The sequence below is a fragment of the Rhodococcus sp. NCIMB 12038 genome (assembly GCF_002165735.1).
In the GTDB taxonomy this organism is placed as follows: Bacteria; Actinomycetota; Actinomycetes; order Mycobacteriales; family Mycobacteriaceae; genus Rhodococcus_F.
The window spans coordinates 1-56737 of record NZ_NHML01000022.1; the positions used below are offsets into that span (position 1 = coordinate 1).

At 64.5% G+C, this 56737-nt stretch carries 56 protein-coding genes and 1 pseudogene; 27 read left to right on the plus strand and 30 right to left on the minus strand.

Annotation, left to right across the window (positions count from 1 at the left end):
• Positions 1–151: pseudogene (locus CA951_RS28960) on the plus strand (3-hydroxyacyl-CoA dehydrogenase); the annotation flags it as partial.
• A gap of 70 nt (positions 152–221) precedes the next feature.
• Here the strand turns inward: CA951_RS28960 and CA951_RS28965 are convergent.
• The 4 genes from CA951_RS28965 to CA951_RS28980 all read right to left on the minus strand — a co-directional run bounded on the left by CA951_RS28965 (position 222) and on the right by CA951_RS28980 (position 4124).
• Positions 222–635, minus strand: a complete 414-nt coding sequence (locus CA951_RS28965; protein WP_087560123.1) for a hypothetical protein — start codon at positions 633–635, stop codon at positions 222–224.
• Positions 636–704: 69 nt separating this feature from the next.
• On the minus strand, positions 705–2168 hold the full coding sequence (locus tag CA951_RS28970; protein WP_087560124.1) for a pyruvate, phosphate dikinase: 1464 nt from the start codon (positions 2166–2168) through the stop codon (positions 705–707).
• A gap of 47 nt (positions 2169–2215) precedes the next feature.
• The gene (locus tag CA951_RS28975; protein ID WP_087560125.1) at positions 2216–2860 is read right to left on the minus strand and encodes a MarR family winged helix-turn-helix transcriptional regulator; all 645 of its coding nucleotides are present in this window, start codon (positions 2858–2860) and stop codon (positions 2216–2218) included.
• A gap of 139 nt (positions 2861–2999) precedes the next feature.
• Positions 3000–4124: a Gfo/Idh/MocA family protein gene (locus CA951_RS28980; RefSeq protein ID WP_087560126.1), complete on the minus strand. Its 1125-nt coding sequence runs from the start codon at positions 4122–4124 to the stop codon at positions 3000–3002.
• Between the two features lie 209 nt (positions 4125–4333).
• On the opposite strand from CA951_RS28980, the gene CA951_RS28985 reads away from it, so the two are divergent.
• The 4 genes from CA951_RS28985 to CA951_RS29000 all read left to right on the plus strand — a co-directional run bounded on the left by CA951_RS28985 (position 4334) and on the right by CA951_RS29000 (position 8834).
• Positions 4334–4918 carry a nuclear transport factor 2 family protein gene (locus CA951_RS28985; protein WP_256974129.1) on the plus strand — a complete coding sequence of 195 codons (585 nt, stop codon included), beginning with the start codon at positions 4334–4336 and terminating at the stop codon, positions 4916–4918.
• A gap of 31 nt (positions 4919–4949) precedes the next feature.
• Positions 4950–5672: a histidine phosphatase family protein gene (locus tag CA951_RS28990; RefSeq protein ID WP_087560253.1), complete on the plus strand. Its 723-nt coding sequence runs from the start codon at positions 4950–4952 to the stop codon at positions 5670–5672.
• Between the two features lie 297 nt (positions 5673–5969).
• Positions 5970–7394: a wax ester/triacylglycerol synthase family O-acyltransferase gene (locus tag CA951_RS28995; protein ID WP_087560128.1), complete on the plus strand. Its 1425-nt coding sequence runs from the start codon at positions 5970–5972 to the stop codon at positions 7392–7394.
• A gap of 30 nt (positions 7395–7424) precedes the next feature.
• Positions 7425–8834, plus strand: a complete 1410-nt coding sequence (locus CA951_RS29000) for a wax ester/triacylglycerol synthase family O-acyltransferase (RefSeq protein WP_087560129.1) — start codon at positions 7425–7427, stop codon at positions 8832–8834.
• Positions 8835–8848: 14 nt separating this feature from the next.
• On the opposite strand, the gene CA951_RS29005 is transcribed toward CA951_RS29000, so the two are convergent.
• From CA951_RS29005 to CA951_RS29030, 6 genes are all read right to left on the minus strand, one after another.
• On the minus strand, positions 8849–9934 hold the full coding sequence (locus tag CA951_RS29005; RefSeq protein ID WP_306300861.1) for an alpha/beta fold hydrolase: 1086 nt from the start codon (positions 9932–9934) through the stop codon (positions 8849–8851).
• Positions 9855–10283: a MarR family winged helix-turn-helix transcriptional regulator gene (locus tag CA951_RS29010; protein WP_306300862.1), complete on the minus strand. Its 429-nt coding sequence runs from the start codon at positions 10281–10283 to the stop codon at positions 9855–9857. Before CA951_RS29010 ends, CA951_RS29005 begins: the two co-directional genes overlap by 80 nt.
• A 145-nt stretch (positions 10284–10428) precedes the next feature.
• On the minus strand, positions 10429–11406 hold the full coding sequence (locus tag CA951_RS29015; protein ID WP_087560254.1) for a nitronate monooxygenase family protein: 978 nt from the start codon (positions 11404–11406) through the stop codon (positions 10429–10431).
• 41 nt (positions 11407–11447) lie between these two features.
• Complete coding sequence (locus tag CA951_RS29020) at positions 11448–12317, minus strand: MaoC/PaaZ C-terminal domain-containing protein (protein WP_087560132.1); 870 nt, start codon at positions 12315–12317, stop codon at positions 11448–11450.
• A gap of 45 nt (positions 12318–12362) precedes the next feature.
• Positions 12363–13550 (minus strand): CaiB/BaiF CoA-transferase family protein, encoded by a 1188-nt coding sequence (locus CA951_RS29025; RefSeq protein WP_087560133.1) that lies wholly within the window; start codon positions 13548–13550, stop codon positions 12363–12365.
• Positions 13551–13639: 89 nt separating this feature from the next.
• Positions 13640–14869, minus strand: a complete 1230-nt coding sequence (locus CA951_RS29030; protein WP_087560134.1) for an acetyl-CoA C-acetyltransferase — start codon at positions 14867–14869, stop codon at positions 13640–13642.
• A gap of 156 nt (positions 14870–15025) precedes the next feature.
• On the opposite strand from CA951_RS29030, the gene CA951_RS29035 reads away from it, so the two are divergent.
• From CA951_RS29035 to CA951_RS29060, 6 genes are all read left to right on the plus strand, one after another.
• Complete coding sequence (locus tag CA951_RS29035) at positions 15026–15427, plus strand: Zn-ribbon domain-containing OB-fold protein (protein ID WP_087560255.1); 402 nt, start codon at positions 15026–15028, stop codon at positions 15425–15427.
• Complete coding sequence (locus CA951_RS29040; RefSeq protein WP_087560135.1) at positions 15424–16629, plus strand: thiolase family protein; 1206 nt, start codon at positions 15424–15426, stop codon at positions 16627–16629. The genes CA951_RS29035 and CA951_RS29040 overlap by 4 nt, the downstream gene beginning before the upstream one ends.
• Positions 16629–17786, plus strand: coding sequence for an acyl-CoA dehydrogenase family protein (locus tag CA951_RS29045; protein ID WP_087560136.1), 1158 nt, complete (start codon positions 16629–16631; stop codon positions 17784–17786). Before CA951_RS29040 ends, CA951_RS29045 begins: the two co-directional genes overlap by 1 nt.
• Entirely contained in the window at positions 17786–18793 is a 1008-nt protein-coding gene (locus CA951_RS29050; protein ID WP_087560137.1) for an acyl-CoA dehydrogenase family protein, read from the plus strand. Before CA951_RS29045 ends, CA951_RS29050 begins: the two co-directional genes overlap by 1 nt.
• A 70-nt stretch (positions 18794–18863) precedes the next feature.
• Entirely contained in the window at positions 18864–19715 is an 852-nt protein-coding gene (locus tag CA951_RS29055) for an acyl-CoA thioesterase II (RefSeq protein WP_087560138.1), read from the plus strand.
• A 72-nt stretch (positions 19716–19787) separates the two neighbouring features.
• Positions 19788–20531, plus strand: a complete 744-nt coding sequence (locus tag CA951_RS29060; RefSeq protein WP_087560139.1) for a histidine phosphatase family protein — start codon at positions 19788–19790, stop codon at positions 20529–20531.
• Positions 20532–20600: 69 nt separating this feature from the next.
• Here CA951_RS29060 and CA951_RS29065 read toward each other — a convergent pair whose 3' ends face one another.
• From CA951_RS29065 to CA951_RS29070, 3 genes are all read right to left on the minus strand, one after another.
• Positions 20601–21680, minus strand: a complete 1080-nt coding sequence (locus tag CA951_RS29065) for a porin PorA family protein (protein WP_087560140.1) — start codon at positions 21678–21680, stop codon at positions 20601–20603.
• 395 nt (positions 21681–22075) lie between these two features.
• A complete protein-coding gene (locus CA951_RS43550) occupies positions 22076–22228 on the minus strand; it encodes a hypothetical protein (RefSeq protein ID WP_179220338.1) in 153 nt (50 codons plus the stop codon).
• 381 nt (positions 22229–22609) lie between these two features.
• Complete coding sequence (locus CA951_RS29070) at positions 22610–23347, minus strand: SDR family NAD(P)-dependent oxidoreductase (protein ID WP_087560256.1); 738 nt, start codon at positions 23345–23347, stop codon at positions 22610–22612.
• 242 nt (positions 23348–23589) lie between these two features.
• Here CA951_RS29070 and CA951_RS29075 point away from each other — a divergent pair, with 242 nt between their 5' ends.
• The 4 genes from CA951_RS29075 to CA951_RS29090 all read left to right on the plus strand — a co-directional run bounded on the left by CA951_RS29075 (position 23590) and on the right by CA951_RS29090 (position 27172).
• Positions 23590–24150, plus strand: coding sequence for a nuclear transport factor 2 family protein (locus CA951_RS29075; RefSeq protein ID WP_087560141.1), 561 nt, complete (start codon positions 23590–23592; stop codon positions 24148–24150).
• Between the two features lie 318 nt (positions 24151–24468).
• On the plus strand, positions 24469–25638 hold the full coding sequence (locus tag CA951_RS29080; protein WP_087560142.1) for a hypothetical protein: 1170 nt from the start codon (positions 24469–24471) through the stop codon (positions 25636–25638).
• Positions 25638–26711 (plus strand): phosphotransferase, encoded by a 1074-nt coding sequence (locus CA951_RS29085; RefSeq protein WP_087560143.1) that lies wholly within the window; start codon positions 25638–25640, stop codon positions 26709–26711. Before CA951_RS29080 ends, CA951_RS29085 begins: the two co-directional genes overlap by 1 nt.
• On the plus strand, positions 26708–27172 hold the full coding sequence (locus CA951_RS29090; RefSeq protein ID WP_087560144.1) for a hypothetical protein: 465 nt from the start codon (positions 26708–26710) through the stop codon (positions 27170–27172). Before CA951_RS29085 ends, CA951_RS29090 begins: the two co-directional genes overlap by 4 nt.
• A gap of 15 nt (positions 27173–27187) precedes the next feature.
• Here CA951_RS29090 and CA951_RS29095 read toward each other — a convergent pair whose 3' ends face one another.
• The 11 genes from CA951_RS29095 to CA951_RS29145 form a co-directional block, all read right to left on the minus strand.
• Positions 27188–27952 (minus strand): tyrosine-protein phosphatase, encoded by a 765-nt coding sequence (locus CA951_RS29095; protein ID WP_087560145.1) that lies wholly within the window; start codon positions 27950–27952, stop codon positions 27188–27190.
• A gap of 25 nt (positions 27953–27977) precedes the next feature.
• Complete coding sequence (locus CA951_RS29100) at positions 27978–28742, minus strand: enoyl-CoA hydratase/isomerase family protein (protein ID WP_087560146.1); 765 nt, start codon at positions 28740–28742, stop codon at positions 27978–27980.
• Positions 28735–29892: an acyl-CoA dehydrogenase family protein gene (locus CA951_RS29105; RefSeq protein WP_087560147.1), complete on the minus strand. Its 1158-nt coding sequence runs from the start codon at positions 29890–29892 to the stop codon at positions 28735–28737. The genes CA951_RS29100 and CA951_RS29105 overlap by 8 nt, the downstream gene beginning before the upstream one ends.
• Positions 29885–31063, minus strand: a complete 1179-nt coding sequence (locus CA951_RS29110; RefSeq protein WP_256974131.1) for a MaoC family dehydratase N-terminal domain-containing protein — start codon at positions 31061–31063, stop codon at positions 29885–29887. Before CA951_RS29110 ends, CA951_RS29105 begins: the two co-directional genes overlap by 8 nt.
• 44 nt (positions 31064–31107) lie before the next feature.
• Positions 31108–32025, minus strand: coding sequence for an SDR family oxidoreductase (locus CA951_RS29115; protein ID WP_087560149.1), 918 nt, complete (start codon positions 32023–32025; stop codon positions 31108–31110).
• 69 nt (positions 32026–32094) lie between these two features.
• On the minus strand, positions 32095–33360 hold the full coding sequence (locus CA951_RS29120) for an acyl-CoA dehydrogenase family protein (protein ID WP_256974142.1): 1266 nt from the start codon (positions 33358–33360) through the stop codon (positions 32095–32097).
• A gap of 5 nt (positions 33361–33365) precedes the next feature.
• On the minus strand, positions 33366–34361 hold the full coding sequence (locus CA951_RS29125; RefSeq protein WP_087560151.1) for an alpha-ketoacid dehydrogenase subunit beta: 996 nt from the start codon (positions 34359–34361) through the stop codon (positions 33366–33368).
• Positions 34358–35389 (minus strand): thiamine pyrophosphate-dependent dehydrogenase E1 component subunit alpha, encoded by a 1032-nt coding sequence (locus CA951_RS29130; protein ID WP_256974132.1) that lies wholly within the window; start codon positions 35387–35389, stop codon positions 34358–34360. The genes CA951_RS29125 and CA951_RS29130 overlap by 4 nt, the downstream gene beginning before the upstream one ends.
• 29 nt (positions 35390–35418) lie before the next feature.
• On the minus strand, positions 35419–36780 hold the full coding sequence (locus tag CA951_RS29135; RefSeq protein ID WP_256974133.1) for an aromatic ring-hydroxylating dioxygenase subunit alpha: 1362 nt from the start codon (positions 36778–36780) through the stop codon (positions 35419–35421).
• Between the two features lie 8 nt (positions 36781–36788).
• On the minus strand, positions 36789–37046 hold the full coding sequence (locus CA951_RS29140; RefSeq protein ID WP_087560154.1) for a hypothetical protein: 258 nt from the start codon (positions 37044–37046) through the stop codon (positions 36789–36791).
• A gap of 2 nt (positions 37047–37048) precedes the next feature.
• On the minus strand, positions 37049–38335 hold the full coding sequence (locus tag CA951_RS29145; protein WP_256974134.1) for a cytochrome P450: 1287 nt from the start codon (positions 38333–38335) through the stop codon (positions 37049–37051).
• Between the two features lie 220 nt (positions 38336–38555).
• Here CA951_RS29145 and CA951_RS29150 point away from each other — a divergent pair, with 220 nt between their 5' ends.
• Complete coding sequence (locus CA951_RS29150) at positions 38556–39113, plus strand: MarR family winged helix-turn-helix transcriptional regulator (RefSeq protein ID WP_087560156.1); 558 nt, start codon at positions 38556–38558, stop codon at positions 39111–39113.
• Between the two features lie 325 nt (positions 39114–39438).
• Here the strand turns inward: CA951_RS29150 and CA951_RS29155 are convergent, their stop codons facing one another.
• The gene (locus tag CA951_RS29155) at positions 39439–40044 is read right to left on the minus strand and encodes a TetR/AcrR family transcriptional regulator (protein WP_087560157.1); all 606 of its coding nucleotides are present in this window, start codon (positions 40042–40044) and stop codon (positions 39439–39441) included.
• Positions 40045–40138: 94 nt separating this feature from the next.
• Between CA951_RS29155 and CA951_RS29160 the strand changes: the two genes are divergently transcribed.
• Positions 40139–40699 carry a TetR/AcrR family transcriptional regulator gene (locus CA951_RS29160; protein WP_256974143.1) on the plus strand — a complete coding sequence of 187 codons (561 nt, stop codon included), beginning with the start codon at positions 40139–40141 and terminating at the stop codon, positions 40697–40699.
• Between the two features lie 34 nt (positions 40700–40733).
• On the opposite strand, the gene CA951_RS29165 is transcribed toward CA951_RS29160, so the two are convergent.
• Complete coding sequence (locus CA951_RS29165; RefSeq protein ID WP_087560159.1) at positions 40734–42281, minus strand: AMP-binding protein; 1548 nt, start codon at positions 42279–42281, stop codon at positions 40734–40736.
• A gap of 273 nt (positions 42282–42554) precedes the next feature.
• On the opposite strand from CA951_RS29165, the gene CA951_RS29170 reads away from it, so the two are divergent.
• The 6 genes from CA951_RS29170 to CA951_RS29195 all read left to right on the plus strand — a co-directional run bounded on the left by CA951_RS29170 (position 42555) and on the right by CA951_RS29195 (position 49385).
• Positions 42555–43304, plus strand: coding sequence for an enoyl-CoA hydratase/isomerase family protein (locus CA951_RS29170; RefSeq protein ID WP_256974135.1), 750 nt, complete (start codon positions 42555–42557; stop codon positions 43302–43304).
• The gene (locus CA951_RS29175) at positions 43301–44938 is read left to right on the plus strand and encodes a class I adenylate-forming enzyme family protein (RefSeq protein ID WP_179220341.1); all 1638 of its coding nucleotides are present in this window, start codon (positions 43301–43303) and stop codon (positions 44936–44938) included. The genes CA951_RS29170 and CA951_RS29175 overlap by 4 nt, the downstream gene beginning before the upstream one ends.
• A gap of 6 nt (positions 44939–44944) precedes the next feature.
• Positions 44945–46090 (plus strand): hypothetical protein, encoded by a 1146-nt coding sequence (locus tag CA951_RS29180; protein ID WP_087560161.1) that lies wholly within the window; start codon positions 44945–44947, stop codon positions 46088–46090.
• Complete coding sequence (locus CA951_RS29185) at positions 46083–47129, plus strand: phosphotransferase family protein (RefSeq protein ID WP_256974136.1); 1047 nt, start codon at positions 46083–46085, stop codon at positions 47127–47129. The genes CA951_RS29180 and CA951_RS29185 overlap by 8 nt, the downstream gene beginning before the upstream one ends.
• Positions 47130–47132: 3 nt before the next feature.
• Positions 47133–47597 carry a hypothetical protein gene (locus CA951_RS29190; protein ID WP_087560163.1) on the plus strand — a complete coding sequence of 155 codons (465 nt, stop codon included), beginning with the start codon at positions 47133–47135 and terminating at the stop codon, positions 47595–47597.
• Positions 47598–47675: 78 nt separating this feature from the next.
• Positions 47676–49385 (plus strand): long-chain fatty acid--CoA ligase, encoded by a 1710-nt coding sequence (locus CA951_RS29195; RefSeq protein WP_087560164.1) that lies wholly within the window; start codon positions 47676–47678, stop codon positions 49383–49385.
• Between the two features lie 176 nt (positions 49386–49561).
• Here CA951_RS29195 and CA951_RS29200 read toward each other — a convergent pair whose 3' ends face one another.
• Genes CA951_RS29200 through CA951_RS29210 form a run of 3 tightly spaced genes read right to left on the minus strand, consistent with a single transcriptional unit; the run spans position 49562 to position 52124 of the window.
• The gene (locus tag CA951_RS29200) at positions 49562–49951 is read right to left on the minus strand and encodes a nuclear transport factor 2 family protein (protein ID WP_087560165.1); all 390 of its coding nucleotides are present in this window, start codon (positions 49949–49951) and stop codon (positions 49562–49564) included.
• Positions 49948–51384, minus strand: coding sequence for an FAD-dependent oxidoreductase (locus tag CA951_RS29205; RefSeq protein WP_087560166.1), 1437 nt, complete (start codon positions 51382–51384; stop codon positions 49948–49950). Before CA951_RS29205 ends, CA951_RS29200 begins: the two co-directional genes overlap by 4 nt.
• Complete coding sequence (locus tag CA951_RS29210) at positions 51381–52124, minus strand: histidine phosphatase family protein (protein ID WP_306300863.1); 744 nt, start codon at positions 52122–52124, stop codon at positions 51381–51383. The genes CA951_RS29205 and CA951_RS29210 overlap by 4 nt, the downstream gene beginning before the upstream one ends.
• A gap of 104 nt (positions 52125–52228) precedes the next feature.
• Between CA951_RS29210 and CA951_RS29215 the strand changes: the two genes are divergently transcribed.
• The gene (locus CA951_RS29215; protein WP_087560168.1) at positions 52229–53971 is read left to right on the plus strand and encodes a PEP-utilizing enzyme; all 1743 of its coding nucleotides are present in this window, start codon (positions 52229–52231) and stop codon (positions 53969–53971) included.
• A gap of 446 nt (positions 53972–54417) precedes the next feature.
• Positions 54418–54870: a nuclear transport factor 2 family protein gene (locus CA951_RS29225; RefSeq protein ID WP_087560170.1), complete on the plus strand. Its 453-nt coding sequence runs from the start codon at positions 54418–54420 to the stop codon at positions 54868–54870.
• Positions 54871–54913: 43 nt separating this feature from the next.
• Here the strand turns inward: CA951_RS29225 and CA951_RS29230 are convergent, their stop codons facing one another.
• Positions 54914–55189, minus strand: a complete 276-nt coding sequence (locus CA951_RS29230) for a hypothetical protein (RefSeq protein ID WP_087560171.1) — start codon at positions 55187–55189, stop codon at positions 54914–54916.
• Here CA951_RS29230 and CA951_RS43555 point away from each other — a divergent pair.
• Positions 55188–55349, plus strand: coding sequence for a hypothetical protein (locus CA951_RS43555; RefSeq protein WP_179220342.1), 162 nt, complete (start codon positions 55188–55190; stop codon positions 55347–55349). The genes CA951_RS29230 and CA951_RS43555 overlap by 2 nt on opposite strands.
• A 418-nt stretch (positions 55350–55767) precedes the next feature.
• Positions 55768–56697 carry an NADP-dependent oxidoreductase gene (locus CA951_RS29235; protein WP_087560172.1) on the plus strand — a complete coding sequence of 310 codons (930 nt, stop codon included), beginning with the start codon at positions 55768–55770 and terminating at the stop codon, positions 56695–56697.
• The last annotated feature ends 40 nt before the right edge of the window (positions 56698–56737 follow it).

Below are 56737 nucleotides of genomic sequence, written 5' to 3' on the forward strand. Positions count from 1 at the left end.
CCGCAAGGGCCTCGAAGCCGGCGTCCCGTTCCCCTCCCGCCTCGGACAGCCCGCCGAATACGCACAACTCGCCCAGATGATCGTCGAACACGACTACCTCAACGGTGAGACCATTCGTATGGACGGCGCCCTGCGCATGGCGCCGCGGTAGGCGGCTCCGCCGCCCGTGCGCCTTTTTGGTAGCTGGAGCAACCAGAAAGGCGCACGGGGCGCGAAGCGCCCTAGGTCACCACCACATAGACCCCGGTCGCGGTGGCGACCACGCCGGCGGCACCGTCGACTCTGACTACCGCACTGGTGTGAAAGCGGTCGGCGACGATCTCGTCGATTATTGCTTCGATCGTGAGCTCTTCATGTGCATCGACCACTTCCTCGCGGTCGATCGAAAGATGTTCGGCAGAAATTGTTTTCGACAGGAGACAGCCGAGCGTCGCCATCGACTCGTCAAGGATCGCGGAAATCAGGCCGAACGGGACCGCGCTGGAGCAACGCAATCTAGATGTCGCCGGCACGAATGAGGTCTGCACGCTGAGTCCGGGGCCGGAGACGTAGCGGAGATCCAGCCCGATCGGATTGTCGGTGCCACATCCGAAGCAACCGTCACCGTGGCCGGCGCTCGCGCCGGAGATCGGCACAGCAGGGTGGTTCCGCTCGGAATTCGCACGGAACCACCCTTGACCGAACGAGCGAGCAGACATCTTTAACTAGTGCGCTGCCGCGAGGATCTTGTTGAGCGGGTTGTCATTTCCCGTTTCGCTGGCGGCGAGCCACTGGGTGACTACCTGCAGATCGGGGTGCGTGTCCTTCGACGGGATCTCTACTTCGAGAAATCCGTCGAGAATCTCGCCCGAGGTGGCGTCGACCGTGACGTTCCGGCCTACCAGGTCCATGAGCGAGCCTTCACCGCAGCCGACGACACAGGCCCGGTTGAATTCGCGGCTGACCACGGCGGCATGGGAGGTGGCGCCACCGATCTCCGTGATGATTGCCTTGGCGGCGAGGATTCCATGGACGTCGTCCGGATCGGTTGTCGGGCGCGCGAGGATGACGTCGATTCCCTGCTCTGCCATCTCCTCCGCCTCGTCGGCGGTGCCGACGACGATGCCGGTGACCACCCCTGGACATGCGACTTCGCCGCGAGCGAGGACTGTCGCACCGATACGAGCGGTGGGCGAGAGATGCGGGCGGAGGAACGCGCTCAGTTGGTCGGGACTGATCATGGACAGTGCCCCCTCCGGCGTGACGATACCTTCCTTCTCGAAGGTGACGGCATGGTGCACGGCCGCGCACGCCGAGCGCTTTGCCGACCGCGTTTGCAGCAGCCACAGGTGCCCGGACTCGACGGTGAACTCGATGTCCTGCACGTCGCAGAACGTGCGTTCCAACAGCGACGCCGAATCCATCAATTGCCTGTGGACATCCGGCATGCTTTCGGCGAGGTGACCGAGGGTCAGGGGTGTACAACGGCCGGACACGACGTCCTCACCTTGCCCACGGGGGAGCCATTCACCCAGCGGTGCCGACTGAGCGGTGACGGGGTCACGCGTGAACAACACACCAGTTCCCGAATGGTCGTCCAGGTTCCCGAAGACCATGGCCTGGACCGTCACGGCGGTGCCCCCGTCGTCGGAGATGCCGTGGTGGCGGCGATACGCCACCGCTCTCGGGGAGTGCCAGGAATCGAACACGGCGGCAACCGCGGCCTCGAGTTGGTCCCAGGGTTCCGGGGACGGGTCGCTTCCGACGACCTTACGGAACTGCTCCTTGAAACGGCGGTGGGTATCGGCCGCATACTCCGCATCGGAGGTCTCCTCGCGGAGCGCCGTTTCGACGCTGTCGTTGATGCCGAGGTTGAGAACCGTATCCATCATCCCCGGCATGCTGCGTGGCGCACCGGAGCGAACAGAGACGAGCAACGGCTTGTTCGTCGCCCCGAAGGTACGTCCGAGCGTACTTTCGAGACATGCGATACCGCTCCTCAGCTCTGCCAGTACGTCCTCGGCGAGTTTCCGATCCGAGGCGTAGTACCGAGTGCATTCGTCGGTTCCGAGTACGAACGCCGGCGGAACAGGGAGACCGAGGGTGAGCATCGAGTTGATGCTGAACGCTTTCCCCCCGATGAGCTCGCGCGTCGCATCCGGGCACTGCCCAAGGCGCAAGACGGTCATCTTTCGTCCTTCCTGACTAACTTTTGGGCCATACGGGATGGCGGGTTTCAGACTGCGCGGCCGGCGGCGGCTTCGGACGCGCGGTCTCTGCCGAGCAATCCGATCAGTTCTTCGTGCAGCTCGAACCACACTGTGTGGTAGCTGTCGGCGATCGGTCGTGCAATGAACGTGTGGTCACCGCTGCGAACCTGGTCGAGCGCGGTGTCGAAACGTGCGGTGTAGTGAGCTAGGCGCTGATTGAGCTCCGCAAGCCTTCCCAGCCAGGGCAGGAAGGACTCGTGAAGCGTGGTCAGCCGGCTCACGATCGCCGAGTCGTAGTCGGCGTCGGTGTGATCGTTGGGGGTATTCGCGTCCTTCATCTGCCAGTCGGTGATGAGGACCTTCAAGTCGTTGTTGTAGGGGTCGAACTCCTCGTAGAGGTTTTCCAGGCGCGCCTGGTCGACCGACGCTCGCTCGGCGGCGGTCAGTTCCGCGAGCCGCTCCTTGCCGGCGGGTGTCACCTTCACGTACTGCCCCGATCGGGTGCAGCGTTCGGCGGCGACGGCATCCTCCACGAGCCGCTCGACCGTCGATTCATCGATCCCGGTAGCGGACGCGAGTGCATTGGGCGTCGCACGCCCTTTCAGGCGAAGTGTCTGCAGCAGGCTCAGTTCCTGCGACGTGCCTTCGTGGTTCGAACTTCCGGTGCTCATCGATTCTGCCCTCGTGCTCGGTGTACTTGGCTTACTCGACACATTAATTGTCGGCTCTTAGAGTAAAACCGATCGTACAGCACTGTGCAACAGATCACTACCGGCGATCTGCGGCAGGTCGGGACCTCGGACTTCGCACTCACCGCTCGCCGACAGAATCCGCACCCAGGGTTTTCCCCTGGATACGGTCGAGCAGACGGTGGCGACGACCCGCGTGCTCGAACGTGGGTGCGACGGCAGTTCCGGTCAGCAAGTCGTCGCGGATCTGGGCGTATGCATTCGCAACGTTGTACGCCCGGGGCGCGTCGCCGAATTGATCGCTCGATGCCAGTTCGTAGCGGCGAGGCGGGGTCATTGCGGCCAGCGCGTCACCCGAACGGGCTCCGCGTAACTCCACGACGGCCAGCTGCAGGTGCCCCGAGTTTCCGGTCAGCACGAGGTCGCCGGCGGTGCCGTTGATCTCCCAGAGCAAGTTCGTGCCCGCGGACATTCCGCCGCGGAAGTGCATGGATGCGACAGCACCGCTGTCCAGGGCACCCGTGACCGCAATCTGGTCCTCGGCAGTCATCGGTAGCGTTGTTCCGGATTCGCCGTTCATGACCTGCTGTCGGCGTATCGCTGTCGTGACCGCGAGATCCGCGAACTCCCCCAACACCATCGTGAGGGCATCGACGGTGTGACCGAACGGGATGGTCAGCATCGTCGCGCCGTTGTCACGATCGAGGGTGTACGCGTTTCGGGCATCGATGCTCGCCCCCCAACTACCTCCCGAACCTATGACGCTGGTCGACAGAACCTCTCCGACGAAACCGTCGGCGACCAGATCGCGCATGTACCGGATCGTGGGGGCGGAGCGCGCTTGAAGCCCGACGAAGCCCGGCAGTCCACGACTGCGTGCTGCGTCCGCGAGTTGCTCGGTCTCGCCCAGCCCATTGCCCAGGGGCCATTCGCAGAGGACCGCCTTGCCGGCGCCGAGGGCCGTCATGACGAGGTCGCGATGCTCGGGAACCTTCACCGTGACAACGATGAGGTCGATCTCCTCGCATTCCGCAAGTTGCTGTACGTCGTCGAACGCGAGAGCGACCCCGAACTTGTCGCCTGCCGCCTTCGCCGTGGCGGCACTGCTGGAAGCCAGACCACGCAACTCGTAACCAGGGAGCCGCGAAAGCGCAGGTACGTGCGCGTTGGCGGCCCACCCTCCCGATGCACTGAGTCCCACGATGCCGACTCCGAGCGAACCGTGATCACTGATAGGAAATCCCATACCGATATCCACTCCTATTCGAGACAGTCTGTCGTTGGCGTGATGCCGCCTCCTTGCCCCGGAGCTGTCGCATTTCGGCCGCCGGGTACCTGCAAATGCGGGAGACGCAGCACCGCCGCACTCCCAATACTATCTATCTGTTGATTATTGATAGCAAGAGTGATTGGCTGTCAGCGACGTACCGATGACGAGCAAGTTTGGAGACATCGTTGACCGACCTCACATCCACAGTGGAACTTCTCGCGGCCGAACGTGACATCGACCGGGCATTGAAGATGTATTGCCGCGGCATCGACCGGCGCGACGCCGAGCTCGTCCGCTCCGTCTACCACGACGACGCGATCGACGACCACGGCGGAGCATTCCTCGGTGGACCCGACGCGTACGTGGAGTGGGTGATGGAGCATCTCCTGCACTTCGTCAGCTCGATGCATACGCTGCACAACACTGTGATCGATGTCGACGGTGACGTCGCCCGCGTCGAAAGTTACTGCGTGGCCCACCACGTGCGTCGCGCCGACGGCGACGAGTTGACCATGGACGTCTTCGGGTGTCGCTACATCGACCGGTTCGAGAACCGGCCGGGGGCAGGGTGGAGGGTCGCGCACCGCATCGTCGTTCGCGAGTGGCGTCTCCGCCAGCCGATGCTCCCGGAGGCCGAGCAGCCACGCGGTTTCGCCCGGTCGCGGCGTGATCGCACCGACCTCAGCTACATGGACCGGCTTCCCGCACGGGGAGACGATTCCGACGCGGAAACGCTCTCACCCTGGTGGCTGCCGTCCGATCTTGCCTGAGCCTACTGTCGCCCGAGGAGTGGATCCGTTCATGAACGAAGTCGAACATCCGACCCCGTCACCCGACTCCGCGCCGTCGACGCGCGATCGGATACATCGAGCACTGCTCATCGAGGGACCGCGCACGGAGGTGGTCCTCGTGCGGCATGCCCAACAGACTTCACCTCCCAGGAGCGCGCCTCGCGCAGTGCATTTGGATCCTCCACTCTCCGATCTCGGCCGGACCCAGGCGGATGCGGTGGCGGCGTACCTCGAGCCCGAGCCGTTTGCCGCCATCTATTGCAGCGATCTCGAGCGAGCGCACGAGACTGCCCGACGAGTTGCACAACTCAGGTCACAACCCTCCGATCCTGTTGTGGTCGAGGGGTTGCGAGAAATCGATGTGTTCGGTTTCGGTGACGAGTCGCGCGCAGATCCAACGCCCGAACAGCTCGCAGCTGCGAGCGACGAATTCCTTCGGACACGACGCTGGGAGGCTTTTCCTCACAGCGAACGCAGCGACGATTTCCGCGCACGGGTGTACCGCGAGATCGAAAAGCTGGCAATCCGCCATGCCGGAGAGCGATTCGCCGTCGTCGCCCACGGAGGTGTCATCAGCGCGTTCCTGGCTTCGATATTCGAGATTCGTGAAGACATGTTCTTCTACTCGGCCCACACCGCGGTCACCCGCGTATTCCACGGTGACGAACGGTGGGCAATGCACACCGTCAACGAGCTCGGCCACCTGCGGCCCGGCGACCTCGTAACCTATTAGTACTGCAACGGCACCTATGGGGCCGCGCCCCCGGGTTCGATCGATCGTGGCAGGTGCGGTGACGGCGTCGCGCACAGGCGATTGGCCACCGACCGAGCGAGACCGCAGCATCGCATACACCGCCCATACCCTTGCTTACTTGCGCATTCGCGATTACTCTAGCAATAGAGCATATGCAAGAAAAGTTAATTTGCTGCCGCGCCGCTCATTCGACGACCTCCGCGTGCCCACCCGACTCTATGTTCGATAGCTATATAGTCCGTTTCCAGACTATCCGCGCACGCAGCAGGAGGCCTCGTGCAACAACTGTCCGGCCTCGACAACGCCTTTCTCGTCATGGAGAAAGAGAACGTCCAGGGACACGGTGGCGGAATCTGCATTCTGGAGTCGCTCCCCGGTCGCGAGCCCCTCACCCTGGACCGGCTCGTAGCGACTGTTGAAGAACGGCTACACCTTGTTCCGCTTTTTCGGCTGCGTTTACGGACAGTGCCATTCGGGCTCGATCTCCCGTACTGGGTCGAGACCACGCGCATTGACCTCACCAGGCACATCACCGAGACCTTCTTGACCCAAGGCGGGACAGAGCGAGAACTTGCCGGGCTCGTTGCCGAATTGCACACCGAGCATCTCGATCGCGATATGCCGCTGTGGGAACTTCACCTCGTGCACGGACTCGACGACGGCCGGCAGGCGCTCTATCTCAAAGTGCACCATGCCGCTATCGACGGAGTATCCGGCAACGACCTGATGACAGCGTTGCTGGACCTCAGTCCCGACGGCCGACCGTCCGGATTGCTGCAGAAACCACCACCCCTAGCCGAGCCAGGCACGCCTCGGGTACTGGTCGGCTCGGTTGCAACCCTGATCGGCCACCCCCGTCGCGCACTCCGCCTCGGACTCGCCGCCGGGCGATCGGGTCCTGCGTTGCTCGGCAGCATCGCGCGGCGGCTGCCGATTGTCGATCGGCTGATTCCCGGCAGTCGCTCGGAGAACGAAGCCGGGCGCGCCCCGGACACACCGTTCAATCGCACAATCGGCCCTCGCAGAAACCTCGTTCTGCGATCGGTTTCGTTCGCGACCGTGCGAGATTTGAAGCGCGCGATGGATATAACTGTCAACGATGTCCTCATGGCGATGGCCGCGGGTGCGTTGCGACGCTGGCTCGACGACCAGAATGCGCTACCACGTGAGCCTTTGATCGCAGCGGTGCCGGTGTCCACTCGGAACGCGGGCGACTCACAGGGCCCGGGCAACAAGCTGACAATGCTCTTTGCTCCGCTACCGACGGACCGCGTCGAGCCCGTCGGACGCGCACGGGCGGTGCACGAAGCCATGCTCGATGCAAAACAGTTCTACGGGGCACTACCGGCCGACTTGCTAGCTGATGTAACACAATTCGCCATGCCCAGCCTGGCGGGGCTCGCCTTCCGGATCAGCGCCAAGCTGCGGGTCCTCGAGCGGGTCAAGCTCTTCAATCTCATCATTTCCAACGTCCCGGGTCCGATGGATTCGCTCTACATCGGCGGATCTCGGATGCTGGCCTACTACCCGGTGTCCCAGATCGTCGACGGCCAAGGACTCAACATCACGATGCTCAGCTATGCCGGACGCATCCACATCGGGGTGCTCGGCGACCCTGATCTCGCACCTGACCTCGACCGGCTCGCCGACTACCTGGTCGATGAACTCGACGATCTCTGCGCCGCAATTGAAACGGCGTAGCACACCCCGAGGATTTGGAGAGGCTGAACTATGACCGCAGCAGCGGCTGATCGAATGTCGTCATTGGACGCGTTCTTCTTCTACACCGAAGAGGACGGTGTCAACCATATGCATGTCGGCGGATTCGCGTTGGTGGAAGGAGCGGCTCCAACGGCGATCGAAGTGGCGCAAGCACTTCTGCCAAAACTGGACCGCATTCCGCGCTACCGCCAGATCGCACAGCCTGTGCCGCTGCACCTCGGCAGGCCTGTATGGGTCGACGCGTCACAGTTCGACGTGACCCGGCATGTGCGGTCCACCGTTCTGCCCGAATCGTCTCGTGCCGCGTTGCGAACGGAGCTGGAAACGTTTATTTCCCAACCGCTGGAGCGCACTCGCCCCCTCTGGGAACTCCTGCTGATCGACGCCGTCGATGCGGACCACTGGTGCATAGCCTGGAAGATTCATCACAGCATGGTGGACGGAGTGTCGGGAACCGAGCTGTTGACGATCCTGTTCGACAGCGCACCTTCGCCGAGCTCGCCGCCCACCGTCCTCCGTGCTCAGGAGCCCAGAAAGCTTGCCTCCAAGCAAGCGATCGTCCTTTCCTCGGTCACCGATCTCGTCCTGGGCGCCAGCCGCACGGTTCATTCGATTCGCCCCGCGACCGCACGCAAGTTGAGCCGAGTCGGCCAGGCGTACCTCGGGTTGGTCAAGCAGACCATCTTTCCAGATCTGCACAGTCCGCTGGTCGGGAATATCGGGCCCGAACGATCTTACGACTACTGCGTGGTGCCGTTCGCAGACATCAAGGAGATTCGAGCCGGACTGGGTGGCACGGTCAATGATGTCGTACTCACCGCGGTTCTGAAGGGATTCTCCGCGGTGTTGACAGCGCACGGCACCAATGTTTCCGGCAAGAGCTTGCAAGCAATGGTGCCGGTGGCGTTGCGACCTCGCGACGCACAAGGCCGGCCGCTCGGCGACGGCACCATGGAGACCAAGGCGTCGGCGCTGATAGCCAAGCTCCCGCTCGACATCGATGATCCTGCCCGGCGACTGCGGACAGTCGCCGAACGCTTGTCCGCTCTGAAGGACACGACGCAGTCCGAAGCGATAACCGCCATCAACGAGATGACGGCGCTCCTGCCGGGGACGGTCACTTCTGTCGCCCTCCGAGCCTTCAGCAAGGTTCCGCAACGGTCGTTGCACACAACCGTGACCAATGTGCCCGGACCCACCATGACGTTGTACGTTCTAGGCCGCCGAATAACGACCATCGGCAACTACGCGCCGCCGTTCCCAATTGGCGCGCGCACGTCGGTCACCGTGTACTCGTACGAAGGACAGCTTGTTTTCGGAATCACTGGCGACAAAGCCTCGATCCCGGATGTCGATGTGATTGCCACCGGTATCCGGCGGGGAATCGACGAGCTTCTCGCGGTGTCGCGCGGGCAGTGACGGCTCGAGGCGAATCAGCCCGCGCGATCTGCGAGAGCAGCGACGTCGCGGGCGATTTCGGGCCACAGGGCGGCCGGAAGGTCGTGACCCATACCGCGATGCACAACGAGGCGAGCATTGCGAACCGCCCGAGCGGTCGCACGACCGCCGACAGGCCGGATGAGCGGGTCGTCCGCACCGTGCACGACCAGAGTCGGCGACTCCACGCTCCGTAGGGCGCGAAGTCGACTCCCCGATGCAAGCACCGCCCCGAGCTGGCGCCGACCGCCGTCAGGATTGTGCCCCCTGGCGAATGCGCTGTGCGCATAGTCGCGTAGCCAGGGTTCGTCGATCGGATACCGCGGCGAGCCGATGATCCGCGATTGCCACACGAGACGGTCGGCTACCTCCTCGGCGGTCCTTCCAGGCCGCAACGTCAGCACCCGCCGTGCCCGCAGAGTCGGCTGACCAATGTGCGGTGCCGGCGTCGACGAGATCGACACCAGCGACTTGACTCGATGCGGATATCGGATCGCCATAGTCTGCGCAATCATTCCGCCCATCGACACACCCATCACGGTGGCCCGTTCCCAGCCCGCCGCATCCAGCACCGCAACGGTATCCGCCGCCATATCCGACAACCGATACGGCGCGACAAGCTTCGGCGCGCCGAGCAACAGCCCGAGCGGAGGGACCGGCAGCCAGTCGAGGTGAGTCGACTGACCGCAATCACGGTTGTCGAAGCGCAGGACATCGAACCCGTTGCGTTCGAGTTCGTCACAGAGTCCCGCGGGCCAAAAGTGCCGTTGAACACTGAAACCCATTATCAACAGAAGTGGTTCACCGCGCCTCGAGTTGTAGCGCTCGTAAGCGAGCTCGACATCACCGTTGGCTGCGCGAGCTGGTACGTGAGGCATGAGTGTCCTTCTTCGACTGAAACCGGGGCCACGGCGCCGACGCACCAGGACCGCACCTGCCACGATCGAACCCGGAACACGGCCCATAAGTGCCGTTGCAGTATCAGACCGTTCGGTGACGGTCTCAGTGCGACCTGTCGAGGTCGCCGGCCGTCCGGCGTACAGGAGCCAATAGTTCGACGAGAACCCGGGCCGTGTCGGCATCCAGACCAGGCATACCGAAACCACAGCGACCGAGCATCTCCGTCGCCGAATCGACGACCGCCTTGCCTTGCTCGGTAATGGTGACGCACGTGGCTCGCCGATCGCGAGGATGCGCGTGCCGGTAGAGCAGTCCACGCGCTTCCAGGCGATCGGTAGCAATCGTCACCGTGGTCGCGTGCACGAGCAGGTGCCACGCCACACGGCTCAGCAACCTGGTCCCCTCGTCGCTCATTTGTAGCGTCTTGAGCATCAGGTAGTCCGTCAGATTCATCTCGAAATGCTTTTTCAACTCATGTTCGAGAACCGACGTCATGTGTTGCTGAAGACGCATGAGTGACCGCATCGCCATGAACATGATTGTGGTCGCGCCCTCGGGATGCTCCCGCGCGAAGGTCAACCAGTCGACCGACTCCGGCTGCGCGGGAACAGCCGGAGTCAGAGTCTCCGCTGCAACGTCGGGGTTGTGGTCCGCAGCCATTGCCGTCTCCCCGCTGCTAGTTCGTCATCGAACGGAGACGGTCCGCGAGAACTTCGCCGGCATCCGAGATGATCCGGTCGACGACCTCCGCGCACGATGCAACCTCGTGGATGAGCCCCTGCGCCTGACCTGCCCACCACATACCGTCTTCGACGAGGCCGTTCTCGAGGACCTGCGATCGCCCCCGCTTACCCGAGGCAAGGTGTGCGACGTCCTCGAAGGACGCACCGGGCCTCCGCGAGATCTCCACGATCTGCTCGGAGATCTCGTTACGCGCGACACGAGCCGTGTTCCTGAACTCGCGGAACACCACGACAGTCGATCGTTCGTCGTTGGCGACGATCTGCTGCTTGACATTCTCGTGCACGGGCGCCTCGTCGGTGGCGACGAACCGGGTACCCATGTTGATGGCGGAGGCCCCCAGGGCAAGTGCTGCAATCAGACCGGCACCGGTGGCGAACCCGCCGCTGGCGACAATCGGGATGGAGAGGGCGCGGGCGGCCGCCGGAATCAAGATCAGACCGGGAATGTCGTCGTCACCGGGGTGGCCGGCGCATTCGAAGCCGTCGATACTGACGGCGTCGACACCCAAGGCTTGTGCCTTCACAGCGTGCCGCACCGCGACCGCCTTGTGGATGACCTTCACCCCGGCCGATTTGAAGGCGGGCAGGTGCGGCGCCGGGTTGCTGCCTGCGGTCTCGACGATCTTGACACCGCTGTCGATGATCACGTCGCGGTACTCGTCGTACGGAACCGGGTCGATGGTCGGCAGAATTGTCAGATTGACCCCGAAGGGCCGGTCGGTCATCTCCCGGCAGCGTGCGATTTCCTTCGCCAGGTCTTCCGGTGTGGGTTGCGTCAGCGCCGTGAGAAAACCGAGCGCTCCCGCATTCGCGACGGCCGAGATCAACTCCGCCGTACCGACAGCGGTCATACCGCCGCAGACGATCGGGTGTTCGATACCGAAGGTGGTGGTGAAGTCGGTGGTGAACATGCACATCCTCAATACTCGGGCTCAGGGATCGGGATCGGCGGTCAGCCGGTGTACTCGGCGCGACCGTCGTCGAGGACGACGCGCTGGTTGGTCCCGTCCGGTCCGGCAGCCTCGGTACGGAACACCGCGACACCGGGCTCCGTCGTCCACATCGAGGTTGTCAGTGTCTCGCCGGGAAAGACCGGAGACGTGAACCTCGCACCAATTGCGGTAATGCTCTGCGCCTTACCGTTGCCCAACGCGGTGACGAGGGCACGGCCCGCGACACCGTAGGTGCACAGTCCGTGCAGAATGGGCCGGGGAAAGCCCGCCTTCTCCGTCGCGAACCAGGGGTCGCTGTGCAGCGGGTTCCGATCTCCCGACAACCGGTACAGCAGGGCCTGGTCTTCGCGGGTGGGCAGGCTGATTCGTGCGTCCGGTGCGCGGTCGGGGATCACGACGGCGTCGGCGCGCGTTCCCGGTTCCCCGCCGAACCCGCCGGCGCCGCGGATGATCAGCGTGGTGCGGGTTTCCACCACCGCGGTACCCGTCTCCGGATCGGTCCCCCGGGCGAGCAGAACGATGACGGCGTTCTTTCCTTCGCCTTTGTCCTGGATGTCGGCAACTTCGGATACCACCTCGAGGCTACCGGCCGCCGGCAACGGCGCGAACAGTCTGATTTCCTGCGATCCGTGAAGGAGCTTGCCCCAGTTGATCTTCCCCACCCTCGACAGTGCACCGAACCCGGCACACGCGATGACGGCGTAGGTGGGAAGAACCTGCTGTGCGACACCGCTGCTGTTCTCTGTGGTGAAGGACAGATCGTCCGTCCCTGCTCCCACACCGAGGGCGTAGAGCAGGGTGTCCCGATCGGTCCAGGTGAACAGTTTCGGTTCAGTGACCGCACCGATGGCTGCGGGGTTGATCGACATCGTTTGCTTCCTGTCTGTCTCGTGCGCCGGAGCGCACGCGGGGTATCAGTTCGGCGCCGGCTCGTAGGTGTTTCCGGCGATGCCGCGGGCAATCAACTCCTGACCGCCCTCCAGCCCCCAGTCCGTCAACACCTCGAGCGTGTGTTCGCCCAACGTGGCAGGCGGACGCTGCACGGCACCTGGGGTTCGGTCGAATCGTGGTGCGGGTGCCGGTTGCCGTACACCGGCGATGTCCACGAAGGTCTGGCGTTCGCGCAGGTGCGGGTGCTCTGCGGCCTCGCCGAGAGTGAGCACCGGGGCGACACAGGCGTCGGTGCACTCGAAGACGGCAGTCCACTCGGCCTGGGTCTTGCTGCGGAAACGTTCTGCGATGTGCTTTCGCAATTCAGGCCAACCGTCGCTTTTCGGACGTCGGGCGAATTGTTCGGGAAGCCCGAGAAGCGTGACGAACTGGCCGTAGAACTTCGACTCGAGTGCGCCGACAGTCATCCATCGACCGTCGGACGTCTCGTACACGTCGTACCAGGGGCGGCCGGTGTCGAGAAGGTTGACTCCTCGCTCGTCCTTCCAGCTCCCCGCATGGAGCATGCCGTGCAGCATCGTCGTGAGTGAGGCGGCACCGTCGACAATGGCAGCATCGACGACCTGACCGCGACCGGAGCTTCGCGATTCCCAGAGTGCGGCGAGCACGCCCATGACGAGATAGGTCGATCCGGCTCCGAAATCGCCGAGCATGTTGACGGGCACCGCGGGCGGCTCGCCGGCGCGGCCGATCGCATTCAGCGCACCGGTCAGGGCCACGTAGTTGATGTCGTGGCCCGCCATCTGCGCCCACGGTCCGGATTGCCCCCACCCTGTCATCCGTCCGTAGACGATGCGCGGGTTGCGGGCAAGGCAGTCTTCGGGCCCGACGCCGAGACGTTCGGCGACCCCCGGACGATAGCCCTCGATGAGGACGTCGGCTTGCTCGACCAGTTGCAGCAGGACCGCGACGGACTCCTCCCGACGAAGATCGAGGACAACGGAACGCCTGCCTCGCTGGAGCACGTCGGTTGCCCCGAGACCGCTCTCGGGTCCGGGCCGATCCACTCGGACGACGTCGGCGCCCATGTCGGACAACAGCATCGCGGCGAAGGGACCGGGACCGATTCCCCCGAGTTCCAGAACCTTCAGACCTGTCAGAGGTCCGCCGGAGGGCGTGCCGTCTTCCGAGATATGCGCTTGGTCAGGCACTCGCGATCAACTCCGTGTGTCAGGTTTGGCCGTATCACCGATATTCTTTCAACAGATTATCTAACAATAGAGCTTTTGGTCAACGGCCCTCAGAGACGCTCGATGATCGTCGCCGTGGCCATGCCACCTCCGGTACACATGGTGACGAGCGCGGTGGCGAGGTCGCGGCGTTCCAACTCGTCGAGAACCGTCTGGAAGAGCATCGGCCCGGTGCCCCCGATCGGATGCCCCAAGGCAATCGCTCCGCCGTTGACGTTGACGCGGTCCGGGTCGATCTTCAGGTCGCGCATCACCTTCAGCGGAACTGCGGCGAAGGCTTCGTTGATCTCCCACAGATCGATGTCCTGAACCGACATCCCCGCCTGCTCGAGGCAGCGCTCGGACGCCGGTCCCGGTGCAGTCAGCATGATGACCGGATCGGCTGCGGCCACCGCTGCCGATCGAACCGACGCGCGCGCCGTCAGTCCATGAGCCTTCGCGTAATCAGGAGCGGACAGCAACAGAGCACCTGCACCGTCGACGACTCCCGACGAATTGCCCGCATGATGCACATGGTTGACCGCATCGATCTCCGGGTAGGAATCGATGCACATCTGATCGAAGGAGATGCCTTCCGGTTCACGCACTTTGGACCCGCTGCGCGCGAACGACGGCTCCAGCGCGGCCAGCGATTCCATCGTGGTCTGCGGCCGAGGGTGCTCGTCGGCGTCGAGAAGAACCCGACCGGCCCCGTCTCGAACCGGAATCATGCTCCCCGCGAACCGCCCGTCGGCGATCGCCGCCGCCGCCTTCTGCTGACTCTGCAGGGCGAACTGGTCGACGTCCGCGCGGGAAAATCCCTCCACCGACGCGATCAGGTCGGCGGAGATTCCCTGCGGAACCAAGGCATGCTTCTGCAGGATCGCCGCGTTCCCGCCGTCGAGGCGACCGCTGGTCCGTCGTGGCTGGTACCGCGACATCGACTCCACTCCGCCGGCGACGACGAGCTTCTGCCACCCTGCGGCGATACCCGCGGCGCCGAACATCACCGCCTGCTGCCCCGAACCGCAGAATCTGTTGAGCGTCACTCCCGGCACCGTGACCGGCCAGCCGGCCGCGAGCACCGACAGCCGGCCGATGTCGTCACCGTGGTCGTCGCGCTGGTCGCCGTTGCCGATGATGACGTCGTCGACGTCCGCGGCCGCGATCCCGGTGCGCTCGGACAGAGCGGACAGGAGTTGCGCAACCAACTCCTGGGGGTGCACGTCGTGCAGTGCACCGCTCGGCTTCCCCTTACCCCGCGGTGTTCGAACGCCGTCGAGTATCCATGCCTGAGTCATCTTGTCGTGTCCTTGCTGCGAGTGACGTGTGATTCGGCAACCCATCCGTCCGCATGGTTGCTTGCCATGAAACTCTACTCATATACTATTTTCGTGTCGAGCTTTTGTGTGACGGCTCGGCCCCTACCGCTCAATACGCAGATCGGACGGATCATCATGCCGGGACAGATTCCGGTCGTCGATTACCTGGTGCTCGGCGACCCTCCCCATCTCCAAGCGAGGATGTGCGCGCACTGCGATGCGCTCTTCTTCGATCGCCGCAACGCCTGTGCCCATTGTGGTCAGCGTGACTTCACCATGAAGGCCCTCTCGAGCACCGGCCAGCTGCGCGGCTACACCCAGGTCCACCGGGCAGCAGCCTCGATTCCGGTGCCGTACATCTCCGCCATCGTCGAACTCGACGGTGGTGGCGTCGTCAAGGCAAACCTTCTCGACGCCGAACTGGACGACATCACCCCCGGTCTCGCCGTCACCATGACGACATTCGTGGCCGGCGTCGACGACGACGGAACCGAGGCGATCGCATTCGGGTTCATGCCCGCGAAGGAGCACAAGTGAGTAGCGGCGACATCTGGATCATCGGTGCGTCCATGACGCCGTTCGGCCGTCACGACGACAAGGACCTCATCGACCTCGCTGCCGAGTCTGCGCTCGCCGCGCTCGCCGATGCCGACGTATCGATCAACGACATCAACATCCTCACCATGGGTAACGTCTACGAGGCGAACTCCCACAACGGACAGCGGCTGCAGAAGCAGATCGGCCAGACTGGCATCCCGGTCTACAACGTCGTGAACGCCTGCGCGACCGGTGCTACCGCCCTGCGCGTTGCACTGTTGTCGATCAAGGCCGGTGAATCGGATATCGGCCTGGCCGTGGGCGTCGAAAAGATGGGCAAGGGAGGCTTGATCGGCGGTGCCGCCAAGAAGCGCGACGCCAAGAAGGTCTACAGTCCCAGCGGCCGCTACGGCTCGGTTCTCAAGACCGAAGGAATCCTCGGCACTGGAATCATGCCCGGCGTCTTCGCTCAGGCCGGGACCGAATACGCCCTTGCGCACGGGGTCACCGCCACCCATTTCGCCAAGGTCGCCCAGAAGAATCACGCCCATTCCGTGCTCAATCCGCTGGCGCACTATCGCAAAGAGTTCAGCCTCGACGACATCCTGAACGCCGATGTCATCGCGTTCCCCAACACTCTGCCGATGTGCTGCCCCAACACCGACGGCGCGGCCAGCGTGGTCGTGGTCTCCGATGCGAAACTGAAGACCATGGATCCCGATATCCGCAGGCGAGCCGTCAAGATCTCGGCGTCGGTACTGACCTCCGACCCCTGGGTGGAAGGCGGCCAGGTGCAGCCCGACGTCAGCACGCTCACCCGAAACGCGGCCACCGCAGCGTATGAACAGGCCGGAGTCGGCCCCGCCGACCTCGACCTCGTCGAACTCCACGACTGCTTCGCGACCGCCGAACTGATCCACTACGACAACCTCGGCCTGTGCGAACCGGGCGGTGCCGGCGACTTCCTGGATTCCGGTGCGCCCTGGCGCGACGGAAAGACCCCGGTCAATGTGTCGGGCGGTCTGCTGTCCAAGGGTCACCCCCTCGGCGCTACCGGAATCGCGAACATCTACGAGGTCGCGACACATCTTCGCGGTGAGGCAGGAGAACGCCAGATTCCCGGGGCGAAAGTCGGGCTCACCCACGTCATCGGACTCGCATCGGCATGTGCCGTTCACATCCTCGAGGCAGGTGTGCACTAATGACCACGATCCAGCCGGCACTTCGCAGCGACATGTCGATCGACGAGTTGCGGACGGCCTTTCGCCGCTGGCTCACCGACCGGGCGGACTCGCTGGAGCAGTTCCGCGCGCTTCCGACGGACGTCGAGGGCATCTTCTCGACTCTCTCGAAGATGCAGCGTGAGCTCTACGAGGCCGGCTGGATCCGATTGGGCTGGCCCGAGGAGCTCGGCGGCCTGGGCGGCGTGACGGCGTTGCGTGCGGTCGTGAGCGAGGAACTGGCAGAGGCCGGTTATCCCCCGCCATTCTCGTTCGCAACCCAGGAAGTGCTGGGGCCCGCCATCGCTCGTTACGCCCGATCCGAACTCGCAACCGAGGTTCTTCCCCGCCTGCTGCGCGGCGAGGAAAGTTGGTGCCAGGGCTTCTCCGAGCCGGGTGCGGGCAGCGACCTCGCCTCACTGCGCACGAAGGCTGTCGACGCCGGTGACCACTGGGTCGTCAACGGCGAAAAGATCTGGACCAGCTGGGCACAGTTCGCCGATCGCTGCATCGTCCTGACCCGCACCGGGGCGGCCGACTCTGCTCATCGGGGGATCACGGCCCTTTTCGTCGACATGGACACACCGGGCATCACCGTGAGTCCGCTGGTCGCCATCACCGGCGAGGCAGACTTTTCCAGCCTCCATTTCGACAACGTGCAGGTGCCGAAGACCCGCACACTCGGCGAGGTCGGCAGCGGCTGGGCCATTGCAATGTTCATCCTCAGCTGTGAGCGAGGCGCCGCCGCCTGGCAACGGCAAGCATGGATGCGGTGGCGCCTGGACCGGCTCGTCGCGGACGCACCGGGACTCACCGACGCCCGCGCAGGTGAAGCATTCGAGCTCATCACGGCACTGCGCCTGCTCTCTCGACGCACGCTGCGCTCGCTTTCGGCGGGACGAGATCTCGGCGTCCTCCCCTCGTTCGACAAGTACCTGATGTCGACCGCCGAGAAATTCCTGTTCGACTCGGCGCTGCAAGCGATGCCGGAGACCCTGCTCCTTCGAAACGATCGCGAGTCGAAAGACTGGCGCACCGATTACCTGTACTCACGAGCATCCTCAATATATGGCGGCGCGAAGGAAATTCAGCGCAACGTCATCGCCGAGCGGATCCTCGGCCTTCCCCGGGAGAAATGATGGACACAGACGAAAAAGATCTGTTTCGCACCAGCCTGGAGAAAGTGGCCGCATCAGCAGGTCCCGACGCCTGGCCCGCCGCTGTCGCGGACTTCGGCTGGCACGAACTGCTCGAAGAGGATGCGGAAACCGCCGTCAGCATTCTGTCGGACCTGCAAGGCCGATTCCTGCCCCACACATCCTTCGTCGACGACGTGGCACTGGCTGCGACCAGCCGAACCGACTGGAACCGTCACCCCGAGGCACCGGTCACTCGCACAGTCTTCCCCGGACTCGGAACGGCCCGGGTCGGGAGCATCCTCACCGGCGGACCCGCGACGGACTCGGGTGACTGCACCGTAGCGGTGGCGGGAGTCGTCTCGATGGACCCCCGCGCGACCTCGTCCCTGCTCGTTCCCGCACTGGACGGGAGCGCCCTCGCCATCGTGACGGTGCCCTTCCACGACGAGGACCTGACTCTCGAGCCGGCGGGAATCGAGCCGGAATCAGGGTGGACCCGCGTCGCAGGCACCGTGGCGGGCAAGATCGTCGCAACGGGAGCGGAGGCCGCCGACCTCTGGCAGGCCATGCGCGGCGCGGCATACCGGGCCCTGGCGTACGAACTGAACTCGATCGGACGGGAGATGCTCGCGGCCACTGTCGAGCACGTGTCCTCACGAAAACAGTTCGGCCGCGAACTCGGTAGCTTCCAGGCCGTGAAGCATGCGCTCGCCGATACCCGAGTGTGGCAAGAATGCGCCGAGCTGGCCGCCGACGCCGCGTGGGAGAGCGCCACCCCGCAAGCAGCCATCCTCGCAAAAACACTCTCCGGCCGCTTCTTCCGCAGTGCCGCAGAAAACTGCCAGCAGTTGTTGGGAGGCATGGGGTTCACCTGGGAGCACAGCTTCCACCGGTACCTCCGCCGCGGCCTGATTCTGGAACAACTGCTCGGCACCTCCGCCGAGCTTCGCGCCGAACTCGGCGCGACGGTCAAGAGCGGCGACATGCCCGTGCTCGCCCCACTGTGATCATGCGGGACGCGGGCTCCACCCGAAACCGGCCAGGCGGTCGGGAATCGACACCCGTACCGGAGAAACTATGACGTCGACAGTGGCCGAGGTGGTCGGCCTCCTCACCCTCGAGGAGATCGCTCCCCACACGTTCCGCGGCCCACAACCCGACGAAGATCGACAGCGGGTCTTCGGCGGCCAAGTCGCCGCGCAAGCCCTCATGGCGGCGTCCCACACTGTCCAGGGTCGCGTACCGCACAGCCTTCACGGCTACTTTCTGCGGCCGGGTAATCCAACCGTTCCAATTGTCTACACCGTCGACTGCCTACGGGACGGCGGAGCGTTCTCGGCGCGCAGAATCACTGCGACCCAGGATGGCACCGCCGTCTTCGAGGCGCTGGTCTCGTTCAGCGCACACATCAGCGGCATCGACTACCAGGAGCAGATGCCTGCTGTCCCGCAGCCGGACAGCCTTGTCCGTATCGAAGCGCAACTCGCTCCGTACGCCGACGAATATGACGGATGGTGGATTCGCCGGCGCCCCTTCGACATGCGCTACGTGAATGCACCGCCACGCGTCGCATTGGATCTCGACGTCGCGCCGCCACCGCAGAGCAGACTCTGGCTCCGCCCCGACGGCGAGGTTCCGAACGATCCCATCGTCAACAGCTGCCTTCTCACCTTCGTCAGCGACCTGACCTTGCTGGACTCGGTCATGCTGCCGGCGCGCAAGACTTCCCGAGGTCCAGGAATCGTCGCCTCCCTCGATCACGCGATCTGGTTCCACCGGTCGGCGAATTTCTCTGATTGGCTTCTCTACGAACAACACTCGCCGAACGGCACGGGCGGACGCGGACTAGCGTCCGGGCGCATCTTCAACCGTTCGGGAGCGTTGGTTGCGACCGTCATGCAAGAGGGATACCTCGGCAAAGGGACGTGACGTAGCCGGCGCTTCGCCGCAACCACAGTCGTTCCCTCCAATGATCCCAACCACATCCACGAAGGGAAACACATGTACCGGCGGCTCTCCACGATTCCCGCTGCGGCGGCAGCCCTCACCACCGCATTCTGTTTGACGGCCTGCGCCACGACCCAGGATTCCGCTCAAAGCGCCGAACAGACAACCACTCGCAGCGAGACGGCTCCGATCACGCTCACCCTGATGCGCCACGCCGAGTCTGCAGGCAACGCATCCGGACTCATCGACACCTCGGTTCCCGGGCCCGGAATCACCGACAAGGGCAGGCAGGAGGCACAGGCCGCCGCCGACAGATTCTCCGGCCAAGACTTCGACGGTGTGTACGCGTCCTCGATGGTACGCACGCAGCAAACCGCCGAGTACATGGCCCACGACGTGAGCGAGCCCGTCGAGGTGCTCCCCGGTCTCCGAGAAATCGAAGCCGGCCAATACGAGGGCCAGCCGGAAGCCACAGCTCAAAGTACCTATCTCGCAACCCCGGTCAGTTGGTTGCAGGGCCACCGCGACGATCGGATTCCCGGCTCGATCGACGGCAACGAGTTCGATCAGCGTTTCGACGACGCCGTGGAGCAGATATTCGACAGCGGGGACACACACCCCATCGCGTTTGCCCACGGCGGCTCGATCATGATCTGGACGTTGATGAACGTGAACAACCCGGATCCCAGCTTGCTGAAGACCAATCCTCTTCGCAATACCGGGTACGTCGTCATCACCGGGACCCCGGACACCGGATGGACCCTGGTGGACTGGAACGGTACGCCGATCGCTCACTGATCCCGCGAGTGCACGACAAGATGGGTGGGCCATGCCGTGTCGGCAAGGCCCACCCATCTCGGGTCGGATCTACACGCGCGCCGCTTGCTCCGTGCGAACCGGCGTGGCGGAGACCGGCTTGCGCCAGCGAGCCGCCGCGATCACGATGAGGAGAACACCCAGGACGGCAAGCCCGATGGGAAGCCATACGCCCAGGACCGACAGCAACGAGCCGTTCTTCGACAAGTCGCCCGCCAAGGCGGTGATTTCACTGTCCGCGGTGTGCAGTTTCACCGTCGAGAGCGGAAGCACGGGAACATCCTCGCCGTTGACCGGGACGGTCACGTACATGCTCTGCGCCTGATTCACATCCAGAGGTGCGCCGAATCGCTGGTCCACTGCCAGAGTCGCGACGTTGGCGCTGCCGAATCCGAGGTCGAGAACTTCGGGCAGGTTGGCGAGATTGTCCTGCAGGACTGCGCGGGATTCGTCGGGGACAACGCCCGCCTGCAGAAGGCCGGCGACGACGGCCTTGGGGAACTGCGACGGGAAGTCCTTGAACTGCGCCAGTACCGCCGGGCTCGCAATGGGACCGGACGCGTTGACCTCGTAGTTGTTCACCTCACGCCCCTCGAGAGTTCCCGAATCGACGAAGGTCGCTGCCTGCCCGGACCGAGTGACGGCGTCGTACAGGAGGTTACCGTCCTCCGCGGGCTCCATCGGGAAGCTGAACGCGATGCCCTCGTGGTCCTCGAATGTGGCCTTGTCGTCCGCAGGCACCAGGGTCTCCTTCTGCTCATCGGTGAGCGGGACCGGTGCGTAGTCCACGCGACTGACGGCGTAGCTGTGCACGTCCTTCTGCGTCGACCCGTCGGGCAGGGTGATGGTGGTGTTGCTGGTGACGATGGCGGTGTCACCGTCTGTCGCATCCACCGACAGGGATCGGTCGGCGGTGATCGGCATCTCCGGGGTGATCAGATTCGCGAGGTCGTTGGCCGCAAACGCCTGTGGGTTCAGTGCACTCATCGTCCCCTCGTACTTCTGGCTCTGGCTCAGATCGGCCGGAAGCTTCGTCAGTGAGGGGAGAGCAACGAATCTGATCACGCCGGCCGCTACGACGAGCGCCAGGCCGACCACTAACAGCACTATCGATGACCTGCGGATTGACATGCAGAACTCCTCGTGTGGGTGAGCGAAATACGATCGAGACAGCACCGCGAAATCGGGGGACCCGATTACCGCCGATGGGTACCGACCCGGATGGTCTGCATCCGTGGGCCCGACTCGACCAGGCGAATTGTGACGCCAGTCACCCATCATAGTCGGCTTATGGACTATTTGTAAGTAGACTTTGCAGTAGAATTTCGAATCGGACCACGGAGCCCGTACCCAGCCTCCGATGAAGCCCCGACAGAATGATGATCGACCGCATACGGCAGCGTTCCGAGGCACACTGCGGTACCCCATGCCTCAACAGATGTGATCAAATCTGTTCTTGAGCATGGCATTTCGCTTTGCACGCGCCGCGTGGGGCATCTATCACGACTCACGCGCCCTATGGAATATCACTGGTGGATGGCCACACTCGGAACTGCCGGCACGCGGGACACGGCGTCCTGCAGGCCCGCAAGCAGCGCGAGTGCAGTCACCAGTCCCCCACCGACCGCTATTCCGACATCCGAGAATTCGATCAGGGCCGAATCCGCAGTCGCCGACACAGCAACGACTTGCGCCCCCGTAGCTCGACTGGCCTCCACAGCCGCCGTGGTGCTGGGATTCAGTCCACTGAGGCTCACCGCCAGGAGCACGTTCGGATCGGCTCCGGACGGCAGCCGGTGCGCTGGACTCGTTCGCTGTCGACAGAGACTTGCGGCAAGCCGACTCTCCGCTCTGACATGTCCGCAAGTGTGTTGCGTAGGGCCACGGCGGCAGAGGCCGGGCCGCCCGAACAGGTCGGAGCCGACTCGTGGGCCGAGGCTCCGAGTTCCCGTAAGAGCGCGTCGCGGAGCTGACCGAACCCGTTATACCCCAATCTGCGGCACGTCCTGCGGCCGCTCCACCCCACGCTTTACCGATGCAGTTGCGCGGCAGGCAGTTCCTCAGCCCCGCTGCGCGGCTTGGAGGAATCGCACCGTGGCTTCCGACAGACCACCGTCGACGTACAGCACCTGCCCCGTTACGTACCGGGCGTCCTTCGACGCGAAGAAGGACACCACGTCCGCGATATCTTCGGGCGCGGCCCTGCGGCCCAGCGGCACCAGCGAATTGAACCGTTCCTCACGGGCAGGGTCGGCCATCGCGGCCGTCCCTTCCGTGGCCACTCCGCCGGGGGCCACGGCGTTGAATCGCACACCGGACTGGGCGAATTCCACTGCACACAGCTTGGTCAACGACACCACCGCCGCTTTCGACGGCGAGTAGGCGCCGGTCCCCGGTGTCGGCACCTTCGCCGCCATCGACGCGATGTTGACCACCGAGCCGCCGGACGCCGTCAATTGGGGAAGCAGTTGCTGAGTGAGGAGCAGCGGGCCCACCACGTTTACGTCCATCACCCGACGGAACTGCGCGATGTCGACATCCGCCAGCGACGCTGCGGGGAAGATGCCCGCGTTGTTCACCAGCACATCGAGGTCGTCCACGGTCGCCGCGAGCTCGTGCACTGCGTCCGGGTCCGATATGTCGCACGCCGCCGCTCGACCACCGACTTCTGCGGCCGTCGCCTTCGCCGTCTCTGCATCCAGATCGACGACGATGACGGAGTATCCGTCTTCGGTCAATCGTCGCGCGATCGCACGTCCGATGCCTTGCCCCGCGCCTGTGACCAACGCTGTACTCACTCGCCACACCTCTCTGAAGAACATGGTCAGCTCGTCGCGAACGAGCCGTCCGCGACAACAGTCTATTGATAGATAGTGCATTGCGCGACTATTGCGCTTATGTCAGTCTGACACTCCGGCACCCCCGTGGCAATGGCCGCGGAGACAATTGCCGACGACTCGCTCGACGGTCGGCATCACAAGCCTTTACGACATCGTTGATCTGAGTTCTACTGGAACCACCCACAACGAGAGGTGACCGGATGATCACCCCATTGAGCCCACAGGCCGCCGAGACGTGGCGACTCCTCGCAGATCGCGCGGCCTCAGAGCAGAACCCGCGGCTACGCGCGAATCTGGAGGTCGTGGCACGGCATGTGGAGGCTGAAGTTCGAGGCGATGTGCCCGCACTGATGGCGACCCTCGTCGCAGAACCGCGGTATCAGGTCTGGGGCGCCTCGGCGAGTGTGGGACCGCAGGGTCATGACGAGGTGGCGAACTTCTACCGGGCGGCGATCGAGATCGGGAAGAACCGGCTCGAGTTCGAGATTTCCCGGGTCATGGTGGACGACGACACCGTCCTCACCGAGGGCATCTTCCGCCACGCATATTCGGGCGCCATGCTGACCGCTCGTGGCCACGACGGTCTACAGGACGATGCGAGCACGTGGTTTCTCGTGGAGTACCAGGCGCTGATCGTCTGGCCGATCAGCGCTGACGGGTTGATCCTGGGTGAAGACATGTATGCAGGCGAAGCGCCCCGAATCGTGCGGCCGCTCGGCGCGGGCGAACTCGATCACCTCGGCCCCGTCGACCGCGCCTGAGCGCTCGCGGCCGCCCGCGGCACACCTTCGACAACTGCTCTGGTGAGACGCCTCACACTACGATACGATAATCGTCACATAGACAATTGACGCCGCCAAGTGCTTCCGGTATTCGAAGGACGAGTTACCTGTCCACGGTGCGGCGCAACGTGATTCCGGTAGATGCCGACTCGGCGCACGCTCGTGGCTTCGATGCCTGCAACCCCCAGGAGTTCGGCGCAGCCGCATCGGCGGCGGAACCCGAGCACGCCACTGACAGCACGACCTCCCGCATCCGGCGTGCAGCCTGTGCGGAGCCCGTCGCGTGAAAGGAAGACCATGCTCAGCCCGTACGACGAACTTCCCGTCCACCAGACCTCCCACCCGCTGTCCGTAGTGTCCAACACGGACCCCGGATTCGACGACGGTTACTTCTTCAGTGTGTTCTCCGCCGACAAGGGGATCGTCTGCTTCCAGGGTCTGCGAATCAATCCCAACACCGACATCGTCGGTGGATACGTCGGCTTCATTCGCAATGGAGTGCAAAGGACCGTCCGGTTCAGCCGGACCTGGCGCGAACTGTGCGACACCGCCGTAGGCCCTTATCGCATCGAGGTCGTCGAACCCTACCGCGACATCCGTCTCACCCTCGACGACAACCCTTCCGGCATCCGATTCGACCTGCATTGGCTGGGCACCTCGCCGGCGTACGAGGAGGCGCACCATCTGGCAACCAATCGCGGGCGGCCGACCACGGACCAGACGAGATACTCGCAGGCAGGAACGGCGCGAGGATGGATCGACATCGACGGTGAGCGAATCGACGTGGACCCGGCACACTGGTACGGCAGTCGGGACCATTCCTGGGGGCTGTACCACGAGCGTCCCCCGCTTGCACCGAACCCGCGGTTCCTTCCCCCGCGGGAGGCGGAGGGCATCCCTCGCGCCCTGCGATTCTGGACCCTGTTCGGTTCCGATGAGCTGTCGGGGTTCTACGCCATCCACGAATCACCCGAGGGCAAGCAGGTACCGATGAACGACACCTTCGGCACTCCCTTCGAGGGCAGGCTTCACATCGGATGGGACAAGGAGACCGTCGATCTGGTTGGTGGCTCACACGAACTCGAACTCGTACCCGGCACGAAGCTGTTGCGAGCGGGGACGGTCACCCTGCACGATGCCGACGGAGGGAAATGGGTGCAGCACGTCGAGCCGGTGTCGCCGCCATGGGTCACCGCCACCATCGGTTACCAGGCCGGCAGCTGGAAGGATGGCGGGTCGATGCGCACCTACCACGGCCCCGGGGTCAGCGTGGAGTGGGACGAATTCGATTTCGCGAAGCAGCCTTTCGATCACACGATGTATGACGGCACCGTCTACCGCAATCTGCACGGCAAGGAATACCTGTCTCGGGTGACCACGATCGCCCCCGATGGTCGACGATGGGTCGGCGCCGGCCATACCGAATTGTTTCTCGACGGCCCCTTCTCACCGTACGGGTTGCAGTGATGGCACAACTCGGGGAAATCGACTTCGTCGAGCGGTGGTTCCACGAACGACTCGTCGAGATCGATCCGCAGGCAACCGATATTCGAATCGACTCGGTCGAGCGGCTTTCGCGGGGTGTGTCGCGCGAAACATGGGCGGCGGCCGGCACCGTATGCACTGCCGGAGTGTGGACACCGCGGCAGTTCGTCGTCCGCCGCGACCACGCCAGTGGGAGTGCCATCCCGACCCCACTGCAGACCGAGTACGACGTCTACCGACTTCTGCGTGATTCGGAAATTCCCACGTCGACGGCGCTGTGGTTCGAAGACGACGCCGAGTGGTGCCCGGACGCGAGACCTGCGTACGTTCGCTCGCACGTCTCCGGCGACTGGAGGCTACCCTTCATCGGCAACACCGACGAGGCGTATGACGACGTCCGAATTGCCGCGTCGAAGGAACATCTCGACAAGCTCGCACTCGTGCACACCGCCGACTGGAAAGGTCTCGGGTTCGGCGACATCTTCGCGGTACCGGCCTCTCCGGCGGATTGCGCGGAGAACCTGATTCGCGCAAACCTGGCTCAGCTGGCTCAATTTCAGTTCGAGCCGAGCCCGGCGCTTGCCGAAGGCGTCGCTCGCCTTCTACAGGTGGCTCCGAAAGACTGCCCGCACATCACGCTGTGCAAGGGAACCAACGGTCACGGCGAGGAGGTCTGGTCGGACGGGCGCATCGTGGCGATGTCCGACTGGGAACTCGCCGCGCTCGGTGATCCGGCGTACGACTTCGCCCAGATTCAGGAAATGATCCCCGAAATCGAACGGCACGGACGGCGCCTCTGGGGTCTTCCCGAGGCGCTGGCCTACTATCACGACCGCACCGGCATCGAGGTCACCGTCGAGCGGATCGACTATTACCGAGACCTGTACGGGCTGCTGCAGTTTCTGTACACACACCACGCGGCCGCCCAGGTCCGACGTCAACAACGGCCCCCGTTGCGGTTCGTGTGGAACGCCGCCGAGATCGGATTCCACAGTGAAGTGCGTTTGGCCGCCACGTTCGGCAGCGCGCCCGGGAAAGTGAGGTCTTCGCAATGATCTATCCCACCACGGATGTGGTTCTCGCCTCGATCATCGACGCCGTCGAAACCGACATCGCTCCGCACGTGCACGACGAGTACGCCGCGAGTGTGTGCAAGACCGTGGCCCAGATGCTGCGCTCGGTGCGAGTTCGCGCATCCGAAGAAATTCCGGCCCTCCACGCCGGCAACGACGAGTTGCGGAGGATCCTCGCGACGGCCCTGGACCGAAGCGATCAGCGCGCAGACGTCCGCGCATCCCTCACCGCAGCGCTCGACCAAACCCCCGCACCCCGTCACCCCGACCTGGCGGAGCTTCAGGACGATGCGATCCGCCTCCGCGCCGCATTGACCGCCGTCATCGACGCCATACCCGACGAATCCCACCCCACCCGTCAGGCGGCGCGAGAATACGTGCGGCACCAACTCGAGCGCGAACAACGCTGGCAGCAGGACGCATTCACAGGCCCGCGACGGTAGCGCAGGGCGCCGAGGTCAGCCACCGGCCGTGAGCAACTGCCGGATCCGAGTGACCTCGGCACCCCGCCCGATCGACTCGACGAAGTCGTCGAAGGATCCGTGATCGCCGCGGAACGCGTCGAGGAACCCGAGCATTACCTCGGGCGGCGTGTACACCATCGATTCCTCGTCCTTGACGATCGTGGCCATCGCCACCGGGTCGTTGGCGCGCATCCATTCGAGACTTCGTCGCATACCCGCGGAGCTGCGCGCATAGTCCTCGGCGATGTGCTCGTCCGGAACGCCGAGGATCCCGAGAAGGACGGCGACGACAATCGCCGTCCGATCCCGTCCCGAGGTGCAGTGGATGATCGCGGGCATTCCCGCGTCGGTGGCGAGTAGGGTCAAGACCGCCGCGATCATCTCGCTGCCCTCGGCAAACATGGCACGGTACGCGTCGATCATCGGTTCAGGGGTACGCCATCCCTCCGACTGGGATCTCGTCGGCAAGGTCTCCCACGCCACGAGCGGCATTGCGTACGTTTCCGGGTCCCGTTCGTACCACGAGCACATACCTTGCTGATCCACCTCTTTGGGGGTCCGCAAGTCGATGATCGTCCTAAGGCCGATATCCGACAGCTGGCGCTGGTCGATTCGGTCGAGCCGCACAAGTGCGTCCGATCTGAACAGCATGCGCTCACGAATCGAGGTCCCGGAGGCAGTGGGAAGCCCTCCGAGGTCCCGGAAATTGAAACACCCACCGAGCTGGATTCCATTGGGACTGGTCGCACCCGACACCATGCTGATACCGCTCCTGACCGTCGAATTACGGGTTCCGGAAATTGGGAACTTGCTTCTTCATCCTGGCGCGGCCGGCGACCCGCGCCTCCTGGCCTTTGAAGCTGACCGACTGGCCGAGCGCCTCCCGGTCGATCGCCTGTCGAAACGACGACTCCGTCGACACATTGACCAGGCTTTTCATCATTGCCAGCGCTGATGTCGGACCGTCCGCCAACGTCTGCGCCCAGTCCTGGACGAAGTCATCGAGTTCGATGGCGGGTACTGCGCGATTGGCGATCCCGATCTCCGCGGCTTCCTTGCCGGACAGCTGGCGCCCGAAGAACAGGAGCTCCTTCGTCTTCGCGACTCCGATGAGGCGGGGCAGGGACCACGACGCCCCGCCGTCAGCAGAGATGCCGAGGTTCGCGAAGGTCTCGCCGAAGACGGCATCGTCTGCCGCCACGACGAGGTCACAGCACAACGCGAAGTTGCATCCGAACCCGATGGCGGGTCCGGCAACCTTCGCGATGGTGGGTCGCGGCAGCTCATGGAGGAGCGTGCACAACTGACCCACCCGACGCATGAAGGACAGTTCGTCCGGCAACAGCGGTGCCCCGAGGTCCATGCCGGAGCAAAACGCGCCACCGGCTCCGGTGACCACGACCGCACGGTCGTCGGGCGTTCGGGCGATCTCCTCCAGGGCCGAGATCGCCTCTTCCACGAGCTCACCGGTGAGCGCGTTCTTGCGCTGCGGACGGTTCAGCGTGAGCGTCACGACCCCCTCGGAGCGGGCGACCAGAACGTCAGACACGCCTCTCTCCCAACCCGGACAACCGAGCTACCCGCTCTCGGTGCTCATCCGCGGTGCCGAGGTACAGTTCGCCGAATTTCGCCCGGCGATAGTACAGGTGTGCGTCGTGCTCCCACGTGAACCCGATCCCACCGAAGACGTGCAGCGTTTCCTCGGCGATGTGCATGAATGCGTCGGCGCACACGGACTTCGACACGCTCGCCGCAATCGCAAATGCGGTCGCATTCTCGGGTCCGGGGCTGTGCAGCCACTTCTCTGCCGCCGATGCCGCGGCATCAGCGGCGGACCGTGCCATCTCCAGCTCGAGCAGCACGTCGACGAGCGTGTGCTTGATGGCCTGGAAGCTGCCGATCTTGCGATCGAACTGCACGCGTTGCTTCACATAGGCAACGGCCTGGTCGAGGCACTGCTGGCCCGCCCCCACCAGCTCCGCCGAGAGCAGGGTGACGGCCAGGTCGAGTCCACCGGCGACGGCCTGCGACGCAGCATCACCGACGGCCAGGAGTGTCGCCGGAGTGTCCTCGAATTCGACGACGCCGAGTGGGCGCACCAGATCGAGCGACTCCAGCGTCCGCCTCTGCAGCCCGGAAACGTCGGCGTCCACCGCGAAAAGGCCTGTTCCGGTGGGAGTAGCGGCGGTGACGAGAATGATGTCGGCGGCCGCGGCATCGACGACGAAGCCCTTGGCTCCGGTGAGGTGCCATTCTCCGTTCTTCTCCGTGGCTGCGGTCGAGCGGGGAGGCAGGAACCATCCGGAGTCGATCTCGTGGAACGCTACCGTCGCGACCACCGCCCCGTCGGCGACCTTCTGCAGCAGCCGCTGGGCGTCTGGTGCATCGCCGCACCCCAGCAGGATCGCCGAGGCCAGTCCCACTGTGGAGAACAGCGGCACCGGGGACAACGCACGGCCCGTCTCCTCGAAAACCGCGGCAGCGTCGGCGACCTGTGCGCCGGCGCCGCCGAGATCCTCCGCTACCAGCAGACCGGCGACGCCGACTTCTTCGGCGAGCGTTCGCCACAGACCCAGGTCGCAACCGTCCCCGGACTCCGCGGTCGATTCCAGCCACCCGCGAACATCCCGATGTCGTGCGATGACGCTGCGGACGGCGGACCGCAACTGCTCACGCTCTTCGAACATCACGTCAGACATGAGAGCGAATGCTTTCGCTTGCTCGTGCCCGGATCGCGACCGGCGACTTCGGTGTGGTGCGGCTCGGCAGCGCCACGACAGCGGTTCCCGGCATCACGTTGTCTCCCCGCTGGTTCCGGGCGTACGTTTCGAGTTCGACGATGTACTCACCGTCTTCGTCGACGCGTTTACCCGTCACCGTCCCGCCGAGTTCGATGACGTCGCCGAGGTAGACGAACCCTCGGTATTCCGCGGTCACATGCTTGACCCAGGCGTTGTCGCCGCACCAGTGCGTGAGCGCCAGGATCTGCCAGCATTGGCGCTGGAATCCGACGTCGTACTGGTAGGCGACGCCCATCGCGTTGGCCGCGGCCTGGTTGTAGTGAACCGAGTAGATCGGCTCACGCGCCTTGGTCACCGGATCACGGAACGCCCACGCCGGGTGCGCCGCATAGTCGTGCGCCGCTGATGCGTTCGCTTTCAGCCGCGGAATGGGTGCGCCGCCACCGGCCACGAACGCGACCTCGTCGGTGAGCCCGATCGGGCCCTTCGTCATGGTCGAGACCGCATCACCGATCGTGACGTCCTCCCACCACAGAGGATTCTCACCCCGCGGCTTTTCCGCCACCACCCGGCGTTCGACGTCTTCGATCTCCTCGACGGTCCAGCGGTGCGGTACCTGGATGTCGCGCTTCTTGCTCTTGCTCCGCGCGGCGCCTCGTTCGTAATTGACAACCTGCCAGCGGATTTCGGCGACATCCTGGCCCAACTGGTTGACATAGGTGTTGGTGAAGGAGTCGGTGACCATCTTGCCGGCGAAGTTGCTGGGCCGCGGGCCGGTGAATCCGTCGTAGCGGCAGGTGGAACTGATCTTGTCGTTCCAATAGATGGGTGCGGCGAGGTCCATCTGGGTCGCGCAGTGGAAGGCGCCGAGGCCCGGCCAGCCGAACTGGATTCCCGAGAAACAGCCGATCGAGAACGAGGGCGGAGCAACCGGAGCGCCGTAGTCGGAGCGCCGTCCGTGGTCCGCGTCCGTCCAGAGGGGGTTGACGTCCCCGATGCCGCCGGCGAACTTCGCCACCGCGATGCGGGTTGCCTCCTCGTTGTTCACCGAATGGTCGATCCGCAGCTGTGCGCCGATCTTCGCGGTCATCGAGGCGATCATCGCGTCGTCGATGACCGCTTCGGGCATCCGAGCCTCTTCCGTCTCCGGTGCAGACTGGATGGCGCCGGCGGTCACTTCTTACCTGCGTTCGGGTTCGCGGTCCACTTCTGGCCCGACGGGATTCCGGCGTCCTGAACGGCCTTGGCCAGATCGGAGACGGTCCAACGCCCTTCCGTCTGCAGCTTCCAGGCCGGATCCTTCTCCCACGGCTTGATCCGCTGCACGCGGCTGCCACCGACGAGGAAGACCTCGCCCGTCAGTTCGGATTCCGGCGACGCCAGGAAGACGACGAACGGGGAGACATTCGCGGGATCCCACCGATCGAACTTGCCTTCGTCCGAGGACAGCGCATCACCGAAGGCGCTGACCGTCAGGCGCGTACGCGCCTGCGGGAGGATGGCGTTGACCCGAACTCCGTACCGCTCCAACTCTTTCGCGCTGACCTGCGTCAGGGATGCGATCGCGGCCTTGGCGGCGGCGTAGTTCGCCTGCCCCGGGTTGCCGAAGACCCCCGACTCACTGGAGGTGTTGATCACCGAGCCGTTGACCGACCGTCCCGCCTTGCTCTCTTCGCGCCAGTACCGCGCGGCAGCGCGGGTGACCAGGAACGTTCCGCGGAGGTTGACCCGCACCACGAGATCCCAGTCGTCGTCGTCGATGTTGACGAGAACCCGGTCGCGCAGGATGCCGGCGTTGTTGATGACGACGTCGAGGCGGCCGAACGAGTCGATGGCGGTGTCGATGATCCGCTGGGCACCGGCCGCATCGGCGACGTCGTCGCCGTTCGCGACGGCCTCTCCGCCATTCGCGCGGATCTCGGCTGCGACCTCCTCAGCGGGGGTCGACGCCGCGCCGGTACCGTCCTGTCCGCCGCCGAGGTCGTTGACGACGACCTTGGCGCCCTCTGCCGCCAGCAGCAGTGCATGTTCACGGCCGATTCCTCGACCTGCGCCCGTCACGATTGCGACGGAATTGTTCAAGCTTCCCATGTGAAACTCCTCGAGTGTGTATGGATGCCGGGGCCCGCCCGCAGGCCGGCCACGGCGCCGAATGGGCAGTCAGCCCTTGGTCGATGTGCTCGTCGCCGGGGCCGGTTCCTTCGGCAATCCCAGGACTCGCTCTGCAATGATGTTCCGCTGGATCTCGTCCGTTCCTCCACCGAGTCGGAATCCCGGTACCCCCAGCACGAACTCGGACCAGGAGTACGTTCCCCACTCGCCGGTATCGGCGAGCAGTTTCGGTCCCAGCGCCTGGCTCACGAGATGGGCGAGTGCGGCCAAGTTTCGAGTGAGCGCCAGCTTCGACAGAGACATCTCGGGTCCGGGTAGCTGACCGGCCTTCGCAGCGGCCTCCGCACGCGCTCTCATCGCCTTCGCCGCGGCAACGCCGGAATAGACCTTGGCGTATGCCTGACGGATCGACGGATCGAATTGTGCACCCAGCTGGACGAGCATTCCGGCGAGGCGGTTCATGTCGAACAGCCCGCTTCCGCCGCCCGCGGATCCTCCGATGGCGCCGCGTTCGTGCATGAGCGTCGCGAGAGCAACCTGCCACCCCGCGTCGACCTCGCCGAGCCTGTACGCGTCGTCGACACGAACGTTCTCGAGAAAAACCTCGTTGAAGTCGGCACCACCGGTCATCTGCCGGAGCGGACGTACTTCGACGCCGGGTGCGTGCATGTCGATCACGAATGCGGTGAGGTTCTGGTGGCGCGGGGCCGGTGACGTCCTGGCAAGGAGCAGACCCACATCCGAGTAGTGCGCCCCAGAGGTCCACACCTTCTGTCCGCTGATGATCCAATGGTCGTCGACCCGGGTGGCCTTCGTCTTGACAGCCGCCAGATCCGACCCTGCAGCGGGTTCGCTGAAGAGCTGGCAGCCCACCGCGTCACCCCGGTAGAGGGCCTTCAGCCACCGCTCCTTGGCGGTGTCGGAGCCGAATTGGTCGAGAGTGGGTCCGACCATGCCGAGGCTGACTCCGAGCGGTGAGCGCGACGGCGTCTCGTAGTTCCGCTCGATCTGCAGGTATGCCTTCTCGTACTTCGACGGCAGTCCGCGACCGCCCCATTCTCGTGGACCGCGGATCCATCCGAAGCCGGCGTCGAAGACCGTACGCCGCCACTCACATGCCTCCTCGGCGTCCTCGGCCGTCGCGCCCCGGAAGAGGCTGAACGTGTCGTCGCCCTCACCCCAGGACTCGGCGGTGCGCGGTCGCCGCGGCTGCGCGGCACCGTCGAGGAACTCCTTCGCGGCGGCCCGGAAGTCGTCGAGCGAGGGGATGTCGGTGTCACCGCCGACGGTTCCGGTTGTCTCGATCGTCTGCATGCCGCTCACATCAGTTCCTCGACACTGCGGACGATCTTCGCCACCGTCGGATAGCCGGACAGTGCGGACGAGAACGGGACGGGCGAGTAGTCACTGCCCACGCGCTGCACCGGTGCCACCAGTTCGTTGAAGAGCTCTTCGTGGATCCGTGAGCTGATCTCGGCGCCCGGGCCACAGAATTGGGTCGCCTCGTGCACCACGACCGCACGTCGGGTCCGCTCCACCGAGGACAGGATGGTGTCGAAGTCGAGGGGAACAAGGGTCCGCAGGTCGATGACCTCAGCCTCGATGCCCTTGGCCGCAAGTTCCTCGGCTGCCTGTGCGACCACGGGTACCTGCGGTCCGTAGGTGATGAGGGTGACGTCTCGTCCGGGGCGCAGCACGTTCGCCTGTCCGAGCGGGATGCTGTAATGCCCGGTCGGCACGTCTTCCTTCTTGCTGTAGGCGAGCGAGATGTGCTCGATGTACAGGCACGGGTCTTCCGATTCGAGGCAGGCCGCGAGCAGGCCCTTCGCGTCTGCCGGCGAGGACGGCATCACCACGTTGATTCCGGGGGTGTGCATGAACCAGGCCTCGAGCGACTGGGCGTGCTGAGCGCCGAACCGGCTGCTGCCCACGACCGTTCGGACGGTGATCGGCGTCGGCGTGGCTCCGCCCGTCATGTACCGGAATTTCGCGGCGTGATTGACCACCTGGTCCATGCAGACTGCGATGAAGTCGAAGAACATGATTTCGGCGACGGCGCGGTATCCGCCGAGGGCGAGTCCCACCGCGGTACCGACGATCGCTTGTTCCGCGATCGGTGTCGACCGGACGCGTTCGACGCCGTACTTGGTCGAGAGTCCCTTGCTGACTTTGAATACGCCACCGGTGGGCTCGGCGATGTCCTCACCGAGGAGGATGATCTTCTCGTCGGCGGCCATCGCCACGTCGAGGGCGGAGTTCATTGCTGCCGCCGATGTCATCACGGCGGTCTCGGTGCTGCGTTCGATGGTGGTCACTTCACACTCCGTACCCAGGTGTCGTCGGCAAAAACGTCGGTGAACAACTCGTCCTCGCCGGGGAGCGGGCTGTTCTCCGCGAACTGGAAGGCGTCCGCGACGTAGGCTTCTGCCTCCCGGTCCAGCTCGTCGATTCGCTCGCCGGTCGTCAGCCCCTGATCGATCAGCCACGAGCGGAATGTCGGGGCCGGGTCGCGCTTCATGGCAGCCTCCAGTTCGTCCCGGGGGACGTACGAGAAGTCGGCGGTTCCACTGTGTCCTGTCAGCCGGTAGGTGACGCATTCGAGGAAGGTGGGGCCCTCGTTTCGGCGCGCCCGCTCGACGGCGGTTTCGATGGCGTGCAGCGTCGCGAGCGGGTCGAAGCCGTCGACGCGTTCGGCGTGGATCGAATACGCGGCTGCTCGTTTCGCCAGTTCGACGGAGGGCGCGTACTCGGCGATCGGGGTGTGCTCACCCCATTGGTTGTTCTGGCAGACAAAGACGATCGGGAGCTTCCACAGAGCGGCGAAGTTCATCGCCTCGTGGTACGCGCCGATGGACGTGGCTGCGTCACCGAACGTGACGACGGTGGCCGCACCGCTCCCGTCGAGCTGATTGGCCAGCGCCAAACCCACCGCGATCGGGAGTCCCGAGCCGACGATGCCGGTGGTCGCCATGAATCCGACCGCGGTGTCGTGGAGGTGCATCGGGCCGCCCTTGCCCTTCGACGTGCCGTCGACCCGGCCGTACAGCTCGGCCATGATCGATCGGAGGGTGACGCCCTTGGCGAGAGCGTCGCCGAGGTTGCGGTACGTCGAGACCAATCGGTCCTGCGGGGTCAGTGCCGCGCCGATCGCCGCACACACCGCTTCCATTCCCCGCACGGGGTAGAAGGCAGCCTGGAGTCTGCCGGCCTTCGCCTCCTCCGTCGAGCGCTTGTCTGCGAGGGTCGTGGTGACCATCAAGCGGTACATCTGTTCGAGCACAGCGGTATCCGGTACTGATCCGGAATCCGTGGTCGTCGTGTGCGACAGCGTCTGTTCTGACATGTCGACCTCTCCGTCGTGTGTGATCACGCCTACTTACCGATCTGCTTGCGGTACAGGTCGTAGAAGTGGCGGATCTTGGTTTCCTGATACGCGCCGAACGTCACTCCCGGTTTGTTCTCGACGAGAGTGTGCAGCCCCTTCTGGACCCAGCCGACGTTGTATTCGTCCTGGAAGAACACCCGCGCCAGCGTCCCCAGTTCGTCGGCGTCGACGAAGGTCTCGTCCAGTCCCATTCGGCGGACCTTGGCCGGCGCCGGGCGCTCTCCCTGGAAGGGAGACAGAATGAGGCATTCCATGATGCAGGTTTCGGGGTCGTCGCCGTTGGGCTTGAACCGGTAGCACGTTCGGTTGTAGGCACCCCAGGGGTGGAAGTTCGGGTACACCGTGTAGAAGAAGGTGTCGACACATTCGGAGTCCGACAGGCTCTGCGCCTTGTCTCCCAGGGTGCCGGCCATGGCTTTGCGGGTTGCGTCGGCGATCACGGTCCGAGCACGGACGTCGTCGGGCAGCGTCTTGATCGGCGCGTCCTCGAGACCGAGGCCCATCATCGAATCGAAGATCTCTTGTTCGGTCGGCTGCACGGTGAGGTGCGGGCTCGGGGTGCCCCGCGGTGTAACCGCGCGACTGACGTTGTCCCAGTAGTCGTATTGGGAGTTGGCGTCGCCGATACCCTGCAGCAACTGTGGATGGGTGGTGACGACGTGGAAGGACTCCATGAACGCCTCCTGCGCCACCTTCCAGTTGCACGGCAGGACCTTCTCGACGTGCGCCTGGGTATACCGGTCCTCGAAGTCCCAGCGCGCGAACTGCGCCGGGATCTCTCCGAGGTAATCCAGGAGCGATTCTGCGTCACGGTCCATATTGACGAAGACGAATCCGCCCCACGTGTCCACCAGCACCTCGGGCAGCCCGAACTTGTCAGGTTCGATCTGCGGGAAGTCCCATTGAGCCGGAACATGTTTCAGAGAACCGTCGAGGCCCCAGCAGAACCCGTGGAACTGGCAACGCAGTTCGTGCACACTGCCGGGCTCCTCTCGAAGTTGCCGACCCCGGTGAAGACAGGCGTTGTAGTACCCCTTGATCTCGTCGGGCGCAGTGCGGACGAGGAGAATGGAGATGTTCGCGATGTCATAGATTTCGGTGTCGCCGACGTTCGGAATGAGTTCCTCGCGACAGGCGAACTGCCACGTCTTGCGCCAGATCTTCTCCTTCTCCAGCTCGTGGATCTCCGGTGAGAAGTAGAAGTACGCCGGGATATCTGCGGTTCCGAGATCGTGCGGCGACTCCATTCGGAGGAAGTCGGGCACTTGCTGGGTGTCGGCGTCCAGTAGGTCCTGGTAACTCACACCCGGCGAGCGGTCGATGCGTGTTCGCGGTTCGAGATCGGTCATAGCGTTGATCACACCTCCTTGGCGGACGGGGTCGGGGTCGATGCGTGGCTTCTCCCGAAACCCGAGGCATGTCGGGACACCACTGCCTTCTCGTGTGTGCCGACCCATCGGCACATCTCCGGATCTGCCGTGCGGACATCGCCGGAGACCCAGGCCCCGTATCGGTCGAAAATGCCGGTCTTGCCGTTCTTGTCCACCTCGACGAACGCGTCGGGGAGCGCCGAATAGATATGGCCGTTGAGTGGATGCCGAAGCTTGAAAACCATTGTTACACCACCTTGTGGAAGGTCAGCGGTAGCGCCTTCAATCCATGAAGGACAAAGTTGGGCAGGTACTTCACGTCGTGCGGGGCACAGTCGAGACGGATGTCGGCGAGCTTCGACAAGAGCGTTTCGACGCCGATCCGCGCTTCCATCCGCGCGAGAGGGGCACCGAGGCAGAAGTGCTCGCCTTTCCCGAACGCGAGATGTTGCCGCGACAGCGCACCTTCGAGGTCGAGGTCGTCACCGGCCGGGTAAGCCGACCGATCGCGATTCGCCGATCCGTACACCAGCCACAGGAGCGAGCCGGCGGGAATCGCGGTGCCACCGATCTCGACATCCGTGGTGGCGGTGCGGAAGAGCCCCTGTACGGGCGATTCCAGGCGAAGGACCTCCTCCACCAGTGCACGAATCTCGGTGTGGTCATTTCGCACTCGCGCCATGAGGCCCGGATTCGTGACGAGTGTGTGCATGACCGCGGCCAGCAGATTGGTCGTCGTTTCGTTTCCTGCGACCAGGAACTGGACGAGCATCTGGAGGATCTCGTTGAGCGTCAACGGTTCCTCGCCGTCCAAACGGGCATGAACGAGATCTGTGAGCAGGTCGTCCCGTGGTCTGGTGCGCCGATCGGCGACCTGACCGGTGAAGTAGTCGTAGAACTGATCGACTGCGGAGAACATGTCGTCGAGTTCGTCAGTGCTGAGGTTCAGGTTCCCGGTTCCGACGGTGAACGAATCGGACCACCACTTGAAGGTTTCCATCATGGACTCGGGGACTCCGAGGATGTTGGCAATAACGGTCATCGGAAGCTTGATCGCGAATTGCCGGACCAGATCGACGCGGCCGTCGTCGATGAAGGTGTCGATCAGGTCGTGGGAGATCGTGTGAACTTCCGGCTCGAGAGTGGCGATCCGCCTGGCCGTGAAGCCCTTGTTCACCAGTTTCCGTTGGCGCACGTGCAACGGCGGATCCGCATTGAGGAGCACCGCCGATCTACTGATCTCGAGGCGCCGTTCGACGTGGGCGCGCAGGGTGTCGGAGGCCTCGGGGTCGCCGGAGATCCTGCGGGCGAGCGGGGTGACCGAGGCCGGACCACTAGCCATCGCCGAGGAGTACGTCGTAGCGTCTCGCAGGACCGACACGACGTCGTCGTATCGGGTTACGACGAACGCGTTGAGCCGCTCGGCCCACACGGGCGCCTCTTCTCGGGCCTGCGAGTACGTCTCGTACGGGCAGCGGACGGTCTGCGGATTCAATTCGAACAGCCCGTCGAATCGAGTCTCGGTCACAGTCATGCTTCCTCCGTGCGAATGGCGACTACCACTGGCGCCGAGATTACTCTAACGATAGAACATTGACAAGAAGAGTGTTTTGGCATCCCGGGCGGCGGAAAACCGCTGCCACCGCCCCCTTGGAGCCTGCAGCTGTTAGCCTAGTTAGTCTAGAGATCGATTTTCATCAATCTGAGCATCCGTTGTGGGCTCTGAGACAGATGTGACTGAAGGAGATGCGACGGTGGCGCAGAAAGTTGCAAAAAAGAGGACGGCACGCAATGCCGAAATGACGGACGTCGAGAAGCTCGATCCCATGCAGTGGATCAAGTTCTACTGGCAGCAGCAGGCCGACGACGACCCGTATCCGTTCCTCGCGATGAGTTCGGTTCTACGCCTGCACCAGCTCATGACGTCGGTGCTGGAGCAGACGCTGAAAAAGGGTTTCGAGATGAGCCTGACGGATTACCTCATGCTCAAGACGCTTCAACTGAGCGACACCGGGACCCGCCTGCTCAGCCGAGTCGCATGGCATCTCCTGGTTCATGCGACGACGGTGACGATCGCGACGGATCGCCTCGAGGCCCGCGGGCTGCTGACCCGGCAAGCTCACCCGAAGGACCGGCGCGCCACGCTCGTCACGATCACGGACGAGGGCCGCGCACTCGTGGACGAGGCCACCGCGGCCTTGAGCGAGGTGGATTTCGGACTGCCCGGTCTGACCCGCGATCAGGCAGAAGCGCTCGTGGAAATCGTGGCTCCGATCCGCAAAGAAGCCGGAGACCTCGACCGCGCCCACTGAGGCGCTGATCCGGCAACGTCGGCGCCGATCGTCGACGGCGCTCGACATCACAGTGGGCACACCCGATGAACCCTGGTGCAGCCGACTGCTTTCAACAAATCCGGGGAGCTCGCGCTCTGCGCACGCGGAGGCACCGGCGGCACGGTTGCGCCGACTGTCGTATGCGTTGATCATGCGACCGCCTTCCACAGTGAGCTCCAGCAGGCAGACGAGCGCGCCACCGCGACAGCGGTGGTGACTCGGCTGAGACTTTACTTACTGGAGCATCACTCCAGTAAGTAACTTGGTGCCAAAGATACCTCATCGTGAGGTGTCCCACAACGGGTCAACGGCGGTCGTGCTGGAAACCGAGGCGTGCGACGAGACCGCTTGCGCACGCCGGGGCGTCGGCAGGCGTGAGAGTGCCTCCGAGAATGCCGCGAGCAAGTTCGCCGAGAACAGCCACGATTGCGGCCGCGACCACGCTGCGTTCGACGTCGTCGATGCCGTCGTCCCACGAATCCAGGAGGCGGGTCGCGACGGCTTCGGCGATGACCGCCTCACTCTCCCGCCGCTTGGCCTCCACGGCCGGCGTTACACCCGCTGCGACCACGTAATAGAGCTTTGCGCGTCTCGAGTGGCGGTCTCCGAGCCATTCGAGGAACCGCACGGCCAGGAGGTCGACGCGTTCGTGGGGGCCGGAAACAGGCACTGCGTTCTCCACCAACGCAACCAGCGCTTCGCCCACGTCTCCGGTCAACTGCTCGAGGACCGCATCCTTGGACGAGAAGTGGTAGTAACACGAAGAGGTCGACATCGCGGCGCGTCGAGCGATTGAGGCCATCGACGCGCCGGAGTAGCCTTTCTCCGTGAATTCGGTGAGCCCGGCTTCGAGCACGACGTCACGTCGCGACGGTCGATGAGCCGATCGTGCCTGCGCACCTCTGCTCATCTCGCCAATCCTTCCACACCCGCATGATCGGTACACCGTGACGACGACAGACACGCCCCGCCCAGCACATCGCCCGTCGAGACTCCCCGAGGTCGTGGAGGCCGCGGTACGCGTCTTCGGACGCAGAGGGCTCAGCGCCGTGACAATGGACGAGATCGCGGCCGAGTGGGGGGTGGCGCCGAGCGCCGTCTACTACCATTTCAGCAGCAAGGACGAGCTGTTCCACGCCGCTTTCGACGCGGTTCGCGACGATATCCAGACGATCACCGGCGGTGACGGATCACCCACAGCCACATTGCGTCAGGTAGTCACCGGCGTCTTCCGCTGGGCGCAGGAACACCCTGAGCGGGCGAACCTCTTGTGGGTCTACTCTGCCGGGGCGACTCCCGCGATGGCCGAAACGTGGGAGTCGTTCATCGACAGTCATGTCGACAACTTGTTCCGATATGCTCCCGACACGGTGGCACGGACGGCTCGGGTCGACGACCTGTCCCGCCGCGCGGCGCGCGCCGGGGTCGTCGCCGGCAACACGATCGCGCTCGACTGGATCTCCGGTCGCAGGTTCGCAGGCGTCGACGCGGACCGACTGGCCGAGAGCGTTGCATCGATGTTGGAACGGATGTTCACGCCGACTGGGCGAGGCGGAGCGAACTGACAACACGGTGTTCGTGGTCAGTCCGTCCGAATCGTCAGGGCTGCACGGGCGCCGCTTCGTCGTCCCGGCTCCAGTAGGGTGCGCGCAACGCCCTCTTGTTGATCTTTCCTACCGCGCTGCGATGAAGCGTCTCGACGAACTCGACGGACCGGGGGCACTTGTAGTGGGAAAGCCGGTCCCGGCAGTAGGCGAGGACTTCGCTCTCCGTCAGGCCCGGATCGTTCCGCACGACCAGCGCCAGTAGCTGCTCCCCCATCTGCTCGTCCGGGATTCCGATGCAGGCCACCTCGGCGATCCCGGGTTGGGCCGCCAGCACCTGCTCGGACTCTGCGGGGTAGATGTTCACTCCTCCCGAGACCACCATGTCCGAGAAGCGGTCCGTGATGTAGACGTACCCGTCAGCATCCTGGTATCCGATCTCACCCAATGTGAACAGTCCGGGCTCGAGGTGCGCGTCCGCGTTGGAGGCGTTGTGGTAGACGACGCCGCGGCCGGTGGCGTCGCGGAAGTACAGGCGGCCGGTGACTTCGGGCGGTACCGGCTCTCCGTCCGCGTCGACGACCACCACTTCGAAGGGCGGGACGGGCCTGCCGACGGAGCCGCGGTGCTCCAACCACTCCTCGGCGCTGATGCGGCACACCGTGCCGACCTCGCTGGCGCCGTAGCTTTCCCACACGACCGGTCCCCACCAGTCGATGATTGCGGCCTTGACGTCCGTCGGGCACTTCGCCCCGACCTGCTGCACGAAACGCAGCGACCCGAGGTCGTACTTCGACCGCACCTCGTCCGGCAGCGCGAGAATCCGCTGAAAGTGTGTCGGAACCATGATCGACGAGCCGACCCGATCCCTTTCGATCGCCTCGAGCACAGCTTCCGGATCGAACTTGGGCAGCACCGTGACCGGCACACCGGCCAGGAACAGCCGGGTCCCCACCAAAGGGCCGCTGTGATACAGAGGCCCGACCACGAGGTGCCTCCCCTGTTTGACCAGGGAGTTTTCACCGAGCCGCACCAGGTGTTCGGCGATATCGGCGCCACCGGCGAAGGCAGTAGGCGGCAGTTCGGTGCCCTTGGGCCGTCCGGTCGTGCCCGAGGTGTACACCAGCGACGGCAGAGGCGCGAGGTCGGTTCTCGGCTCCACGTCGGACGCGGCGCTCAGCCACTCGTCCCATCGATGAATTGCGGGATCCACCGTCTCCGGAACGTCGCCCCAGACGATGATCGTCGCGATGCCCGCCGCCTCTGCCGCGGCACGGCCGCGCTCCAGCGTGTTGGCGTCGACGAATGCCACGGATGCGCAGGAGTCCTCGAAAATGTAGGCCGCTTCTTCGGCTGTCAGGTGGAAGTTGACCGGGACGGCCGAGGCACCGGCAAGGGTGATGCCACCGTATGCAAGGACGGCTTCGGTGGAGTTGCCGGCGAAAACGGCGACCCGTCGAAGCGTACCGAGGTCGAGCGTGTTCAGTCCGTTTGCGATCCGCCGCAGAACCGTACCGGTCTGGTCCCAGGTCATCTCGGTGTCGCCGCAGCGCAGAGCAGGCTGCGCTCCACCGTCCTCTGCGTTTCGCGAAGCAAACGTCATCAGCGCACACTCCTTCTGTCGATCATTGGGAACGGCGCCACGCCGGGGACGAACACCGGCGCGGAGCCCGCAACTTACTCTAATAAACAACTATCGAGGAAGCAACGTAGTACGCTACGATCGAGACGCACCGAGCCTGAGTGCACGACGTCATCGACGCCACGACTCGCGCACATTTCGGCGCGCGAGGTCACCGATGACCGAATTTTCTCGTCGAGTCGAAAGGCTGAAATGGCGGACTACAAAACCGTGAGACTGTCGAAGGACGGTCACGTGGGCGAACTGCAACTGTGCCGTCCCGATGTGCTCAACCGCTTCGACAGCGACCTCCTGGGCGAACTGGGTGGGGCGCTGAGCGAGCTCGGGAGGGATCGCGACGTCCGCGCGGTGGTACTCACCTCGACGGGGCGGCACTTCTCCGCCGGAGGGGACACCGAGGCCATGCTCGCGGCCAACAGCGATCTCCAGGTTCTCATGGAGCAGGTCGACGACGGCCGCCAGTTGTTCCGGACTTTCGCCGACTTCCCGAAACCACTTGTAGTCGCCCTGCACGGGCACGTGTTCGGCGTGGCCACCAGTTTGATCCTGACCGCCGACGCGATCGTGTCCACTCCATCGGTCCAGTTGTCCGATCCGCACGTCCAACTCGGGCTCGTGCCCGGAGACGGCGGCTGCGTGACCTGGCCGGCCAACTTGCCGATGGTCCGCGCGAAGCGGCACCTACTCTGGGGTGAACCGCTCCTCGCCGAGGACGCATACCGGCTGGGCATGGTGACCGAACTGGTCGACTCCGCGGACGAAGTGGTGCCGCTGGCGCGGTCGCTCGCCGCGAAGGTCGCCGAACTTCCCCCGGCCGCAGTCCAGCTCACGAAACGAGCACTGAACAAGAGCATGCACGCTCGCATCGACGAGGTCTTCGATACCGCCTTCTACCTCGAAGCCATCAGCGCTTCCACCGACGATCTTCGCGAAGCAGTATACGCGTTCAAGGAAAAGAGGCCAGGATCATGGCAGGGACGATGACGAACACCCACCGCGGCGAGCGCGGCACACTCGAGCAGGTGTGGGGCAACGACGTTCGTCCGGCCGACTATGCGGGCCATCCCGGGCTGCTCTACGAGCCTCACCCCCATTCGTTCGAGGAACTCCTCCTCGGTACCGAGCGGTGGAGCACTCGCACGTATCTGGTCCAGGGTGACCGTCGCATCACCTTCCGCCAGTTCTCCTCCGCGATTGCGCCTGCCTGCAAGCACTTTGCCGATCTCGGCGTTCGCGAAGGCGACCGGGTCATGCTCCTCGCCTACAACAGCCCCGACTGGGTTCTCGCGCTGTGGTCGCTGTGGATGATCGGCGCCGTGCCGGTGCTCGGCAACAGGTGGTGGAGTCCGCACGAGATCGACAACGCGGTGGACGTAGCGGCACCGCGATGCATCGTCACCGATATGCCCCAGCTGCCGGACTCGGTGACCGTACCGACGACACCGGTCGGAGACCTGCGTCGGTTCTTCGAGGCAGCCGACTCGGAACTGTCGCCCCGCCGAGAGGACATCACAGCGCCTCGGGGAGACGAGGACGCGCCGGCACTCATCCTGTTCACCTCCGGCAGTTCGGGCATGCCCAAAGCTGTTGAGTTGTCGCTTCGTTCCGTCATCGCCAACCAGCACAACCTCCTGCTCCGCTCGCGCCGGCTCCCCCAGCAGGTCCCCGACGACGCACCGCAGGCCTCGACCCTCGTCTGCACTCCGTTGTTCCACATCGGTGGAATCTCCAACCTCGTCACCCAACTGATCAACGGCGGCAAAATCGTTCTCAACGCGGGTCGCTTCGACCCGCATCAGGTGCTCACGTTGATCGAGCAGGAGAAGGTGCAGAGCTGGGGCGGTGTGCCCACCATGGCGAGCCGGGTACTCGAGCATCCCGACTTCGACTCGTTCGACCTGTCGAGCTTGCGGTCGTGGCCCCTGGGCGGCGCTCCGGTGACCCCCGGACTTCTCGAGCGAATGCAGCGGAAGCTGCCCCAGCTTCGGGAGCGGGGACTGGGCAACACCTGGGGGATGACCGAATCCGGCGGATTCCTGACCGTTGCAGGCAACCGCGACCTCGAGCGGTATCCCGGCACCGTGGGCCGCCCCTATCCGGTTGTGGAACTGGAGATCCTCGAACCGGACGAGCGAGGAGTCGGCGAAATCCTGGTTCGCTCCCCAACGGTGATGCTCGGCTACATCGGTATCGACGACGGAACCGTCGACGCCGAAGGCTGGCTCCACACAGGAGATCTCGGGCACACCAACGACGAGGGCTACCTGTTCCTCGACGGCCGGAGCAAGGACATCGTCATCCGCGGTGGCGAGAACATCGCGTGCGCCCACGTCGAGGCCGCGCTGGCCAATCATCCCGACGTCATCGAGGTCGCGGCGATCGGTCTTCCCCATCCCGACCTCGGGGAGGAACTGGCAGCCGTTGTCGTCTACCGACCCGGCAGCACTCCTCCCACGTCCGAAACCCTGCGCGAATTCCTGACCGGCACGCTGTCGTACTTCGCGATTCCGACTCGGTGGCAGTTCCAGGACACCCCACTTCCCACCCTGGCCGGCGAGAAGACCGACAAGAAGACTCTCGTCGCCCAGTTCCCGACCGACAATGACGAGCGAGGCTGAATCACCGTGGTCCGTCTGACACCGCCCGACGAGTACTTCACCCATCAGGTCTCGTACCCCCACGCGATGGTGGGATCGAGTGATCCCAGCTGGCGTGAGCGGTACTGGATCAGCATCCAGGACGTCGAGAACAAGGACACCGTTCTCAGCATCGGGCTCGGGCAGTACCCGAATCAGGATGTACAAGAGGCGTTCGTCGCCCTGTCCTGCAACGGCAAACAGCACAACCTGAGACTTTCCCGGGCGCTGGCGCCGGAGAGCCACGTCATGAAGGTCGGCCCGCTGACCATCGAGGTGATCAAGCCCCTCGAGGAACTGCGTCTGGTACTCGAACCGAACCCGTCCGGGATCGAGTTCGACATCACATGGTCCGGACGAATGGAGCCCACACTCGAGGGTCGCCATTTCCAGGTCAGTCGCTCCAAGGTCACCTACGACGCCGTCCGGTACGTCCAGGTCGGCCGTGCGGCAGGCAGCCTGACCGCGCCCGACTATGCGGCCACCCTGACGCCCGAGACGTGGTGGGGCGAGCGCGACCATTCGTGGGGAACCCGGCCGCTGCCGCGCGCGCAGGGTGCGCCTCCCGGGGAACGCCCCGAGTGGAAGATGCTGATGTTCTGCCCACTTCAGCTACCCGACTTCGGTCTCCACTTCTACTACTACGAGGCGGAACCCGGTCGGCCGGTGCACCTCTCGGCGGCGTTCTCGCGACCGATCGGCGCACCGGAGGGAGATCAGGACGAGCTGATCGTCGGGGTCGACCACGATCTGCGCTGGGTGGAGGGAGCCCCGGCCGCCACTCTGGCCGGGGGTCGCATCACCCTCACACTGGACAGCGGCAAGAAGCTCGAATTCGAACTGACCGCCCACCCCGGCCGCGCGCATCTGCGCGGCGGCGGATACGAGGGCTGGAACGGCTGGTACCAGGGACATTGGAAAGGCGAGAACAGCCTCGAACACGAGGTGTGGGATCTCGACGACAAGGACAACTTCTACCGGTACGCGAAGGCAGGCAGTGACCACCTCGTGGAGGTGCGGCACAACGGCCAGGTCGGGTACGGCGTGATGGAATACATGGTGCTGCCCGGTTACGCGCGGTACCCGGAAGCCATCCCCCCGAAGCCCGCGAAGGCGAAGGCAAGCGATGAGTAGCGCCGTGTCCACCGAGGAACTGACGATGCCGGAGTTGACCGACGCGTTGCGCGTCTTTCTGAGCCGGCACCTTGCCCCCGGTGCCGACCCCGAGATCGTGGCGCTCTATCGCGCCGGGACCGGAAGTTCCCGGGAGAACTGGCCATTCGATGCCACGTGGACCGAGTCCGGGGAACGATCGACTCATCGACTCCTGATGCGCCGGGACCCGACGAGCGCGGTGGTGGACACTGCCAGAAGCGCCGAGTTTCATCTCCTCGCGGCGCTGGAAGCGACCGCGATTCCCGCGCCGCGGGTGCACTGGCTCGACGACGAGGGCGCGGACCTCGCCCGGCCGACGATGATCGGTGACCGCTACGACGGCAAGGCGCATCGCGGCGTCCTCCGCGACAAGAATCCTCTGCACCTGACCGCTGGGCAGCAGCTGACGCTGGCTCAGGACATGTGCGACGTTCTGGGGCGGCTGCATTCGCTCGACATCGACGAACTCGGATTGCGGCAGATTTTGCCGGTTCCGGCGAGTTCGCCGGCCGAACACGAACTGGAACGGTGGATCGGCGAGCTCAGCAGCAACGAACTCGAACCACAACCGGGCCTGCGCCTGTGCGCCGAATGGCTTCGGGACCATCTTCCGGCCGCTCCGGACCGCCTCGTGCTCGTCCACGGCGACTTTCGTCCGGCAAACGTGCTGGTCGACCAAGGCGAATTCGGTGTCCTCCTCGACTGGGAACTCGCCCGCCTCGGCGACCCCCTCGACGACCTCGGGTGGTACACGACCCCGCTGTATCGCGGCGAACACTTCATTCCCGGCCAGTGGACCCAGGAGGAATTCCTGGCGCGGTATACCGCCCGAACCGGTATCGACGTATCACCGGCAGCGCTGACCTTCTGGCAGATCCTGTCCACGTTCCGTCTGGCGATCATCGCGCTCAACGGTGTCCGCAACTTCTGCGAGCTGGGATCGGACAGGCCGGCGGCGCCCGTCGATGCGCTGATCGCAAAGGTCGTCGACCAGGTACTCGCGGCGGAGAAAGGCTGAATCATGCGCCCCGCACCACAAGAGATCATCTCGGGAATCTCGAGGATCCTGAAGGAAACCATCGAACCTCAGCTCACCGACGAGCACGCCCTCAGCAGGCTCCGCGAAATCAGGTCTGTTCTCGCACAAGTCGATTGGAACGACACCACGACGAAACTCGGCGTCGAGACGGAGTCGGTAGCTGCCGTACTGGAGAATTGGCGCGGATGGGCCGAAGCCGACGACGCTCGGGCGGCAGAGTTCGCCGCCCAGCGCGCTCGACTCGACGAGCTCACCGACGAGTCTCGTCGATCTCCTCGCTACGAAACCTTCGCCGCCCTCGATGCTCGGCATGCGCGGTACGGACAGCTGGTCGTCGACGTCTCGAGTGCCACCTCCCGGTGGGCCCGGGGCGGGGACGGCCGCGCCGAGTCGGCGGAGCCGATCCTGCACAGCCTCCGGCAGCACTACTCCAGTCGACGCGGCTGACCTCCGCCGCTCGACGAGCTGCGCGAGCGAGGCAACCCGAGAAACCAGACGCAACTGTGGAGCATCAGGAGAAATGCCGTGACACATGACCATATTGCGGTGCAGGAGACCTCCACCCTCACGGAGGCCTTTCTTCACACCGTGGAGACCTGCGGTGAGCACCTCGCACTGACGTGCGGAGCCAGCGGGCGGGACCTCACGTGGGCGGAATACGGACAGGAGGCCGCTGCGCTAGCGGACGGCTTCTCGTCATCGGGCATACGCGCCGGCGATCACGTCGTCCTCATGTTGACCAATCGGGCGGAGTTCTATCTGGTCGATACCGCCCTGATGCTCATCGGCGCCATACCGGTGTCGGTGTACAACTCGCCGTCGATCGACCGGCTGAGCTACATCTGGGGGCATTGCGCTCCGGTCGCTGTTGTCGTCGAGGACGACCTTCAGCTCGGTCGGGCACGCGCCGCCGAAGCAAGCAGTAACCACCGTCCCCTGTTGATCGCGGTCGAAGCCGTGTCTGCGGACGACGACGTCGTCATGCTCGCAAGCCTCCCGGTGCAATCGCCGACGACTGTGGCGGAATTGTCGAGCCGACGCAGGCCGGACGAGATTGCCACGATGTTGTATACGTCCGGCACGACGGGGAACCCGAAGGGTGTACCACTCACCCACCGCAATATTCTGTTTGCCGCTCGGACGCTCACGAGCCGGATGGGCATCAGCCTTCGCGGCCGCCGCCAGCTGTCGTACCTTCCGATGGCGCACATCGGTGAACGATTGGCGACCCACTACGTGCACCTGCTTCAGGGCAGCACGGTGACCTGCTGCGCAAACCTCGAATTGTTCCCGGAGCTTCTGGCCCGGACCAATCCACACATGCTGTTCGGGGCGCCGCGCGTGTGGGAGAAGCTCTACGCCCGCATGCAGGATTTGTCGGCGGCGGATTCCACCGTCGGTCCGACCGCCGCGGCTCCCGGCCCCGGCGACGCTCTCCAGCGCCACCTGGACACGCTGGGACTCGGGCAGATCGACATCGCGATCGTGGGCTCGGCCCCCCTTCCCCGACACATCCAGGAATTCTGGCTTGCTGCAGGCATACCCCTGGCCGACTGCTATGGTCAGAGCGAGACCTGCGGAGTAGGGACCTGGGACCCCAATCGACTCATACTCGGGACGTGCGGAAAGCCTTTCGACGGAGTCGAGGTCACCATCTCCGATCTCGGCGAGATCCTCATACGAAGTGAAGCCGTGTTCGCCGGTTACTACCGTGACGAGGCCCGAACGCGGACCGTCCTCGACAACGACGGCTGGTTCCACACGAACGACCTCGGCTCGATGGACGCCGAACACAATCTGATCATCCGAGGCCGGATGGACGACCTGCTGGTGCCCACATCCGGGCACAACGTCAGTCCTGCACCGATCGAAGCGCGGCTGCTGCAAATTCCACTGGTGAGCCACGCCGTGCTGTGTGGCAGCGGCAGGCCGTACATCGCGGCGCTGCTGGTGCTCGACCCTGACGCCGTCATGAAGTGCGCGGCCGACCTCGGAGTCGCCGAACGGTCGCCGGCGGAGCTCACTTCCGACCCGGCGGTTCGCTCGATCGTCAGCCGTCACCTCGACGACATCAACGCCGGGCTGCCGGGAGCGGAGAAGATCAAGTCGTTCGCGCTCGTGTCCGCGGAGAGCGAGTGGGACCCCGACTCCCCGTTGGTCACCGCCACGGGAAAGATTCGGCGGAACAACATCTTGCAGCGATACGCCGAGACCATCGAAGCGATGTACGTCTGACTCGACGCTCCACATTTCTCCCCTACGGTGTTTCCGCCGTAGGGGAGAAATGTTGCGCCGACCCGGCCAATGGTTGAAACCGGGCCCCACCCCGAGGGTGGGTATCGTGGAGGATCGCCCCACGCGTCTGATGGTTGCCCGGAGATCGGAAATCCCCGTGCGATATGACCGTTCGTTCAGTGGGAAGAAGCCAGCGATTCCCTGCGGGCTCGCCACGTCGCCATGTCGCAGTAATCGCGGACTGCCGCGATGAGACCCCTACCGTCCAGTTCGACGACTCCGACACACTCGATGGCGACCTCGCGTCCGGAGAACCAGAACCGGTCCACGCGCTCGAGCCAGATACGGTCGCCGTCGAACGCGGAAGTCACGATGTCCCACTGCACCCGGTCGGAGGCTTCCAGAATTTTCGCGAAGGTGCCTGCGATGGCCTCCCGCCCGCGCGCCGGCTCCTGAGGGACTGCGAAGTGGTAGACGCCGTCCGGTGTGAAGCAGGCCGCGACGGCGGCGGCGTCACGGGCGTGCACTGCGGCGAGGAACGACTCCACGGCGGCCGGCATTGTCATGATGCGGCTCCGGACTTGGCCTTGTGAGCGGCTTCTTCGCCGGCGATCCGGCCGAAGCCACACGCGTTCGCCAAGGAATTGCCGCTGCCCATGTAGGTTTCGCCGAGAATTCCACCGGTGCACTCGCCGGCGGCGTAGAGCCCGTCGATGGCCGCGCCGTCTTGCCGCAGCACTCGCGCCTTCTGGTCGATACGGAGCCCGCAGGAGGTCACGTTGACGGTCGCCGGCCGAACTTCGACTGCGTAGAAAGGTGGCGTGCTCAGCGGCAGGAGGAACTTGCCCGCCTTCCCGAAGTCGGTGTCTTCACCCTCGATCGCGAGAGCGTTGTATCGCGCTACCTCACCTTCGAGGGTTTCGGCCGGCACGCCGATCGCTTCTGCGAGAGCGGGCAGATCGGAAGCGGCCTTGGCCTTGCCTGTGGCGACGTTCTCGTCGACGAGGTCTGCCGTGTAGTTCTTTGGCCGGAAAGGCGGATGGTTCGGCCACACCTGCTTGTAGCAGTCCCGGTATCGGTCGGCCTGGTCTGCCGGCGGGCGCAGAGCAGCGTCGTCGAAGACGACGAACGCACGATTACCGCGTGCCCGCACCAAGGTGTCGAGGATTCCGTACGGGGCAGTCTCGTCGCAGAATCGGCGACCGGACGCGTCCAGCAGCACGGTCCATCCCGGGAGAAATGCTTCGTTGAGTTTGGCGAAGTGCGGGTCGAGGGTGCGCAGGCCGCGGTCGAAACCGGTGAGCTGGGCTCCGAGTTGTTCGGCGAAGCCGATCGCATCGCCTCGCGACCCGTCCGCGCCGATGTACCACGTCCAGTCCGTCGTCCACGAGGAGGGGAAGTACTTCTGCAGCAGATCAGGATTTGCGCCGAAGCCCCCGGTGGCGATGACGACGGCGTCGGCTGTAATCGTCTCGCCTTCGGCGATCACTCCCGTCACTCGGTCGCCGTCGGTGAGCAGTTGATCGACACGGTGGCCCAGTGCCACATCGACGCCCGCGCGCTGACATGCCGACCACAGGGCGTTGACGAGGGCCTGTCCGCCTCCGTCGACACAGTGCGATCGCGGTTTGCGTTCGTCCCCGCCGAAGATCAGGCGATCGAAGAAGGTCACCCCGCGTTCGCTCAACCAGTCGATCGTCTCGCCGCTCCGCGCGGTCAGTCGCTTGACCGGGCCGGCCGCGACGTCCCAGTGGTTGAGCGACATGTACTCCTTGAACAGATCCGACGGATCGTCCTCGACGCCTGCCTTGCGCTGGAGTTCACTGCCGCTACCCATGACGACGCCGCCGGCGAGTCGTGAGGAGCCGCCCACGACGCCCGTGGCCTCGCTGATCAACACCCGCTCGCAACCCTGCTCGACGGCTGACAGCGCCGCGGCCAGGCCTGCTGCGCCGGCGCCGATGACGACGACGTCGAAATCCGAATCGGACACTCTCATGCTCCTTGCGTTCGAACTGCACGTATACCGAGGTCGAAACCCCGCAGGTGCGGGGTTTCGTTCAAACTGACGAGGGTGCGACGCGTGCGACCGGCTCGGATCCGAGCGAAACCGGTATACCCGGGCTCATGGATCGTCAGCCGGCTCGCACCGACCAGTCCACCGATGAAGGCATTGGCGACGCCACCGTGAGAGACGACGAGGACTCGTTCGCCCGGGTGAGCGTCGATGATGCGGTCGAACTCCGCCGTGACGCGCTTCCTGAAGGACGGGACATCCGTGCCCCACGCACTCAGATCGTCCCGGAGAAATGCCTCGTATCGAGGGTCGTTGTTGACGCGAAGATCTTCGAAGTGCAGATACTCGACGGCGTCCCGATCGAATTCGGCGAGATCGGCCCTGGTGACGGGAGTCAGACCCACCGCTTTTCCGATGATGTCCGCAGTGTCGACCGCGCGAATGAGGGGCGAGGTGTAGAGCGCAGCGAAATCCTCGGCAGCGAGGTAGTCGGCGGCTCGGGCCGCCTGTTCGCGTCCTCGATCGCTGAGCCCCGGGTTCGCTCGTGCCGGCCCGGCGGCCGCTCGGTCCGGTTCAGCGTGTCGGACGAGTACCAGCTCCACCGAATCATTCCTCTCGACGTCACAGCGAGCCGGCGGTGAACGCCGCTCGAGACACATACTCTCTATCACTCGATGTTCTACCCATAGAGTAAACGAGAGGGTCCGCAGATGTCCATCCATACTTGCGTTCTCGATATTCTATTGTAAGACTATCTCGTGTGACGTGATGCACATCGCGTCGGCGCACCTATCGGATGCCGCTTCCTTAGAGCAACAGGAGCATCATGAGCACCCTCGACGAACCGTGGTTGGCAGACACCCCTCCGAGCAAACGGTTCCCCATCTACACCAGGTCCAACATCTCGGAAGTCTTTCCCGACGTGGTCACTCCCCTGGCCGCGACCGGCGAGGTGTGGCGTGGCGCCGAACACGGGTGGCGAAACGGCCTGATCCGCTTCGGGGCGTTCGAGAAGGACGAGTTCGACAGCGAGCACGATGAGATGATCGGAATCTTCGGCGGCTACGGCTACCTGAACGTGTCGGTATCACGGGTCATGGGCGTCCGGATGCCGGGAAGTAATCCGGACCTCGTCGATCAGTCGTATTTCGGCAGTCAGCCCGGGGTTCCGCCCTACGACCCGCGGCCCGAAGACGTGAACCCGGAGCTGACCGCGCGGATGGGCGAGATCATCAACTGGGCGATGACTGCGGACAGCCTTCCCGAACTCGAGGAGTACCGCACGCGCGCCGCCGACCTCCGCCGCGAACGGCCGGATCTCGGCGCACTGAGCAACGAAGAGCTCGCGAAGCGCGCCCTCGGCATCCAGGAGTCGCTCTTCATCCCCTGGGTCAGTGACCACTTCTTCCTCATCTACGCCGCCTCCATCCCCGTCGGCGGACTTTCCGCCCTGACCGCCCAGCTCGGCGTACCGGAACTGCTGACCCCGCTGATCAGCGGCTTCGGCGAGGTGGACTCGGCAGCCCCGTCGCTGGCCATGTGGGACCTCGGACGAGTCGCACAGTCGTCCCCGAGCCTGTCGACGCTGTTCGGCGAGGGCATCAAGGGTCTGGACGCACGACTACGCCAGTCCTCCGACCCCGACGCGATCGCCTTCGTCAAGCAATTCGACGACTTCTTGTACGAGTACGGATCCCGTGGGGTCAACGAGTGGGAAATGAACACCCCCACATGGCAGACACATCCGGATATCGCGCTCGGCGCGATCGACCGGATGCGTCTGGCCGACGAAAGCAAGGCACCGCGGGCGAATCTGGCACGAATGGCGCAGGACCGGGCCGAGGCCGTGGCCACCGTACGCAGCAAGCTCGCCGGCGACGACGCAGCGACCGCGCAGTTCGAGGCGCTGCTGCACGCCGCCGAAGTGTTCCTTCCCGCACGCGAGCGGAGCAAAACCTCCCTGGTCCGCATGATCGGCGAGGTGAAAGTACCCTTCCGCGAGCTCGGACTCAGGCTCGCCGACGCCGGGCACATCGACCGTCCCGAGGACTTTGCGCTGGTCACCCGGCAGGAGTTCGACGACTTCGTTGCGAATCCGGCCGCATACACCCAGACCATCCGAGATCGTCGAGCACGAATGGAGGAAATGGCCGCACTCGTGCCACCCTTCATCGTGGTCGATGAGCCGCCCGCACCGAGTACGTGGGAACGACGGGACGCTCAGGCAGCGAATACCGCCACCGAGGGCGTCGTGCTGCAGGGCGTCGCCGCCTGCGCCGGCGTTGCGACAGGTCCGGCTCGGGTCATCCACGATCCCAGCCAGGCCGACGAACTCGAACCCGGCGAAATCCTCGTCGCCCCCGGCACCGACCCCTCCTGGACACCGCTGTTCGTTTCGTCGGCAGCAGTGGTCGTCGATGTCGGTGCGCCGATGAGCCACGCCGCAATCGTCAGCCGCGAACTGGGAATTCCGTGCATCGTGTCCTGCACCGACGCCACCCGAAGAATCACCAACGGCACCATCATCACCGTCGACGGTGCGGCCGGGACCGTGACTGTCGGGCAGTAGCAGCCTGCCCGTCGAAGGTCCGTGCGGCGCTCCGGTAGCACCGCACGGACCCTCTTCGACCAAATTTCAATAGACGCCGAGACACAGTGCCGCGCCCAGACGGGCCCAGTCGCGATTGGCGCAACCGTCGGAGCAGTACACTCCCGCGACCGGCCTGGAGCTGAACAACTCGCGGCCGCAGAAGCGGCAGAACAACTCCCGAAGGGCGCGTCTCGCCTTCATCGCCCGTCGAACTTCCGCGATCACGAGAGGCACCCTGACACCGATGTGAAACACACACTCACTCCTCGGTTTTTGCAAGCAATCGATTCCAACTCCATCGATTCTCCAGTTCCCGACAATCGAGTTCAAGAGTACCCCGGTTAACATCGACTGTCGCAATCGAGTCGAACGCCCGATGATCTGGTCCGCCGGCGCCCGGTGTACTCCGACGAGAGGAATCCCCTGTGGCCGAACAGATGACGATGCTCGAACGCCTCACCGCTATCGAGGACATCAAACAACTGAAGGCTCGCTACTTCCGTTTGCTGGATCAACACGAATGGGATGACTTCGCAGCGCTGTTCAGCAGCACGCTCGTTGTCGAGATCGCCGAATCGACCAGCGGGCCGAAGGATCGAGACACGTTCGTCCAGTCGGTACGATCACATCTCGACAATGCGGTGACGGTGCACCAGGGCCACACCCCGGAGATCACGATCATCGATGCCGACCACGCTTCCGGGATCTGGGCGATGTTCGATCTGGTCGAACCCCCAGCCGACAGCGAGTTCCCTCTGCTGACGGGGTACGGCCACTACCTGGAGGACTACGTTCGGGAAGACGGGGAATGGCGGATCTCCCGCCTCGAGCTGACACGCATCAAGCGCTCCACGAGCTTCGCACGCGCCAGGCACTGATTCAGAGGGCTGATGGCGAGGCTCATGTCGCGCTCCACTCTCGCTATCGCTCGACCACCGACACCGAATTGTCGGCGATGTTTACGACGTAGGCGGTGTGGCTGGTCGGATCCACGGCCACCCCAGCCGGTGCCCGACCCATCTCGATGGAACTGATGCCACCGTCGGCGGCGATCATCGACAACAGGTCGCCGCGGCTGCTGGTGATGTTGGCGGTGCCGTGGACGGGTCGACCGTCACATCGAGGAGCGGCCCCTCCCGGGAACCTGCAATGCGATCCGGAAGACAACGTTCCCGCTTTCCAGGAGAATTCAGTCATGGCCGACCCACTGATCGAAGAGCTCACCGAACGCATCGGACAGGCCGTCGCCCGCGCCGCCAAGAACGGTGATCCCTTGTTCGGCACCGTTGAACTCACCATCGGCGAACTCACCGAATTGCTGGAACACATCAGACGACTGTCGCCCACATCGGAATAGGTCCCACCACGGTCTCGCCCACAGATTCTGTGTGCGCCAAACTGTTGTCGATCCGCTAGCGGCTCAGCAGTCTGGCATCCGTGTACTGGTCTGATATCGGCGAGCTGATTGCGGAACGGCCCGGCCGATGCCCTCATTGTGGTCATCCCGCTACCTCTGCCGGAGGGTCGCGGTGGGTGGAGCGCTTTCTGCGCCTCCCGCCGTTACCAGCCCGGTGCGCCGAAATCATGATGATGGATCCGTACATCTGGCTCATCGGGTTCTGCCAGTGCCGGGACCACTTCCACGGCTCCTGAACGGCGACAACTCGGTTCTGTAGTCGCCTGTCGATTTCACTCCACCGAGCAAGTGTTCGGATCCGTGAGAGTAAATCTCGCGCAGCAGGAATAGCAGCTACCGGATGAAGGTTGCGCCACATATGACCAAATCTGTTGTTGCGCAATCGTACGGAACACCCGAGGCCCTGGCCGTGGTCGATGTGGAGGTTCCGCCACCCGGATCGGGAGAGGTGCTCGTCGACGTCAAGGCGATCGGCGTCAATCCCTTCGACTACAAGCTCTATAGCGGCGCCTTCGGGAACGATCCCGACAAGCTGCCGGTCAAGCTCGGCGGTGAGGCCGCCGGCGTGGTCGCGGCCGTCGGCGCAGGAGTCACCGAGATCGCGGTGGGCGACGAGGTGATCGTCAGCCCCGGCAGCGGTCTCTACGCCGAGAAATTGGTCGTGCCCGTCTCCGCACTTACCCCCAAGCCGGCCGGCCTCGGCTGGGAGCAGGCCGCCGGACTGCTGCTCGTGGGCGGCACCGCGGTCGACGCCCTGGACACCATCCGCGTCGGTTCCGGTGACACCGTCCTGATCCACGGCGCCTCCGGTGGTGTCGGCGCCCTCGCCGTGCAACTCGCCGTCGCCCGCGGCGCGACAGTCGTCGGCACCGCGGGAGCGGCGAATCAGGACTACGTCCGGAACCTCGGAGCAACTCCCGTCCTCTACGGCGACGGCCTCGAGAAGCGGGTGCGGGAGGTCGCACCCCAGGGCATCGACGCGGCCCTCGACACCGCCGGAACCGACGAGGCCGTCGACGTGTCGTTGGCCCTGGTCAAGGACAAGACCCGGATCGTGACCATCGCCGCGTTCGGTCGGGCACAGGACGACGGCTTCGCGTCGGTCGGCGGCGGCGACCCGGCAAGCGCCGAAGCCCGGCTGAAGGCGCGCGCCGAACTGGTCGAGCAAGCCGGCGCCGGACATCTGACGATCACCATCGCCAAGACGTTCCCCCTGACCGAGGCCGCGCAGGCCCACACCGAACTCGCGCAATCCCACCCCGCGGGGAAGTTCATCCTGATCCCCTAAAGACGCGGGACCGTGCCCCTGTGCGACAACTCGAATTGGC

What these genes read in the sequence shown, in the direction of transcription:
- CA951_RS28970 (WP_087560124.1), bottom strand. Translation starts at nt 2,168, where the DNA reads ATGACCGTCTTGCGCCTTGGGCAGTGCCCGGATGCGACGCGCGAGCTC.
- CA951_RS28975 (WP_087560125.1), bottom strand. Translation starts at nt 2,860, where the DNA reads ATGAGCACCGGAAGTTCGAACCACGAAGGCACGTCGCAGGAACTGAGC.
- CA951_RS28980 (WP_087560126.1), bottom strand. Translation starts at nt 4,124, where the DNA reads ATGGGATTTCCTATCAGTGATCACGGTTCGCTCGGAGTCGGCATCGTG.
- CA951_RS28990 (WP_087560253.1), top strand. Translation starts at nt 4,950, where the DNA reads ATGAACGAAGTCGAACATCCGACCCCGTCACCCGACTCCGCGCCGTCG.
- CA951_RS29000 (WP_087560129.1), top strand. Translation starts at nt 7,425, where the DNA reads ATGACCGCAGCAGCGGCTGATCGAATGTCGTCATTGGACGCGTTCTTC.
- CA951_RS29005 (WP_306300861.1), bottom strand. Translation starts at nt 9,934, where the DNA reads ATGCCGACACGGCCCGGGTTCTCGTCGAACTATTGGCTCCTGTACGCC.
- CA951_RS29010 (WP_306300862.1), bottom strand. Translation starts at nt 10,283, where the DNA reads ATGGCGATGCGGTCACTCATGCGTCTTCAGCAACACATGACGTCGGTT.
- CA951_RS29015 (WP_087560254.1), bottom strand. Translation starts at nt 11,406, where the DNA reads ATGTTCACCACCGACTTCACCACCACCTTCGGTATCGAACACCCGATC.
- CA951_RS29020 (WP_087560132.1), bottom strand. Translation starts at nt 12,317, where the DNA reads ATGTCGATCAACCCCGCAGCCATCGGTGCGGTCACTGAACCGAAACTG.
- CA951_RS29030 (WP_087560134.1), bottom strand. Translation starts at nt 14,869, where the DNA reads ATGACTCAGGCATGGATACTCGACGGCGTTCGAACACCGCGGGGTAAG.
- CA951_RS29035 (WP_087560255.1), top strand. Translation starts at nt 15,026, where the DNA reads ATGCCGGGACAGATTCCGGTCGTCGATTACCTGGTGCTCGGCGACCCT.
- CA951_RS29045 (WP_087560136.1), top strand. Translation starts at nt 16,629, where the DNA reads ATGACCACGATCCAGCCGGCACTTCGCAGCGACATGTCGATCGACGAG.
- CA951_RS29050 (WP_087560137.1), top strand. Translation starts at nt 17,786, where the DNA reads ATGGACACAGACGAAAAAGATCTGTTTCGCACCAGCCTGGAGAAAGTG.
- CA951_RS29055 (WP_087560138.1), top strand. Translation starts at nt 18,864, where the DNA reads ATGACGTCGACAGTGGCCGAGGTGGTCGGCCTCCTCACCCTCGAGGAG.
- CA951_RS29060 (WP_087560139.1), top strand. Translation starts at nt 19,788, where the DNA reads ATGTACCGGCGGCTCTCCACGATTCCCGCTGCGGCGGCAGCCCTCACC.
- CA951_RS29065 (WP_087560140.1), bottom strand. Translation starts at nt 21,680, where the DNA reads ATGTCAATCCGCAGGTCATCGATAGTGCTGTTAGTGGTCGGCCTGGCG.
- CA951_RS29075 (WP_087560141.1), top strand. Translation starts at nt 23,590, where the DNA reads ATGATCACCCCATTGAGCCCACAGGCCGCCGAGACGTGGCGACTCCTC.
- CA951_RS29080 (WP_087560142.1), top strand. Translation starts at nt 24,469, where the DNA reads ATGCTCAGCCCGTACGACGAACTTCCCGTCCACCAGACCTCCCACCCG.
- CA951_RS29085 (WP_087560143.1), top strand. Translation starts at nt 25,638, where the DNA reads ATGGCACAACTCGGGGAAATCGACTTCGTCGAGCGGTGGTTCCACGAA.
- CA951_RS29090 (WP_087560144.1), top strand. Translation starts at nt 26,708, where the DNA reads ATGATCTATCCCACCACGGATGTGGTTCTCGCCTCGATCATCGACGCC.
- CA951_RS29095 (WP_087560145.1), bottom strand. Translation starts at nt 27,952, where the DNA reads ATGGTGTCGGGTGCGACCAGTCCCAATGGAATCCAGCTCGGTGGGTGT.
- CA951_RS29105 (WP_087560147.1), bottom strand. Translation starts at nt 29,892, where the DNA reads ATGTCTGACGTGATGTTCGAAGAGCGTGAGCAGTTGCGGTCCGCCGTC.
- CA951_RS29110 (WP_256974131.1), bottom strand. Translation starts at nt 31,063, where the DNA reads ATGCCCGAAGCGGTCATCGACGACGCGATGATCGCCTCGATGACCGCG.
- CA951_RS29115 (WP_087560149.1), bottom strand. Translation starts at nt 32,025, where the DNA reads ATGGGAAGCTTGAACAATTCCGTCGCAATCGTGACGGGCGCAGGTCGA.
- CA951_RS29120 (WP_256974142.1), bottom strand. Translation starts at nt 33,360, where the DNA reads ATGCAGACGATCGAGACAACCGGAACCGTCGGCGGTGACACCGACATC.
- CA951_RS29130 (WP_256974132.1), bottom strand. Translation starts at nt 35,389, where the DNA reads ATGTCAGAACAGACGCTGTCGCACACGACGACCACGGATTCCGGATCA.
- CA951_RS29135 (WP_256974133.1), bottom strand. Translation starts at nt 36,780, where the DNA reads ATGACCGATCTCGAACCGCGAACACGCATCGACCGCTCGCCGGGTGTG.
- CA951_RS29140 (WP_087560154.1), bottom strand. Translation starts at nt 37,046, where the DNA reads ATGGTTTTCAAGCTTCGGCATCCACTCAACGGCCATATCTATTCGGCG.
- CA951_RS29145 (WP_256974134.1), bottom strand. Translation starts at nt 38,335, where the DNA reads ATGACTGTGACCGAGACTCGATTCGACGGGCTGTTCGAATTGAATCCG.
- CA951_RS29155 (WP_087560157.1), bottom strand. Translation starts at nt 40,044, where the DNA reads ATGAGCAGAGGTGCGCAGGCACGATCGGCTCATCGACCGTCGCGACGT.
- CA951_RS29165 (WP_087560159.1), bottom strand. Translation starts at nt 42,281, where the DNA reads ATGACGTTTGCTTCGCGAAACGCAGAGGACGGTGGAGCGCAGCCTGCT.
- CA951_RS29175 (WP_179220341.1), top strand. Translation starts at nt 43,301, where the DNA reads ATGACGAACACCCACCGCGGCGAGCGCGGCACACTCGAGCAGGTGTGG.
- CA951_RS29185 (WP_256974136.1), top strand. Translation starts at nt 46,083, where the DNA reads ATGAGTAGCGCCGTGTCCACCGAGGAACTGACGATGCCGGAGTTGACC.
- CA951_RS29190 (WP_087560163.1), top strand. Translation starts at nt 47,133, where the DNA reads ATGCGCCCCGCACCACAAGAGATCATCTCGGGAATCTCGAGGATCCTG.
- CA951_RS29200 (WP_087560165.1), bottom strand. Translation starts at nt 49,951, where the DNA reads ATGACAATGCCGGCCGCCGTGGAGTCGTTCCTCGCCGCAGTGCACGCC.
- CA951_RS29205 (WP_087560166.1), bottom strand. Translation starts at nt 51,384, where the DNA reads ATGAGAGTGTCCGATTCGGATTTCGACGTCGTCGTCATCGGCGCCGGC.
- CA951_RS29210 (WP_306300863.1), bottom strand. Translation starts at nt 52,124, where the DNA reads ATGGATGGACATCTGCGGACCCTCTCGTTTACTCTATGGGTAGAACAT.
- CA951_RS29215 (WP_087560168.1), top strand. Translation starts at nt 52,229, where the DNA reads ATGAGCACCCTCGACGAACCGTGGTTGGCAGACACCCCTCCGAGCAAA.
- CA951_RS43555 (WP_179220342.1), top strand. Translation starts at nt 55,188, where the DNA reads ATGGCCGACCCACTGATCGAAGAGCTCACCGAACGCATCGGACAGGCC.
- CA951_RS29230 (WP_087560171.1), bottom strand. Translation starts at nt 55,189, where the DNA reads ATGACTGAATTCTCCTGGAAAGCGGGAACGTTGTCTTCCGGATCGCAT.
- CA951_RS29235 (WP_087560172.1), top strand. Translation starts at nt 55,768, where the DNA reads ATGACCAAATCTGTTGTTGCGCAATCGTACGGAACACCCGAGGCCCTG.